Below are 55,652 nucleotides of genomic sequence, written 5' to 3'. Positions count from 1 at the left end.
GCCGACAGAAGGCCGGTTTCGAGGTGCCGATGGCCGAGGATGCCTGGGCCGGCGACACGGATTCCGCGACTTGCCAGATTGCATCCGACGATGACACGCCGGAAACCTCAGTCATCCGTAAGAGCGAGTCTGAACGCGTGCGGCAGGTCATCAGCGATCTTTCCGACCCGATGCGGGAGGTGTTGGTGCTGCGGGAGCTCGAAGGCCTTTCCTACCGGCAGATCGCAGAAGTTATCGACGCGCCGATCGGCACGGTTATGTCCAGGCTTGCGCGAGCGCGGGAGGAGTTCGGCAAGGCCTGGATGACCTTGGAGAAAGGCGGGGTAGCGCCGTGAGCGATGAAAGCCAAAAAGGCTGCCCCGAGTGGAGCGACATGTTGCACGGTTTGGTCGACGGCGAGCTCGATTCGATTCATTCGGCGCAATTCGAGGAGCATCTTGCCGGCTGTGCCTCATGTAGCGCTGCGCTGGAAAGGGTGACCGCACTGCGGGAGGTCATCGGCGAAGCCGGGGTCAAATGGCGGATGCCGGAAGAGGTCCGTTCGCGCGTTCTTGGCAGCCTTTCGCTGGAGAATGCCGCGCATCCGCAGAAGTTGGTTATGTCTGAAGACGGCATCTGGGCGCAGATTATCACATTCATTCGGCAATGGAGTCTTCTGCCGTCGCTTGCCGCGCTGGCAGCAAGCGTCTTCCTTTTCATTAACCTGCCGCGCGGCGTAGATATCGAGGATCAAATCGTTGCCAGCCATGTCCACTCATTGCTTGCCGATCATCTGGCTGATGTGCCGACTTCGGATCGTCACACGGTCAAGCCCTGGTTCAACGGCAAGGTCGACTTCTCGCCGCCGGTCGTCGATCTGGCGGCGCAGGGATTTCCCCTGGTCGGGGGCAGGGTCGATTACATCGGCGGAAGGGTCGTCGCGGCGCTTGTCTACCGGCTCCGCGGCCACGTGATCAATCTGTTCATATGGCCGGGTGCGGCGACGGCACAGGGCAGTGCGGAACGCGAGGGATACCATATCAGCGAATGGTCGAATGGCGGACTGGTCTTCTGGGCGATATCCGATGCCAGTGCCGAAGATCTTGCCGTTTTCCGTAAGAATTTCACCGCGCAAGCCAGCTTGGCGCCCGAAAAGGAGCGTCCCTGAAACGAAAGCGCCGGCAGGAGCAATCCGGCCGGCGCCTAAAGCGATCATTCCTTGGCGGCCTTAGGCCGAAAGCTTAGCCAACACTTCTTCATCGACTTCAAAGTTCGAATAGACGTTCTGAACGTCGTCATCATCTTCGAGGCTGTCGATGAGCTTTAGTAGCGACTGTGCCTTTTCCTCGTCGACGGGCACATTGTTCTGCGCCCGCCAGATCGCCTTAACGGTCTCGGCTTCGCCGAGCGACCCTTCAAGGGCTTTGGCGACTTCACCGAGAGATTCGAAGGCGGTTGTGATGTAGTGGCCTTCTTCGTCGGTTTCGACGTCGTCGGCTCCGGCTTCGATCGCGGCTTCCATTACCTTGTCGGCATCGCCAGCGGCAAGCTTGTAGGTGATCTCGCCGACGTGATCGAAGGAGAAGGAAACCGAGCCGGTTTCACCGAGGGCACCGCCGGCCTTCGTGAAGATCGAGCGGACGTTCGAGGCAGTACGGTTGCGGTTGTCAGTCAGCGCCTCGACGATGATGGCCGTGCCGCCCGGGCCGTAGCCTTCGTAGCGGACTTCATCATAATTCTCGCCGTCGGCGCCCGCCGCCTTCTTGATGGCGCGGTCGATGTTGTCCTTTGGCATCGACTGAGCCTTGGCGTTCTGGATCGCCAGGCGCAGGCGGGCGTTCATCGCAGGGTCGGGCAGACCGGCCTTGGCCGCAACCGTGATTTCGCGTGCGAGCTTGGAGAACATTTTCGACCGCACGGCATCCTGACGGCCCTTGCGATGCATGATGTTTTTAAACTGTGAATGGCCAGCCATGGCACCCCTGTTCACGTCTTATTGTCGGAATGGGCCGCCTTATAAGAGCGAAATGGGCTGCATTCAAGGGAAAACGGCTTCGTTCCGCCTCTTGCCTATCGCATCCGGAATTGGGGAACAAAGCCCGAAAGTTGACGTTTCAAAGTACGGACCCTCGAAACGGAAGGAAGTGCTATGGCTAGTTTCAACGAGGCGCGGGAACACCCGGCACGCCAACTCTGGGATCAGGTCAACGACGTTTACGCCGGTATGCTGGGGATAGACGGTGTGGATATGCATATGCAGCCGATGGCTCCGCATGCCGACCCGAAGACCAACACCATCTGGTTCTATACCAAGTCAGACGCAGGGATCGCGCGCGCCATTAAGCCCGGCACGCGGGCACATTTCTGCGTCATTGGTAAGGATCACGACTACCACGCCTGTCTGGCTGGCAAGATCGACGTGCGGCCCGACCCATCCAAGATCGACGAGTATTGGAACTCCATCGTCGCCGCTTGGTACGAAGACGGGAAAAAGGATCCAAAGCTGACGATGCTTGCAATGCACGTCGACGATGCCGAGATTTGGGTCTCAACGGGCAGCAAGCTGAAGTTCGGCTGGGAGATTGCCAAAGCCAATCTCGACGATGACAAGACACCCGAGGTCGGCATTAGGCAGCATTTGCAGTTCGCTTGAGAACTAAACGCGGCGCGATCATAACCTAACTTTGCACTAAAGGCACTGGCGCTGTCCTTAACGGCAGATGCAGCCCCATCTTGGATCTGTCGATCCGTGAGGCGGGTGCCTTACAACATAAGCGCTAAACGGCAGCCCTCCAGTGCAGATGCCTGCGCAAGTAATCGTCCCGAGCCGCCGCTCCTGGTTCGACGAGACGCTCCAAGTCAATAATAGAACGACGGATCGATGGTATTTTTTTTCGATCGCCGACAGCGCGTGATTCCGGGGGCAATTCCATTGGCAATCCTGTCGAAAGGGCGGGTAATCGGGTGTTTTACTGCATACCTTTCGCGACATAGATCAGCGGCTTTTTCGGCAAGGTGCGCAGTGATACCGAAATTGTGTTGGTCGGCGCGTAGCTGATGTCGAAATCGGGTCCGAACATCGACAGGAAGCTTTGCAGTGGCCTCGGCTGATGCATCGGCAGGATCAGGGAAGCGCGCAGGCGCTTGATGACGCGGCTCATACTGTCGGAGCCCATCGTCAGGCCACCATCTACAGGAACCATTACGATGTCCAGCCTGCCGATCTCGATGTAGTGGGCATCCGTTAATTCGTAATGCAGATGGCCAAGGTGACCGATGCAGAGACCAGCCACCTCGAATATGAAGATCGAGTTCCCATCCTGCTGCGGCGCGCCGAAGCCGCCCCTGATATCCGTGGTGACATTGCGGATGTAGGTGTCGCCAACGACGAGATCGATCTTGGCCTTCTCGCCCGGTACGTCGCTCCATCCATGTAACACGTATTTGATGGCCGGGTCGGTCACCAAACTATAGTGCGATGAGTGCGCGCGGTTCATGGTGACGACCATCGGCACCCGTGGTGGCGAGTACCAGCCGCTATAGTCGGTTGCGATCGTTACGCCGCCCGGCGTTTCAATGAGGAAGGTGGAGTGTCCGATGTAGGTCAGCGTAACTGACTGGTTGGTGGCTCCCGCACCGATGATCGGCGCTGGAACTGTAAAACTGGCAAAGGTTGCTTGCGGTATCGATTGGGCGATAGCCTGGCACTGGCTGACGTGTCTTTGCTCCTCCTGGGCGACAGCTGCCTGCGCGGCCGTCGAGACTATCAGGCAGGCGATTGCGTAGACAAGAAAACGCGGCTCCATGCCACTTCCTCCACCGCTCTCATGCGTAGGTTCGGGAGGATGTGGCAAGGCGCCGCAGCGGTCCAGTTGAAATCCGGAGCCGCTGCTCACTTTTGCGTCATGGAAGGCGCCTGCCTACGTTAGCGCCAGAATGTCGGAAGGGTTTCGGCGAGCCGAGGTCCGAGGCGCAGCGGAGCGATCTTTTCAGCGAGCCCGGTTGCATCGGATATTTCTACGGCCACGCCACAAACGGTGGCGGGACCAGTCGCCGCCTCCATGCGGCCTTTCGGCATCTTGGAGATGAAGCGGTTCAGCGGCTCCTCCTTGTCCATCCCGAGTGAGGAATCGTAGTCGCCGCACATGCCGGCGTCCGACATGTAGGCCGTGCCGCCGTTCAGGATCTGATGATCGGCGGTCGGGACATGGGTATGTGTGCCGACGACCAGGCTGGCGCGGCCGTCGACGAAATGGCCGAAGCATTGTTTCTCGCTGGTCGCTTCGGCGTGGAAGTCGAAGATAATCGCATCCGCCTGCTCCTTAAGCGGGCAAGCATCTAGGATCGCTTCGGCGGATTTGAAGGGGTCATCGAGTTCGGGATGCATGAAGACGCGGCCCATGACATTTGCGACCAGCACGCGTGCGCCGTTACGGGCATAAAAAAGGCCGGAGCCGCGACCCGGCGTGCCCTGCGGGTAGTTCGCGGGTCGCAGGAACTGGTCGTGACGTCCGGCGAACGCGACCGCTTCCTTCTGATCCCAGACGTGGTTGCCCGTCGTCACCACGTCGGCGCCGGCGTTGATCGTCTCGAGGAAGATATCCTCGGTGATGCCGAAGCCGCCGGCGGCGTTCTCGCCGTTGACAACGACGAAATCGAGCTTCAGGTCAGAAATAAGGCCGGGGAGGCGGTTCCAGACGGCGGTGCGTCCGGTCTTACCCACAATGTCACCCAGAAAAAGCAGTCGCATTGCTATCCAATCCAAGAGGCAAAAAAGCGCAGGCCGCTTTCCGTCAGAAGGGCGTCCAGACTGACATCGTGCGGCTCGTCGGGCACATGTGCCACTTCCTGGCAGTCGAATGCAATGCCGATCAGCTTGGGATGCAGGCCTTTTTGCCGCAAACTCTCGATGGCGCGGTCATAATACCCGGCGCCATAACCGATGCGGTGGCCGCGATTGTCGAAGGCGGAGAGCGGCACCAACATGATTTCCGGGTCGAGGACAGCAGCGTCCGCCGGGGGACCAGATGTGCCGAAGCCTGTGCTCACCAACGGCACGCCGCGCACGAGCTCGCGAAAGACGATCGTCTGCTTGTCAAGGATTGCGGGCACGCAAAGCCGTGCTCCACGCGCCTGGAACCGCGCCATGAGCGGCCGGATGTCGGCCTCGGAGCGGATCGGCAGAAACCCGGACACGATTGTGCCAGGTTCGAATGCGACGGCTTCGCCGGCATGCTCGGCCATGGCCAGGCTCATCTCGATGCGCGTGTCTTGCGGGATCGCGTCGCGCAGCGCGAGCCGGCCAGTACGCATTTCGGCTTTTAGTTCCTTCGGGGTCATGCGGTCCATCACGTTGCCTTCATCAGACGATAATGGTCTGGCTGGCCATTTCAACGGGACAATGCGACCTTTAACCGTCCGCCTGAACCGATCAGGTCAAATCGTGATGCTGATTGGTTTGGCTCGGGCCTTACCATCAAGCGCATGTGCGGTTGCGCGTCTGCTGGCCTGTCTTTTGCACAGGTTGCGCATCGGCTTGGGCGTTATCTGCCGGTCCTCTCGCAACATGGCCTTGAACTATTCCATCGACTTGTGATCTTCGGGGCAGATACCCGCTATCTGAAACTTCAGGCTTGCGTGTGCCTGTGCGTTATCCGTACCATCTATATGCCGCTAGCAAGCGTGTTGATAGTCTCATTGAACAACGGCATGCCGCCTGGCGACCAACCGAGAGCGCGGATTTTCGCCGTATCCATCGGCGTAAGCTTTGACTTATCAGCAGGAAGCGGAAGCCTGTTCACGCAATCGCGTTCCCAGCGAATATGTTCCAGGATGTCCCAGGTATCCAGTGTGATATCGGAGACATTGAAGGTCTCGCCGGAGATGCGCGCGGCGTCTGCCTCAAGCATCAGCCGCACGGCCCTGCCGACGTCCCTTCCATGGACCTCGGTTCCGGCACGTGAAGGCAAGGGACGACCGGCGAGGTAATCGTCGATTAGCTTATCCCATTTGTTGGGCCGAAGGTTGCCGTAGACGCCCGTCAATCGCAGGCTGACCGTTGCGAAACCAGGCGCCGCAAGATGCGCGAGGCTGCGTTCGGCATCCCGCTTGACTTCACCGTAGAGGCTATCGGGCTTGTCTTCCATTCCTTCTTTCAACGTGGTTCCCGGTGCATGCTCGCCGTAGGCGGCGCGGCTGGAAATGAAGATGCAGCGCCGGGCGCCGGCGCGTTTCGCTGCCTCGCAAAGCTGGACGGTGCCGTCAAGGTTGAAGCGCCTGAAGGTTTCCGGATCGTTGCCCTCGCCGCCGCGGTATTTGCCGGGCAGGTGGTGGAAGGCGGCGTGCACAAAGAAATAGGCTTCGTCGAAGGCTTCGAGATGATCGCGTGCCGGATCGAGCGAGAGAGCGGCGAACTCCACCGGACGTGAAAACAATCGCGGGTGCGGCGCGTGGCGGCCGCCGATGATCACGGTATAGCCGGCGGCGAGCAGTTCTTCGACGATATAGCGCCCGACGAGGCCTGTTCCGCCTGATACCAAAACCTTCATGGTGTCTCTTCAGGGTTCGCCATTGTCGATAGATCCTGCAGGTTATCGCCGGCGTAAAACACGTGCCACAGCTCGATCAGCGGCCGCAGCTTATCGGCCTTCGGGTGATTCGTTTCCCATGGTTTTTCGTACTGGTAGTGCAGGACGTAAATGCTCTGCCAGTCCCAAAGTCGGGGCATGGTGAACCATACATACTGGAGCATGTTGAAATAGACCGGCAGGCCGTGCCAATCCGGGAAAAAATCCTGCAGGAATGTCTGGTCCGTCCGCTTCCAGAACACCGCCGGCCGATCCAGTCGCTCAAGCATGCGTTGGAATGTCTTTTCGGACGGCTGCGCGACGAAGACGCCGGAATTCAGCCGGTGGAAGTCCGCAAGGGAGCCATAGACGTTAGGGGCGGCGGAAAACTCAGGATAGCGGAATAGTTTGTCGATGTTGCGCAGCACGATCGCATCGGCATCGATGAAGACGCAGCTGGTGTATTCGATCAGTTGCCAGAGGCGCAGCTTGCAGAAATTATCGAGCGGCGAGTGAAATGCCGGCTTGCGTCCCTTCGTGAAGGGGGCCGCGGCGTGCAGATTGGATCGAGCATGACGCTCATTGAACTCGGCCGACAACGGCAGATGCTCGACCGGTTTTAGGCGACAACCGTATTGTAAGAGCGGGGCAAGTCTGGCGTCGTCAACACCCTCCGTATAGAGGACGACAATATCGGCTGAAGTGCCGGTACGGCGCAACGATGCTGTGAGCGCCTTGGCGCCCATGGCGTAATCGTCGTTGGTAACGAGAGTGACAAAGGCGTGTCGTGGCTCACTCATGAAACGGACTTAAGCCTTTTGCCTTCTGGATCATGGTTGATTGTAGCGGCAATGTCTTTCGTCCAAGCGGAAACGGCAGGCACGCGCGACCGGTCAACGCGATAGGCAAATTTCTTGGCGACATCGACGATCTCGCTCAGAAGGCCTGCATGAAGGGTGATTGGATCAAGACCGAGATTGCGGAATTTCTCGTTCCTGATGATGAGTTCGTTTTCCAGGGCTTCCTTGCGTGGGTTCGGCAGCCAGGCGATTTCGGCGCCGGTCATCTTGGCGATCATTTCCGCCAAATCGCGCACCCGATGCGTTTCTGTCACCTGGTTGAAAATTTCGACACGGGCGCCACGGGCAGGCGGGTTGTTTAGAGCAAGCTCGATGCAGCGCACCGAGTCCTGGATGTGGATGAAGGCGCGGGTCTGGCCGCCGGTGCCGTGGACGGTCAATGGATATCCGATCGCCGCCTGGATGAGGAAGCGGTTCAGCACGGTCCCATAGTCGCCGTCATAATCGAAGCGATTGACAAGCTGCGGATGCAGGTGCGTTTGCTCGGTATGCGTCCCCCAAACGATCCCTTGGTGCAGGTCTGTGATGCGCAGACGGTCGTTCTTGGCGTAGAAATGAAAGAGCAACTGATCCAGGCATTTGGTCATGTGATAGATTGAGCCGGGATTAGAGGGATACAGGATTTCCTGGCTGACGGTCTTGCCAGTCGCCGTCTCGATGCCAACCGGCAGATAACCCTCGGGGATCGCCACCCCGACCGTCGAATAGCCGTAGACTCCCATCGTGCCAAGATGGATCAGATGCGCGTCGAGCTCGAGTTCGACGAGTGCATTCAGGAGGTTATGGGTGGCATTAACGTTGTTGTTGACGGTGTAGTTCTTGTGGCGGTCACTCTTCATCGAGTAGGGGGCGGCACGCTGCTCAGCGAAATGAATGACGGCATCTGGACGGTTCTCGGCCAACCATTTCTTCAGGAGTTCATAGTCCTTGGCGAGGTCGATCAGGTTGAAATGGATGCGCCGCCCGGTTTCGGCGTGCCAGATGCGCGTGCGCTCCTGGATCGAATCCATCGGTGTCAGGGATTGCACGCCGAGTTCGGTGTCGATCCACCGCCGCGAGAGGTTGTCGAGAATATGGATCTCGTGCCCCGCGTCGGAAAGATGCAATGATGTGGGCCAACCGATGAATCCGTCTCCGCCCATCACTGCAATCTTCATCGCATCGTCTCCTGCTTGATTGTTTCTGTCAAAAATTACTTAGGAACCGTGACAATTGTTCAATGCTTGCAAGGCGGAAAGTCTTCAGCCAAAGAGGGCGCGTGACTTTGGAGAAAATTATGGCGGACAACGGTTTTTCGATTTCGGGTGAACTCACGGAAACGGGTCACCGGCTCCTGCAGCGGGTCTATTACGAGGACACCGATTTCTCGGGCCTCGTTTACCACGCCCGTTATCTGCACTTTCTCGAGCGCGGCCGCACCGACTACCTCCGTTGTCTCGGCGTCGAGCAGCGTGAACTCATAAATGCCGACGATGAGGGGCTTGTCTTCGTTGTGCACCGTATGGAGATCGACTTCAAGCAACCGGCACGAATGGATGACGTCCTCACGGTGCTGACGCACACCGAAAAAGCAGGCGGCGCCAAAATGGTCCTCAATCAGGAGATCCGACGCGGCGAAGCGCTGCTGATCGCCGCCAAGGTGATCATCGCCGTCATCAACGCCAATGCCAGGCCGCGACGATTGCCGGAGACACTCGCCGAGAAATTTCTCGAAGGCAGCAAGCCGCTCCGCGGTCTGTGAGCCTTTGCCGCGCGCTTTATGATCAACACCCTGCGCGTGCGGCGATTCGCCTGGGTTGATCGCAACGCCAGCAAGACGCGGGATTGCGGTCTTGCATAGAGATGAGTTGTCTGAAGGAATTCGTGCGCTGGAAGTGCTGCTGTGGTCATCGACCTAGATCTGACCAAGTAATCCAAGGGATAATCTTTTGCCCGTAGTTTCGCGGTCATGATCCGGCGCTAACGAACTATTAACCATAATAGTGTCTTACTCGGATTGTCAGAGTTTGTGCGGTGCACGCCTTCCTTTGACCAAATTTGACGGCAAGGAAGGCGGATAAGAGCTTGGAAGCTTGACCAGGGCTTTAGGCGGCGGCGGCCAAACACTTCTTGCGAGATCACTTTGTGCCGCCCGGTCAAGTGCCGGGCGTTTGGATTCGGGGATTTTGGATCAATGGAACAAGTAGGATTGGCAGCAGCAACGGCCGACGTCAGCCTCTGGTCGCTGTTTATGCAGGCGGGCCTCGTCGTCAAGCTGGTCATGCTGGGGCTCATCGCAGCCTCGGTCTGGACCTGGGCGATCGTTATCGACAAGTATCTGGCTTACGGCCGCGCGCGGCGACAGTTCGACAAGTTCGAGCAAGTGTTCTGGTCGGGCCAGTCGCTGGAAGAGCTTTATCGCACGCTGTCGGAACGCAACAACACAGGCCTTGCCTCGATCTTCGTCTCGGCCATGCGCGAATGGAAGAAGTCGTTCGAACGTGGTGCGCGCTCCCCGATCGGACTGCAGATGCGCATCGACCGTGCCATGGACGTCACGCTCGCTCGTGAATCCGAGTATCTTTCGGCCCGTCTCGGCTCGCTTGCCACTATCGGTTCGGCTGGCCCGTTCATCGGCCTCTTCGGTACGGTCGTCGGTATCATGACCTCGTTCCAGGCGATCGCCGGCTCGAAGTCAACGAACCTCGCGGTCGTTGCTCCCGGTATCGCGGAAGCGCTGCTTGCCACCGCAATCGGCCTTGTTGCCGCTATTCCGGCAGTTATCGCCTACAACAAGTTCACTGCTGATGCCGGCAAGCTTTCTGCTCGCATGGAAGGCTTCGCGGATGAATTCTCCGCCATCCTTTCGCGCCAGATCGACGAGAAACTGCAGCCGCGTCAGGCCGCGCAGTAATCGACGGGAACGGAGTAAACGATATGGGTATGGGTGCTCCAAGCGGTGGCGGTAGCGGCGGTGGCCGCGGGGGGCGTCGTCGCGGTGGCCACAGGGGTGGCGCCATCTCCGAAATAAACGTGACGCCGCTCGTCGACGTCATGCTCGTGCTTTTGATCATCTTCATGGTGGCTGCACCGATGATGACAGTCGGCGTCCCGGTCGACCTACCGGAAACACAGGCCAAGGCACTGAATTCCGAAACGCAGCCGATCACCATTTCCGTCAAGAATGACGGCCAGGTCTTCCTGCAGGAAACACCGATCCCTGTCGGCGAGATTGCCGCGAAGCTCGAGGCGATCGCAACGACGGGCTACAATGAACGCATCTTCGTTCGCGGCGACGCGACCGCGCCTTACGGCGTGATCGCCGACGTCATGGCCCGCATCCAGGGTGCCGGCTACAAGAACATCGGTCTCGTGACGCAGCAGAAGAAGGACCAATAGCGAACGCTATGAAGGCCAGTATCGTCACATCTGCGGCTCTGCACTGTGCACTGCTTGCCTGGGCGCTGATTTCGATCGGCTCCCCGGAGCAGTTCAAGGTCGAGGATTTCGAGGCGATGCCCGTTGACCTCGTTCCTGTTGAAGAAATGACGCAGATGCAGCAGGGCGACAAGACGGCCAAGCCGAGTGAAAGGCCGGCTCCGAAGCCGACCACCAGGCCAACCGAAGTCGCGAACGCCGAGAACATGGGCGATAACAAGGTCGACCTTAAGACGCCGCCTGTCCCGAACGCCAAGCCCAGCAACAATGAGAGCGCTGCTGCCCCGAAGGCAGCCGAAAAGCCTCTTCCGCAGAATGATCCCGTGCCAAACGAGGTGAAGGAGATCATAAAGGAGGAGACGGATGTCGAGCCGAAGCAGGTCGCTTCCATCACGCCGCCAAAGCCCGAGATCACGCCGCCGACACCAACTTCGCCGAAGCCCGAGGAAACCTCCCAGGAACAGCCCGAGCCACCGAAGCCGGACGCCGAAGCGCTGCCGGACAAGGTCCCGACTCCGGTCGTGAAGCCCCAGCCGAAACCGCCGGAACAGAAGCCGGCCGAAAAGCCCCCGGAAAAAAAGACCGAGGACCAGGCGAACGCAGACGAAAAACCGACGGACAAGAAGAAGGCCGACAAGAAGCAGGAGAAGGCGAAGTCCGCCTCTTCGAAGCAGAGCGATTTCAACGCCGACGATATTGCGGCTTTGTTGAACAAGCAGGATCCGTCGTCCGGTGGCGCCAAGCGCTCGACGGAAGTTGCCTCGCTCGGATCGAAAAAGGCGTCCAACGGCTCCAAGCTCTCGATGAGCGAGATGGATGCGCTTAAGAGCGCCATTGCGGGCAATTGGTCTGTCATTCCTGGAATGGAAGGCGCCGCTGACGTGCGTATCAAGGTCACCATGAAGCTGGACCGGGATGGCAACATCGTCGGCGAGCCGGAAGTGGAAGCCACCGGCGGCACCAATGATTCGACCCGCCAGGCTCTCAAAGGCGGAGCCTATCGCGCCATCATGAAGTCGGCCCCATTCTCGAACCTGCCGAAAGATAAATACGACGCCTGGAACGAGGTCGTCGTCAACTTCGATCCTAGCGATCTAGCCCTTTAAAATGCTGAAAGGCTTGCCCTCATGACCAAGTGTTCCCTCATTCGCGCCTTGATGGTCGCCGTTGGCATGATAACCACTGCGGTTGTCGCCACGCCGGCCAACGCGCTTGTCGAAATCAACATCAACAAGGGCAATGTCGAACCCCTGCCGATCGCGATTACCGACTTCCTGCAGGGCGACATGGGCGCGCAGGTTTCACAGGTGGTCGCCGCCGACCTTCAGCGCTCCGGCCTTTTCAAGCCAATCGACAAGAACGCCTTCATCGAGAAGATATCCAACCCGGATGCCGCTCCGCGCTTCGAGGACTGGAAGGTCATCAATGCGCAGGCACTCGTCACCGGCCGCGTGACGCAGGAAAGCGACGGGCGCCTTCGCGCCGAGTTCCGCCTGTGGGACACGTTTGCTGGCACGCAGATGACGGGCCAACAGTTCTACACCCAGCCTGAGAACTGGCGCCGTGTGGCCCACATCATTGCCGATGCGATCTATAAGCAGATCACCGGCGAGGAAGGCTACTTCGATACCCGTGTCGTGTTCGTCTCGGAGTCCGGTACCAAGCAGGAGCGCAAGCGCCAGCTCGCCATCATGGACCAGGACGGCTACAACGTCCGCATGCTGACGAACGGCAGCGACCTCGTTCTGACGCCGCGCTTTTCGCCGAACCGTCAGGAGGTCACCTATATGTCCTTCGCCAACCAGCAGCCGCGGGTTTACTTGCTGCAGCTTGAGACGGGGCAGCGCGAGGTGGTCGGCAACTTCCCCGGCATGACTTTCTCGCCACGCTTCTCGCCCGACGGTCAGAAGGTCGTCATGAGTCTTCAACAGGAAGGCAACGCGAACATCTACACGATGGACTTGCGGTCGCGCACCACGACGCGCCTGACGTCCACTGCTGCGATCGATACCTCGCCGTCCTACTCGCCAGACGGCAACCGGATCGTCTTCGAAAGCGACCGCGGTGGCCACCAGCAGATCTATGTCATGAACGCTGATGGCTCCGGCCAGACGCGCATCTCCTTCGGTGACGGCAACTACTCCACGCCGGTCTGGTCTCCGCGCGGCGATCTCATTGCCTTCACCAAGCAATCCGGCGGCAAATTCTCAATCGGCGTGATGAAGCCGGATGGTTCGGGCGAGCGCATCCTGACCACGGGCTTCCACAACGAAGGTCCGACCTGGGCGCCGAACGGCCGCGTGATTATGTTCTTCCGCCAAGCCGCAGGTGCCGGTGGGCCGCAGCTCTACTCGATTGATCTGACGGGTTACAACGAGCAGCTCATCAAGACCCCGACCTACGCGTCGGACCCCGCCTGGTCGCCGCTCCTTGAGTAGAAAAGCCTGTGGACGTGCCTTTTTGTCGCCGCAAAAATCCCTGATTGGGGCGACTGAGGGACAAATCAACCACCTGTTAACCATAATTCTTGAATGCCGATTAACCCAACGAGGTTACAGTCCGGCAACCTTAATCAAGTCGCAAGGAGACCGGCCATGAGCCGAATTCACACCCCGGCAATGAGCCGCATGCAGAATTTCGCCCGTAACCCCGTCATGATCGCGCTTGTCGCCGGTCTCGCTCTGGCCGGTTGCGCCAACAAGAAGAACATGGCCAATAGCGCCGGTGATCTCGGCCTCGGCGCCGGCGCTGCGACGCCTGGTTCGGCACAGGACTTCACCGTCAACGTCGGCGACCGCATCTTCTTCGACACCGACTCCACCTCGATCCGTGCGGACGCTGCCCAGACCCTCGATCGTCAGGCGCAATGGCTCGCGCGTTATCCGAAGTACGCCATCACCATCGAAGGCCACGCCGATGAACGTGGTACGCGCGAATACAACCTCGCTCTCGGTGCCCGTCGTGCTGCCGCCACCAAGGATTACCTTGCTTCGCGGGGCGTTCCTGCGCAGCGCATGAAGACGATCTCCTACGGCAAGGAACGCCCGGTCGCCGTCTGCGACGATATTTCCTGCTGGTCGCAGAACCGCCGTGCCGTCACCGTTCTCGGTGGCGCCGGCATGTAATTGCCGGGATATATTACAATTTCGAAAGGCGGCTCCATCGCGGGTCGCCTTTTCTTTTTGAACAAACTTTGGCCAGTTTCCGTTGCTTTTTGAAAGTAATTGGAAAAATCTCCTGTTCGTGCCAAAGGGCGCGAAGAATCACTGGGACAGGACGAACCATATGAAAAAACTTGTCGTTGCGGGCATGCTGTGCCTCGCGGCCGTGGCCGTGGCGGGCCAATCGGCGAATGCGACGTCGCTTTTTGGCTGGCAGATCGGCGGCAAGGCCGCGGAGCGGCCGCCGCAGGCACCGGTTGTAAATGTGCAGGCCGGCGGCGCTGAAGTTCGCATCCAGCAGCTTGAAGAGCAACTGCGGCAGCTGAATGGTCGTATTGAGGAAATGAGCTTCCAGCTCCTGCAGATGCAGGAAACGATCCGCAAGGCGCAGGAAGACAACGAATTCCGCTTCCAACAGTTGGAGAAGGGCGGCGGAGGCAGCAGTGCCGGTGGCAGCTCCAAAACCATGAAGAAGAGCGAGGCCGACGCGCCTCCTCTGGTTCAAGGTCAGGGCAACGGCGATGATGTTGCTCGTGTCATCCAAGCACCGCAGGGGGCCGAAACGGCTCCCTCGACCGATGTCCCGGCGAACAGTGGCCTTGGGCAGCCGCCCAAGCAGCTCGGTTCGATGCAGTTCGACCAGAGCGGCAACCCGATCGGTGGCTCCGTCAACGAGAGCGCCACGGTAGGATCTGGCCCACTTCCGGGCGTCGATTCAGGCCGTTCCTCGCAGACCGCCTCGCTCGGCAGCGAAGCTGACCAGTACAAGGCCGCCTACGGCCACGTGCTCTCCGGCGACTATTCCACGGCCGAACAGGAATTCACCCAGTATATTGCTCAGTACCCGAGCAGCGCTCGCGCACCCGATGCCAATTTCTGGCTTGGCGAAGCGCTCTACTCTCAGGGCAAGTACAACGAGGCGGCCAAGACATTCCTCGATGCACACAAAAAATACGGCAACTCTGAAAAGGCCCCGGAAATGCTGCTGAAGCTCGGCATGTCGCTCGCAGCGCTCGACAATACGGAAACTGCGTGCGCCACCCTGCGGGAAGTCTCGAAGCGTTATCCGAAGGCTTCGCGTGCCGTCGTAACCAAGGTTGCCAGCGAGCAAAAACGTCTCGCCTGCTAGGTCTTCCGGTTTTGTGCCCGGTCGGCCCACTTCTACCAGAGACGGCTGTGCGACGTTTCCTTGACTCGCTGATCAAGCCAACACGCATCCTTGTTGCGATCTCTGGCGGAAGCGATTCAACCGGCTTGCTTCTGGCGCTCGTCGAAGCTCTGAAGGCCACTCCCAATTCTTCAATGTCGCTTTGTGCCGTGACCGTCGACCATGCGTTGCGGACAGAATCTGGCGATGAGGCGCACCAGGTGGCAGCCTTCTGCAGGTCGCTTGAAATTCCCCACTTGATCAAGGTTTGGCAGGGCGAGAAGCCAAAAGCCGGCATGATGGCGGCAGCACGTGACGCCCGCTATGCGTTACTTTCCGATGCCGCCGAAAACATGAATGCTGACATTGTCGTGACTGCGCACACGGCTGATGATCAGCTTGAGACGCTCGCCATGCGACGGGAACGCTCGGAGCAGCCAAGCATTGGCATTGCCGACCTCCTCCTTTTCGACCGACGCCTGTGGATTGCCCGGCCGTTGCTGGGCTGCCGACGGGAGGCGATCCGCGATTACCTTCGCGCACGGCACGTGGCCTGGATCGACGACCCAAGCAACGAAGACCTGAAGTACGAGCGTGTCCGCATACGGTCGCGCCTTAAAGAGGGTGACATCGTTGCGAATACTGATGGGGCAGGGGAGTTGCGCTCGGGTATCGCCACTTTGGCCGCGCGATGGTTGGATCGGTATTTTGTTTTTCATTCTCCCTGGATCGGCCATCTTGTTCAAGCTGGGCTTCTGGCCGAGACTGAAATCCTCAGCTATGCCGTGGCACGTCTTGCGGCAGTGTTTGGCGGGCAGCCGTTCGCACTTAGCCGAAAGCAGACGGAGGACGTACTGGCTTTCATAAGAAGGGCCGAGCCGGGCCGGATGACTGCGGGCAGGGTGGTGTTCGACCTGCGGCGCGACGGGCTTTTTCTTGGTCGCGAAGACCGTGGCATCTTGCCGTTGACGCTGGCAACCGGTGCAAGCGGTGTCTGGGACGGCCGGTTGCTCATTGAAAACGCAGCTCCCATGGACATCGGCATCGTTGCTGGTAGAGCCGAAGCGCAGACCACTCACCTGCCTAAGGGTGTTGTCAGACGAGCCCTTGCGACGGCTCCCCGGATCGTGGACATGAGAGGGCACGAGGCTTCCGTTAAGGTTGCGGGGAAAGTCCGCGTTACGCCCTATTTTTCGCCCTTCGACCGTTTTTTGACACGATTTGATTTCATCTTCGCTCAAAGCCTTGCGGCTGCATTTGGAGCACGCCCCTATCCAAAACCGCCTTTAGGTCTTATTGACGGAAAATCTATCTAACAGTCCAGTTTGCCTTGGCATTCACCTGAGGCAATCCTATGTTAGAGGCCATATAAAGACGGCTGCCATGAGGCCGCTGTTCCAGTGCTGGGGAGTTCGATGAACCCTAACTTACGTAATTTCGCCTTATGGGCAATCATAGCGCTTTTGCTGATTGCCCTGTTCAGCATGTTCCAGACATCGCCGGCGCAGACCAGCTCCCGCGAGATCCCCTATTCGCAGTTCCTCCGCGAAGTAGATGCGGGTCGCGTCAAGGAAGTCGTCGTCACGGGCAACCGCGTCGCCGGCACCTATGTTGAAAATGGCACTACCTTCCAGACCTATACGCCTGTCGTTGACGATAACCTGCTCGATCGGCTGCAGCAAAAGAACGTTCTGGTTTCGGCCCGCCCGGAAACTGACGGTTCGTCCGGCTTCCTGAGCTATATCGGTACCCTCTTGCCGATGCTGCTGATCCTTGGCGTTTGGTTATTCTTCATGCGGCAGATGCAGGGGGGGTCTCGCGGCGCGATGGGTTTTGGCAAGTCCAAGGCCAAGCTTCTCACCGAAGCGCATGGTCGAGTGACATTCGATGACGTGGCAGGCGTCGACGAAGCCAAGCAGGATCTCGAGGAAATTGTTGAATTCCTGCGCGATCCGCAGAAGTTCCAGCGTCTCGGCGGCAAGATTCCGCGCGGTGTGCTGCTGGTTGGCCCTCCGGGCACTGGCAAGACGCTGCTCGCCCGCTCGGTTGCCGGCGAAGCCAATGTGCCGTTCTTTACGATCTCGGGTTCGGACTTCGTTGAAATGTTTGTCGGCGTCGGCGCAAGCCGTGTCCGCGACATGTTCGAACAGGCCAAGAAGAACGCGCCTTGCATCATCTTTATCGACGAAATCGATGCCGTCGGCCGCCATCGTGGCGCCGGTCTCGGTGGCGGTAACGATGAACGCGAGCAGACGCTGAACCAGTTGCTGGTCGAAATGGACGGGTTTGAGGCGAACGAAGGCATCATCCTGATTGCCGCCACCAACCGTCCCGACGTTCTCGATCCGGCGCTTTTGCGACCGGGCCGCTTCGACCGCCAGGTTGTCGTTCCGAATCCGGATATCGTAGGTCGCGAGCGTATCCTCAAGGTTCATGCTCGCAACGTGCCGCTGGCACCGAACGTCGACCTCAAGGTTCTGGCTCGCGGTACGCCCGGTTTTTCGGGTGCAGACCTGATGAACCTCGTCAACGAAGCCGCCCTGATGGCCGCACGCCGCAACAAGCGTGTGGTTACCATGCAGGAGTTCGAAGACGCCAAGGACAAGATCATGATGGGTGCCGAGCGCCGCTCGTCCGCCATGACCGAGGCCGAAAAGAAGCTCACCGCCTACCACGAGGCCGGTCACGCGATCACGGCGCTGAACGTTGCCGTTGCCGATCCGTTGCACAAAGCAACGATCATTCCGCGCGGCCGTGCTCTCGGCATGGTCATGCAGCTCCCCGAGGGCGATCGCTACTCGATGAGCTACAAGTGGATGGTCTCGCGCCTCTGCATCATGATGGGTGGTCGCGTTGCCGAAGAACTGACCTTTGGCAAAGAGAATATCACCTCGGGTGCATCGTCCGACATCGAGCAGGCGACCAAGTTAGCACGTGCTATGGTGACCCAGTGGGGCTTCTCCGACCAGCTCGGTCAGGTGTCCTACGGCGAGAACCAGCAGGAGGTCTTCCTTGGCCACTCCGTTTCGCAGACGAAGAACGTTTCCGAAGCAACAGCGCAGAAGATCGACAATGAAGTACGCCGCCTGATCGACGAAGCTTATCAGCAGGCCCGCGATATCCTGACTGAGAAGCACGACGAGTTCGTCGCGCTTGCCGAGGGGCTGCTAGAATACGAGACGCTGACGGGCGAAGAGATCAAGGCGCTGATTCGTGGCGAGAAACCCTCGCGCGATCTCGGCGACGATGCGCCGCCCAGCCGCGGTTCGGCAGTGCCGAAGACGGGTACGCGTCCGGTTGCGAAGGGTGATGAGCCGGAAGCCGGTCTGGAACCCCAACCGCATTGATTTGTTTTGAAAACAAGTGAGAAGGCCGGGGTCCGTTTGGACGTCGGCCTTTTGCGTCGGTAACGCGATGTAATGGGTTTTCTTGCTAATTTACGTGATGGTGACGGCGATTTATGTCATGCCGGTGACATAGGGAGGCTCATTTGAGGCTCTTGTAGCGACGTTCCGCATTTGGCGGCGTGATTTTTGCAAGTAATAATGCGCTGCCCGCAGGCGCGCCAAGGCACAGGGGTGCATATGAAAAGACGCTATTTCGGTACGGATGGCATTCGAGGTCAATCCAACGTGTTCCCGATGACGCCGGATCTCGCGATGCGCGTTGGCATTGCAGTTGGAACGATCTTTCGTCGAGGTAACCACCGTCACCGCGTTGTCATAGGCAAGGACACGCGCCTTTCAGGCTACATGTTGGAAAACGCGATGGTTGCGGGCTTCACCGCTGCCGGCGTCGACGCGTTTGTTCTCGGTCCTATTCCCACGCCCGCGGTTGCAATGCTGACGCGGTCGTTACGAGCCGATATCGGTGTCATGATCTCCGCTTCTCACAATCCTTACGAGGATAATGGCATCAAGCTCTTCGGGCCTGACGGCTACAAACTTTCTGACGACCTTGAATCGCAAATCGAGGAGTTGCTTGAGAGGGACCTCTCCACGCAGCTTGCGAAATCTGACGATATCGGCCGCGCCAAGCGTGTCGACGGCGTCCATGACCGTTATATCGAACATGCCAAGCGCACGCTGCCGCGCGACGTCACGCTCCAAGGTTTGAGGATCGCGATCGACTGTGCGAATGGAGCCGCCTACAAGGTTGCCCCGGCAGCACTCTGGGAACTTGGTGCTGACGTCGTGACCATCGGCAACGAGCCGAACGGCACCAACATCAACCTCAATTGTGGTTCAACCAGCCCGGTCGCGCTGCAGAAGAAGGTCGATGAAGTGCGGGCCGACATCGGCATTGCGCTTGACGGCGACGCGGACCGCGTCATCATCGTCGACGAGAACGGAGCAGTCGTCGACGGCGACCAGCTGATGGCTGTCATTGCGGAAAGCTTTGCCGAGAGCCAGCAGCTTCGCGGCGGCGGCATCGTTGCGACGGTCATGTCGAATCTTGGGCTGGAGCGCTTCCTGGAGGAAAAGGGGCTTGGACTCGTGCGCACGATGGTCGGTGACCGCTACGTCGTCGAGCACATGCGCCAGAACAACTACAATGTCGGTGGAGAGCAGTCTGGCCACATCGTGCTATCCGACTACGGCACGACCGGCGATGGACTCGTAGCTGCCCTGCAGATCCTTGCTGCGGTCAAGCGCACCGGCAAGACCGTGAGCGAAGTTTGCCGCCGCTTTGATCCAGTGCCGCAGCTCCTTCGCAACGTGCGCATCTCGGGCGGCAAGCCGCTTGACGATGTCGGCGTGCGCAAAGCAATCGCCGATGCTGAGGCGGAACTCGGCCATAGTGGCCGCCTTGTCATCCGTCCGTCCGGTACCGAGCCACTGATCCGGGTCATGGCTGAAGGCGACGACCGCGGCCAGATCGAACGCATCGTCAACGATCTGATCGGCGTAATCGGTGGTGTACGCGACGCTGCGTGAGGCGAGTGCGCATAATGTGCCGGGCGATTCGGCGTTCCGGCATGCTGGTAAGATCATGATAAAGATGTCGTGAACTTAATCCGAAATTAACCCTAGTTTGTAAGACTCCAGGATGAATAAAAGCCGGGCGTGGTCGAAAGATATGCGCCAGGCGTCGCTTATTTCTGGAGAATACTATGAAGAGATTTTTAGTTGCCGTGGCTGCGGCGCTGACGGGCGGCGCCCCCGTTTTCGCTGCCGATCTCTATGTCGACCCCCCAGCGCCCGTCCCGACCTTCGGCGGATGGTACCTGCGTGGGGAAATCGGCATGACCAACCAGCGGCTTGGCGGGCTACAGCACGAATTGTTTGACGACGTGGAGCTCCACGAATTTCTCGATGAGGGCGGTTTTGACAGCTCGCCACTCGGCGGATTGGGCGTCGGCTATCAGTTCAATCAGTGGTTGCGTGCAGACGCGATCGTCCAATATCGCGGCAAGGCCGATTTCTCCGCGCTTGACCGTTATGGACACACCGATGCGACAGGGGCGGCTGTCTGGGATGCCACGAATGATTACGATGGCGCCAAGTCGGAATGGCTGCTGATGGCCAACGCCTATGTCGATCTAGGTACCTGGTACGGCATTACGCCGTATATCGGGGCTGGTGTCGGTACCTCCCGCAACACGATCTCCGGTTTCAGGGACGTTAACGTTCCCACCCAGGGCGTCGCTTATGCTGACAGCGACTCCACCTGGAACTTTGCCTGGGCGCTACACGCCGGCCTCGGTTATCAGGTCACCGACCGTCTCACGGTGGACTTCGGTTACACCTACCTTGACCTGGGCGATGCACAGACCGGCCGGATCCATTCATATGACAACACCGTGGATACTGGGCCGATGCATTTCAACAATATAACCTCCCACGATTTCAAACTCGCGTTGCGCTATTCGCTGCAATAGCCGACTGTGTTTATCGTTTCAGGAGCTGTCGACTTCAAGGCTGCCGTTATGGCAGCCTTTTTCGTATGGTTTGAATCTCGATTGAGGTTAACAAACATAGTTAACTGCACGTTAGCATCTCGCTGGAATAATACCCGCATGGTCAGTCATGCGGGTGTTTGCCCGATCGGGAATTGCAATGAAACCGTCCACCATAATCATCTACACCGCAGCAAGCCTGTTCCTGCTCGGCGGTCCGGTGATGGCGGAGGACCTGCCAATCACAGAGGCACCGGAGGTCAGCATTGCCGGCGATGCATCGACGCTCGGCTGGTACTTTCGCGGTGATCTTGGTTATGCGGCGTGGATAGGTGAGGAAGCGCCGGCATACCACTTCGATGACACCGATGGCGGAGAATTCGATTCGGCACGCTTTTCAAGACCGATCTCTGGCAGCGCCGGGATCGGCTATCAATTCACCGACATCTGGCGCGCCGACCTCACGGGGGATTTCTTCAAAAGCGCCTTTGCCGGCACCGCCCGCACCGAACTGCCTTGTGGCGCATCCGCTCCTTCCGGGACCGGTTGTGCCTCTGGCGTGCACGCCGATCTCCGGGCCTATGGGCTCATGGCAAACGGCTATGCCGACCTTGCGACGATTGCTGGATTAACCCCCTATGTTGGTGCCGGTCTCGGGATCACCAATGTCAAATGGGTGGACGTGCGTTCGCAAGCCAAGTGCGTGGATGGTGGCTCGACCTGTTCGGGGGCAACGTTTGCCCCGCAAGATTTCGATGGCGAGAATAATTGGCGGTTCACTTATGCGCTGATGGCCGGCCTTAGCTATGAAATCAACGATCACATCAAGATCGACTTTGGCTATCGCTTTTCCGATATTGCCGGGGGAAGCATGTTCGCAGGGTCCTCCGGGATAAGCGGCCGCGACGACGGATTGACACGGCATGAAATCCGTATCGGCTTGCGCATCGCTGGTTGGTAGCGACGCAATGACGCGCACAGGCCAAAAATTTCTCTCACAGCGACGCCGGCTGCTTGACTTCGATCTCACCGCCCTATAACCACGGCGGCGGGACACTCCTCCCCAACGAGGAGCTATCTATCTGGAAGGATAGCACATGGCGAAGACCGCAAAGCCGGACGTACGTCCGCAAAATACTCATTTTTCTTCTGGCCCTTGCTCGAAGCGCCCCGGTTGGTCGCTCGAAGCCCTTTCCGATGCGGCTCTTGGCCGTTCGCACCGCGCGAAGATCGGAAAGACAAAGCTGAAGCAGGCCATCGATCTTACTCGAGATGTTCTGGAAGTGCCGGCGGATTACCGTATCGGCATCGTTCCGGCCTCCGATACGGGCGCCGTTGAAATGGCGCTCTGGTCGCTGCTCGGTGAGCGTGGCGTCGACATGGTCGCCTGGGAAAGTTTTGGCGCAGGTTGGGTCACCGACGTCGTCAAACAGCTAAAGCTCAAGGACGTGCGCAAGATCGAAGCCGGATACGGCGAGCTGCCCGATCTTTCGACGATCGATTTTGACCGCGATGTCGTCTTCACCTGGAATGGCACGACCTCTGGCGTCCGCGTTCCGAACGCCGATTTCATCCCTGCCGATCGCAAAGGTTTAACGATCTGCGACGCGACGTCTGCCGCCTTCGCGCAGAACCTCGATTTCGCCAAGCTCGATGTCGTCACCTTCTCCTGGCAGAAAGTTCTCGGCGGCGAGGGCGCGCATGGAGTCATCATTCTCTCGTCGCGTGCTGTCGAGCGTTTGCTCAGCTACGCTCCGGCATGGCCGCTACCGAAAATCTTCCGCCTGACCTCGGGCGGCAAGCTGATCGAAGGCATCTTCAGCGGCGAAACCATCAACACACCGTCCATGCTCTGCGTCGAGGACTACATCGATGCGCTGCTGTGGTCGAAAGAGGTCGGCGGCCTCAAGGGCCTGATGGCGCGCGCCGATGCGAACGCCAAGGTCATAGCAGATTTCGTGGATGCCAACGACTGGATCGCTAATCTGGCAGTCAAACCGGAAACGGCCTCCAATACGTCCGTGTGCTTGAAGATCGTCGACAAGGACGTTCTGGCGCTCGACGCGGACGGCCAGGCGAATTTCGCCAAAGGCATCGTCAGCCTGCTGGACAAGGAAGGTGTCGCCTACGACATCGGCCATTACCGCGATGCGCCGTCAGGGCTTCGCATCTGGGCTGGCGCCACGATCGAAACGGCGGACATGCGGAAGCTGATGCCGTGGCTGACCTGGGCGTTTGAGACCCAGAAGGCGACGCTTTCTCAGGCTGCTGCCTGAGTTGATCGCATCCGGCTCCGTCGAATTGGCGGAGCCTCGCATTCCTGATTTCACACATCGCTGAACTTTTTGAAGGAAGCCCCCAATGGCACCTCGCGTTCTCGTATCCGACGAACTGTCGGAAACCGCCGTCCAGATCTTCCGTGATCGCGGCGTCGAAGTTGATTTCCAGCCGCAGCTCGGCAAGGACAAGGACAAGCTTGCGGAAATCATAGGCAATTACGATGGTCTCGCCATCCGCTCGGCCACCAAGGCGACGGAGAAGCTGATTGCCTTGGCGACCAACCTCAAGGTCATCGGCCGCGCTGGCATCGGCGTCGACAACGTTGATATCCCGGCCGCATCGCGCCGCGGTATCATCGTCATGAACACGCCGTTCGGCAACTCGATCACAACAGCCGAACACGCCATCGCCTTGATGTTCGCCGTTGCTCGCCAGCTGCCGCAGGCCGACGCATCGACGCAGGCCGGCAAGTGGGAAAAATCGAAGTTCATGGGTGTCGAAATCACCGGCAAGACGCTCGGTGTCATCGGTGCCGGTAATATCGGCGGCATCGTCTGCAAGAAGGCGATCGGCCTTGGCATGCATGTTCTGGCCTACGATCCCTTCCTGTCGGCCGAGCGCGCCCAGGAGATGGGCGTCACCAAGGTCGAGCTCGACGAGCTTCTGGCCAAGGCCGACTTCATAACCCTGCACGTGCCGATGACCGACAAGACCCGCGGTATTCTTGGCAAGGAGAACCTCGCCAGGACAAAGCCTGGCGTTCGCATCATCAACTGCGCGCGTGGCGGTCTCGTCGATGAGGCGGCTCTTGCCGAAGCCATCAAGTCCGGCCATGTGGCCGGCGCCGGCTTCGACGTGTTCGAGGTTGAGCCTGCCAAGGAAAGCCCATTGTTCGGCCTGCCGAATGTCGTCTGCACGCCGCATCTTGGCGCATCGACCACCGAAGCGCAGGAAAATGTCGCGCTGCAGATCGCTGAGCAGATGTCGGATTACCTGGTGAAGGGTGCTGTTTCCAACGCCATCAACATGCCGTCGATCACTGCTGAAGAAGCACCGATCCTGAAGCCGTTCATCCGGCTTGCCGACGTTCTTGGTGCCTTCGTAGGCCAGGTCACGGAAGAGCCGATCAAGGACATCGAGATCCTTTATGACGGCGCGACGGCGACGATGAACACTCGGGCGCTGACCAGCGCGCTGCTCGCCGGCCTAATCCGTACGCAGGTCGCCGACGTCAACATGGTCTCGGCTCCGGTTATGATCAAGGAAAAGGGCATCGTCCTTTCCGAGGTCAAGCGCGACAAGACTGGTGTTTTCGACGGCTACATCAAGCTCACCGTCAAGACGGACACGATGACACGTTCGATCGCCGGCACGGTCTTCTCGGACGGCAAGCCGCGTTTCATCCAGATCAAGGGTATCAACCTCGATGCCGATGTCGGCTCGCACATGGTCTACATCACCAACACCGACGTGCCTGGAATGATCGGCTTCATCGGCACGACCCTCGGTGCTGCAGGCGTCAACATTGCGAACTTCCAACTCGGCCGTGACAAGCAGGGCGGAGATGCGATCGCGCTGCTTTATGTCGATGGTGCGATTGGCGATGAAGTGCTTGCAAAGCTGACGGCAAACCCCGCGATCCGGCAAGCCAAGCCGCTGGTCTTCGCAATCGACTGAGTTTTGCTCCCAAGGCAGCGAGAAAACCCGGCGCGGGAACCTGCGCTGGGTTTTCTCGTTTTGACTCTCGATGACGCCGCGACCAGCGCTCGCCTATAGCGGGGGCCATTTCACGATTAATTCAGGAGCTTCCATGAGTAAGTCAGCCCTCGCAATCGCCATTGCGTTCGTATCACTCATCGGCCTCTCATCCTGCGCAAACACCGCCAATGGCCTTGCAAAGGATGGCAGGCAAGCGAGCAGCGCACTCGACGCCAGTACACACCGCATCCTCAAGGCCGGTGCAAATTAGACGGTCGCTGTTTCAGGGCGGATGCGAAGCCCGCCTGAGTGAGCGGGCTTGCGATTACTGCGGATTCGCCGGAGCCGGAGCGGCAGGCGCCGTAGGAGTTGCCGGGGCGGAAGCAGGCGGATTGGCTGCAGGCGGCGTAGCCGGTGCAGTCGAGGCAGGCGGAGGCGAGGCTGGCTCGGAAGCGGTCGGAGCTGACGCTTTCGGAGCTGTTGCCGTCGGGCTATTCTGCGATCTTGGCCAGTAAGTGGCTGCTAGAGCTACGACGACGACAATGGCTGCCAAAACAATCCATAGAGTCTTGCTCTTCGATGCTGACGTATTCACCGGGTTCGGTTTGTTGAAGTCATTCGTCATGTTACACCTCCTCTTAACATTAACCCTTAAGCGGGCAAAACGTTCCGATCACGTGCAAATTCTCAAAGATTAGCTCGCCCAAAGCGTTTGGGGCACGACGCTCAGTGCAATTTTACCGCAACCTACTTCTAGTTTAGGCTCTTTCATGGACCACGGTGGTATCGGAAGATAATGGCGGAGAAGGCTGTCTCTACGAGGGTATTCGGCGCTGGAGGCCTAGTTGGGAATGGGTATGAGGGCAGTCTCCCTTGGCGTGTTTGACGCGAGCGGCGGAAATGAGTGGCTGCACGGGGCACTCCGTTATGTCCGGGCTGCGTTGATAGCTCTCGCAGCATTCGGCGCATCTGCCATTAGCGGCAGCAATGTCTATGGTCAGGGACCGCAGCAGGCGGATGGTCAAGATTTTCCCCAACGGGAACTTGTGATCGGCACCAAGGAGGCGCCACCATTTGCGATGAAAGATGCCGACGGCAATTGGAGCGGCATTTCCATCGACCTCTGGCGCGAGGTCGCGCAGAGGCTCGGGCTGAAGTACCGACTGGGCGAGGAGCCCAACGTCCAGAAGCTCATCGAAGCCACGTCGCGGGGCGATTACGATGTTTCCGTCGCAGCGATCACCATCACGGCCGAGCGCGAGCGTATCGTGGATTTCAGCCAGCCCTTCTATGACACCGGCCTGGGGATCGCCGTCTCGGTCAACAGCGTGTCTGTGTGGCGCGAAATCGTCCGGACGATGATCTCGGCGGGCTTCCTGCAGGCGGCGGGAGCGCTGATCGGCATCTCGCTGCTGGTCGGTGCGTTGGTATGGCTGTTCGAGCGGCGTCACAACGAGGACTTCGGGGGGCCGCTCGGACGCGGATTGGGGGCAAGCATTTGGTGGTCCGCGGAGGCCATGACGCAGGCGAGCACCGGTCACCGCGGACCGATCACGATCGCCGGCAGGGCGCTCGCAATTGTCTGGATGGTGGTCTCGATCATTACGATCGCCGTCTTTACCGCCAGCGTCACCTCTGCACTGACCACGAGGCAGATGCGAGGGCTGGTCAATGGCGTGGAGGATCTGTCTGGTGTGCGTGTCGGGACGCTTGCCAATTCGGCGACGATCAGCTTCCTGGACGGCGAACGCATTAAACATCGCACGTTTTCTCAGGTGGCCGACGGGCTTAAGGCGCTGGAGGCCGGATCGATCGATGCCTTTGTTTATGACAAGCCGCTTCTCGCCTGGACCGTGGAGCAACATTTCTCCAGCACCGTGCAAATCTTGGATGTCGATTTTGAGCCACAGAGCTACGGGTTTGCCATTCCGCTTGGTCGGGCCTACCGCAAGGAGATTGACGTGGCCGTCCTTCAGGCGATTCACGATCAGCGTTGGAGGCGAATCCTTTTTCAGTACCTTGGAGAGAAGCGGTAGTGCGACCTTGCTGTCGGCCCGCTGTCCAAAAACGGCAACCGGGTGCGCGGTGATCCTTATTTGGCCGGCTTCAACAGCCTCAGTGCATTGATGGTGACCAGCACCGTGGCGCCGGTATCGGCCAGTATCGCAGGCCAGAGGCCGGTGATGCCTGCGATGGTTGTCACTAGGAACACGGCCTTCAAGCCAAATGCGATGGAGATGTTTTCGACGATGTTGCGCATAGTGCGCTTGGAGAGCGCGATCATGGACGCAACGTCTCTGACGCGGCCATGCAGGATGACGGCGTCGGCGGTTTCCAGTGCAACATCGGTGCCGCCGCCCATCGCGATACCGACATCCGCGGTCGCCAGTGCAGGAGCGTCGTTGATGCCGTCGCCAACCTTCGCAACGATCAAGCCATCACGCTTCAACTCGTTCACGATGCGCTGCTTGTCCTCAGGCAAGAGCTCCGCGCGTACATCGATGCCGAGCTTCTTGCCGATGGCCTTTGCGGTGCGGTGATTGTCACCCGTGAGCATCACGATCTTGACACCTGTCTCAGTCAATTTTGCGAGGCCCGACTCGGCGTCTTCGCGCGGTTCGTCGCGCATGGCGATAGCTCCGGCCAGAGTGTCGCCGATGATAAGCACTGAAACCGTTTTTCCATCATCGTTGAGCGCCGTGATGCGGGCGGTCTGGTCGAATGAAAGAGGAATTTGCTCGCCGGTGGCCTTGGGAGATCCGAAGAACACCCGCTGCCCCGCGACCAACCCGGTCATGCCTTTTCCTCCGAGCGCCCTGGCTTCGCTCGCCGCGGGGAGGGGGATCCCCGCGACTGCAGCCCGCGCGAGAATCGCGAGCGCCAACGGGTGGCTCGACCCTGTCTCAAGTGCAGCAGCATACTTCAGGACTTCGGCTTCGTTCTTTCCGAAAGCGATTACATCGGTCACCTGCGGCTTGCCTTCCGTCAGAGTGCCTGTCTTGTCGAATGCAACGGCGGTGACTTTGCCAAGCGTCTCAAGGACCGCGCCACCTTTCAGTAGCAGCCCACGGCGCGCTCCCGAGGAAAGCGAGGCGGTGATCGCGGCCGGGGTTGAAATTACCAGGGCACAGGGGCAACCGATCAGCAATATGGCGAGACCCTTGTAGATCCATTGCTCCCAAGCGCCGCCTGCAAGAAGCGGTGGCAGGATCGCGACGAGGGCGGCAACGACCACCACGCCCGGCGTATAGTAGCGCGAGAAACGATCGATGAAGCGCTCGGTTGGTGCCTTGGATTCCTGCGCCTCCTCCACCAGCCGGACGACGCGGGCGATGGTGTTATCGGCGGCTGCAGCCGTCACTTCGACACGAAGGGCGGCGTCACCATTGACGGTACCCGCAAATACCATGTCGCCTTCACCTTTGCGTACCGGCGTGCTTTCGCCGGTGACTGGGGCTTCGTCGATTGCGCTCTCGCCAGACAGAATGGTGCCATCCGCCGCAATGCGATCGCCCGGACGGACCAGAATTGTCGAACCGACGGCGAGGCTCTCGGCCGACACTTCCTGGGTCGTACCATTTTCTTCAAGGAAAGCCCGTTTTGGGACCAGGGTCGTCAGAGATTGGATGCTTGCGCGCGCCTTGCCGGCGGCGACCCCTTCCAGCAGTTCGCCAACCAGGAACAGGAAGACCACGGTCGCGGCTTCCTCGCCGGCATGGATGGTCACCGCACCGACAGCTGCGATCGTCATCAGCATTTCGATCGAGAAAGGTATGCCTGCAAAGGCGGCCACGACGGCGCGTCGGGCGATTGGAACAACCCCGACGAGCACTGCCACGACGAATGCATAGGTTGCAATCGCCGGCAGGAGGTGGCCGATGATATAGGCAACAACGAGGGCTACTCCGGAAAGGATTGTCAGCTGACCCTTCTTGCTTTGCCACCAAGGTCCGCCCATCGGGGCGTCGTGTCCATGGAGGCTGTCTAGCGAGTCGCTTGGTTGTTCTTGCTCAGCATGTTCGTGACCCGAGTGATCATGGTTGCCGTGGTCGTGGTCAGCGTGGTTGTGATTGTGGTGGGCATGGGTTGTCGGTGCGGCTTCCCTCGGCGATCGTCCGACGAGTTGGCTGACGGAATAGCCAAGGCTCGTCACTTTCCTTTCGATGGCGACAAGGTCACTGCTGCCATCGTGGCGCAGGGTCATTGTTCCCGCCGTCACGGAGACTGAAACGTCTTCGACGCCCGGCATATATCGAACAGCCGTGTCGATCTTGGCCGCACAGCTGGCGCAATCCATGCCGCCAACCCTGTAACGCTTCTCGACCGTTTCTCCCATGATCCGCTTCCTTGTCAGACTGAAGCATCTTTCCTACATCCTCTAGTGACTAGAGGTGCAAGAGAAAAAGCTATGAAAAAGATCACGATCGGCGAGGCATCCCGGGAAAGCGGCGTCAAGGTGCCGACTATTCGCTACTATGAGAGCATTGGCCTTCTGCCGGAGCCAAACCGCAGCGAGGGCAATCAACGCTCTTACGAACCGGCGGACCTGCGCAGGCTCACTTTCATCCGTCATGCTCGCGAGCTTGGCTTCGAGGTTGAGGCGATTCGCACGCTTCTGACGCTACAGGACGATCCTAACCAGTCGTGCGCATCCGCCGACGCAATTGCCAAGGCTCGCCTCATCGAAGTCGAGCAGAGAATTCGAAGCCTGATGGCCCTGAAGGCGGAACTCGAGCTGATGGTGGAGGGCTGTGGTCACGGTCGCGTCGATCAGTGCCGCGTTATCGAGGTTTTAGCGGATCACGGTCAGTGCGGTCATGCCCATCATTGATGGTGGGCAAGACTCAAATCACGACTCTAGTGCACAATCCGACGGTGTTGCTCAAGGTGCTACCAGTCATGCCGCGAAATTCTGATGGCGGGCAGAAGGATTGGATGTTGTGGACCTCCACCTTACCGCTGCGGAGGGGCCGATCATCTGGATCCATCTTGCGCGATATCGGCATCGAGCCCGGGGACCCTCTTTGGGTCGCGGCAGAGGCTTCGGCGGCGTGCGCCGTCCGTGAGTATCTGGTCGTGGAAAGAAACGACCCGCTACACTGGATCAAGGCGTCCGGCTATTGGGTCAAGGGCAGGGCGGATACGACCGAAAAGTTCGAGCAAGGTCGATCATCGGAAGGCAGCTGCACAGGCATGGTTTACGAAGCGTTTCGAAGTCGCTTCTTTAGCGGCAGCAGCGAAAGGCCGGCGAGCAATGCAAAGGCCGCGCCGGCGAGAAACACCATCTGGTGGCCACCCCAATCCCAAAGGGCACCAGCGAGCAAGCTCGCGGCGAGAAGGGCGATACCCGCGATCAGGTTGAAAATGCCGAAGGCAGTTCCCCGCAGTTCGGCCGGAGCGGCGTCCGCAACAAGGGTTGCCAGCAACCCTTGTGTAAATCCCATATGGAGACCCCACAGCGTTACGCCGATCCCCAGGCCAACCAACCCGGCAAGAAGGGCAAGGCTGAGGTCGGCTAGAACGAGAAGCACCAATCCGACAATCAATAGGGTTATTCGGTCCACGCGATCCGCCATGACGCCGACTGGATACGCCGAAAACCCGTAGGCAATGTTCATGACGATCAGGACGATGGGAACGAACATGACGGCAAGTCCCATCTGTTGAGCGTCGAGGATGAGGAAGGCTTCACTGAACCGCGCGAGGGTAAAGACTGCGGAGACGGCAACGACCTGCCAGTAGATAGCAGGCAACCGCACGAGTTCCGAGCCTCGGAGCGGCACTCGCACGCGCCCTTGCTCGGCATGGGGCGGTTCCTTGACGACAAAGAGGATGATCGCGACGGAGCAGAACGCCGGAATGACGGCGATCCAGAAGACTGTCGCATAGTGGTCGGCGCTCCACCACATCAACCCAAGAGCTAGCGTCGGTCCCAGGAAGGCACCTACCGTGTCGAGCGACTGACGCAGACCGAAGCTTGCGCCGCGGATCTCCTTCGGGCTGATATCCGCGATCAAGGCGTCACGCGGTGCACCCCTGATGCCTTTTCCGACACGATCCACGAAACGGGCGGTCACGAGCCAACCCAGCGACGGTGCCAACGGAAAGACAGGCTTTGTCAGCGCAGCCATGCCGTAGCCCAGAGCCACAAGCAGCTTTCGCTTACCAAGCCAATCGCTCAATGCTCCGGAAAACACCTTAGTGATAGCGGCGGTCGCTTCCGCAATGCCTTCGATTAGGCCGACCGCAAACGCCGAGGTGCCGAGGATACCAACCATGTAGACCGGGAGCAGCGCGTGGATCATCTCCGAAGAGATGTCCATGAACAGCGAAACGAAGCCTAGCGCCCAGACGCCTTTCGGGATCGCCCGCAGGGCAGCGGGCCTTGAGCCGGCAACGTCGACCATAGCGAACTACCTTTCAGAATTGCCCGCGGCAGGTCTTCTGCGTTTCAAATCTGACGGCGACCTGAACAGCCGTTCCGAGGCCAAAGCCTGCGGCACGTTCGCGGGCGCCCTCTCGCAATTTGCCCTTTGATCGGGCGCGGGTGTCGAGACTCGCGACACCATCTCAATTGTTTGCCGGCAGCGCCAGCATGCAGCGAGTATTGACATACCCGATTCGCACGTGGATCATATTGCTCATGGGGTCGCGATCACCCCACGAGGCGTCAGCCGAAGAGTCGCGTCCAACGAAACCGCTAAAACGGAGGGACGCGCCATGCCGTCATTCACCGAAATCTCGACCGATAAACTGAGCCGTCTGATTGGCACGCCGGGTGCGCCGGTTTTGATTGACGTGCGCAATGACGAGGCCTTTTCAGCCGATCCTCGTCTTATCCCTGGATCAGTCCGCAAGCCATTCAACGACGTGGACCAATGGGGCACTGAAATCCGCAGTCCGGCCGTGATCATCTGCCATCGTGGCGCCAAGCTCAGCCATGGCGTTGCCGCCCATCTTCGTGTCACCGGCGTTCAGGCCGAGACACTCGAAGGCGGCTTCGAGGCATGGATCAAGGCAGGCGGTCTTGCTGTCCCCGAAGCCAAGCTGCCGTCTCGTGACGCGAAGGGAAGAACCGTTTGGGTCACTCGCGCCCGCCCGAAGATCGATCGTATCGCGTGCCCCTGGTTGATCCGCCGCTTTGTGGATCCGGGGGCCATCTTCCTGTTTGTACCCACCCCGGAGGTGCTGATGGTCGCTGACCGTTTCGGAGCAACTGCCTTCGATATCGAGGACGTCTTCTGGAGTCACCGCGGCGATCGATGCTCCTTTGACGTCATGGTCGAGGAGTTTGCTCTCCAATCTGAGCCGCTCCTCCGGCTGGCTACAATCGTCAGGGCCGCCGATACTGCGAGACTCGATCTCGCGCCCGAAGCGGCGGGGTTGCTGGCAGCCTCACTCGGACTTTCGCGGATGTTTGCCGACGACCTCGATCAATTGCAGGCGGGCCTGACCTTGTACGATGCCTTCTACCGATGGTGCCGGGATGCGACCGACGAGGCGCATAATTGGCCCTCTGCGAAAAAGGGAAACTGAGATGGTCAACCTTGTCACGGATACGCCCACCGGCGAGACTGCGGGTCGGATGAGCCACGGCATCTCTTTTGGCGAGGCGTTTCGTGTCTGGCTGCGCGTGGCGGCGTTGAGCTTCGGTGGCCCCGCCGGGCAGATCGCCGTCATGCACCGGATCGTCGTCGATGAAAAGAAGTGGATCGGCGAAGATCGGTTTCTGCATGCCCTCAACTATTGCATGCTGTTGCCCGGTCCGGAGGCGCAGCAGCTCGCCATCTACATCGGTTGGCTCATGCATAGGACGGCGGGAGGGCTTGTGGCTGGTATTCTTTTCGTCCTGCCCGGCTTCCTGTCCATCCTTGCTCTCAGCTACGTCTACGTGGTGTTTGGGAGCCTCGACGCCGTAGAGGGCATGTTTTTCGGCCTCAAGGCCGCCGTGCTTGCTGTGGTTGTACAAGCTGTCATTCGGATCGGCCGACGAGCGCTCAAAAACCCGGCCATGGTTGCTATCGCGGCCGCCGCATTCGTGGGGATTTTTGTTCTTCATGTGCCGTTCCCGCTGATCATTTTGATTGCGGCGATCACAGGTTTCGTGGGTTCGAAGTCCGGCTCGCGGCTTTTCCAGGCAGGCAACGGCCATAAAGCCGCTGCCGGTCACGCCCTTGCAGATGCGGATTCCGCGCTTGGCGAGGACACGCCGACCCATGCACGGCCGAACCTGGTGTGGTCGCTGAAGATTTCGGCTGTGCTGCTGGCGCTCTGGCTCGGACCGCTTCTGCTGCTCTATGTTTTTCGCGGCGGAGATGACGTGTTCACGCAAATCGGCGTCTTCTTCAGCAAAATGGCCGTCGTCACCTTTGGCGGTGCATACGCCGTGCTGGCCTATGTCGCACAGGAGGCGGTGCAGCACTACGGCTGGCTGCGCCCGACGGAGATGCTTGACGGTCTCGGCATGGCTGAGACCACGCCGGGGCCCCTGATCATGGTTCTCCAATTCGTGGGGTTCATGGGTGCGTACCGCGACCCCGGTGGCCTCGATCCGATCACATCAGCCACGCTAGCAGCGATGCTTACGACCTGGGTCACGTTCGTGCCATGCTTTCTCTGGATTTTCCTCGGTGCTCCTTTCATCGAAAAGCTGCGGGGCAATGCGTCGCTTGCGAGTGCGATGTCGGCCATCACCGCTGCCGTGGTAGGCGTCATCCTGAACCTCGCCATCTGGTTCGGTCTGCACTTCCTGTTTACGGAGGCCAGCATCCACCGGTTTGGTCCTATTTGGATCGAGCTGCCCGTCTGGTCGTCGCTAGCCCTGCCGTCGCTCATCCTCAGCGTCGCGGCCGCCAGTGCGATCTTCCGGTTCAGAATGTCGGTTATTCCGACGCTGCTCGCATGTGCCGTGGCCGGAATGGCCTGGAAGCTGCTTGGGACACTGTGAAGCGATTGCGCTCGGAGATGCCGCAAATTGTCCGCCTCTTGCGCCGGAACTCAATCCTTTCTATATCCTCGCCAACGAAAGTCCGTCGGCCGCTCCCGCGCGGACCCTGAAACCCGCCGGCTTTGATGGGCGGATTGCAACAAGCTTAGAATTGGCAGCCACCCCGTGAACACACTGGATTTTGACAAGAAGCCGGAAGATACCCGCGTTGTCGTCGCCATGTCCGGCGGCGTTGACAGCTCCGTGGTGGCAGGCATTCTCAAATGTCAGGGCTATGACGTGCTCGGCATCACCTTGCAGCTCTATGATCATGGTGCTGCTGTTCACCGCGCCGGTTCCTGCTGTGCCGGACAGGATATTGACGACGCCCGTCGTGTTTGCGAGACGCTCGGCATCCCGCACTATGTCTTGGACTACGAGAAGCGGTTCCGCGACACGGTGATCAACCCCTTCATGGAAAGCTATGTGGCCGGAGAGACGCCAATCCCCTGCGTCTCGTGCAATCAGACTGTCAAGTTCGCGGATCTCCTGGCAACCGCCAAGGAGCTCGGCGCCGATGCACTGGCAACCGGTCATTACATTCGCTCGCGGCCCAATCCAGCTCCCGGCATTCCCGGTCGCCGCGCGCTTTTTCGCCCAGCCGATGCCGATCGTGACCAGAGCTACTTCCTTTTCGCGACGACACAGGAGCAGATCGATTATCTGCGCTTTCCCCTTGGCGGCCTGCCCAAGGCCGAAACCCGCAAGCTCGCCGAAGAGATGGGTCTGGTGGTCGCCAAGAAGGCTGACAGCCAGGACATCTGTTTCGTGCCGCAGGGCAAATACTCAGATATCATCCACAAGCTGAAGCCGAATGCGGCGCTTGCCGGCGAGATCGTTCATCTTGATGGACGCGTGCTGGGTCAGCATGAAGGCATCCTGCACTACACCATCGGCCAGCGCCGCGGCATTGGCATTGCCACCGGCGAGCCGCTCTACGTGGTCTACCTCGATGCTCGTTCCCGCCGGGTTATCGTCGGGCCCAAGGAAGCGCTGGAAACGCACCGTGTCTATCTGCGCGATGTCAACTGGCTGGGCGACGAACCGCTTGCAGAGGCGGCCTCTGGCGAGGGCTTCGGATGTTTTGCCAAGGTCCGATCGACGCGTGCACCGACACCCGCTGTCCTGCATGCCGATGCGACCGGCATCTACGTCGATCTTGCAGTCGGAGAAGCTGGCGTTGCACCCGGCCAGGCCTGTGCGCTTTATTCGGCGCCCGGAGACGATGCGCGTGTTTACGGTGGCGGATTCATCGAGCGCTCTGAGCGCGAACCGGTGGCGGAAGCCTCGCTGAAGGCACTGCTGGCCAGCCCGGTCGCCGCCTGAAAAAGCCTGTGGTATTTTCTCGATCATGCGCTTGACACAAAGCCGAAGCGCACCTTATAAGCCGCTCATCCCACGGGCCGCGCGCCGCGAACGGCACCGTTGACCAGTGGCGGAGTAGCTCAGTAGGTCAGAGCAGAGGAATCATAATCCTTGTGTCGGGGGTTCAAATCCCTCCTCCGCTACCAACGATTTAGCCGACAGTGTAGAATCGATAAGGCTCGACAAGTATCCTTTGATTTGGATCGTGTAGGGATCTCCTTTCTGTCTTGGGTGAACGATCACGGCCGCCACCAACTGGCGGAAGGCGCTTGCCGCGCCAACATCAACGGTGCCGGTCTTTGTTGCGACGATATCGGCAAGCTGCTCGACGTTCTCTCGGAAGCGCTTAACAGCTTGCGGGTGAAGCTCGATAACGTTTGACGGCGCTTCGCTTGCCGCTAGATCTCTCTCCAGTCGGTCGCGCTCTTGCCGCAACGGCTGCAGCAGCGCAGCAGCCTCATCGTCATCAATCAGGCCTTTTGCGATTCGCTCGACGATTCGCGTAATGCCTGCCTTTGCGTCGGCAAGGCCTTTCTCAGTAGCGCTCCGGTTTCTGCGCGCCTCGGCTTCGATCTTGCGGCGCTCTTCGCGGTAGGCTTTGACGTACTCGTCAATGATGGCCGTGTCAGCAAACTGGATGCGCAAGCTGTCGAGCACCTGGCGCTCGAGCTTCTCAATGTAATAGCGAGCGCCGTTTGTGCAGCTTCGCGATTCCCGATAGGTGCTGCACTGGATCCGCGGGCCGCTGCGGTCAACGCCGATCAGCGCCATGCCGCCGCCACAGCAGCCACAGCGCAAAAGGCCAGAAAGCAAGCGCTTGGACTTCGGCACGTCGCGTGGTCGCGGGCCGCCTGTAGCCTCTTTGCGTGCCTGGACGGCATCAAATAGCGACTGGTCGACAACGCGAAGGTGCTGTGCGTCGATTTCCTCATACTCACTTTCTGGATTGACGCGCGATATGCGGCGGCCGGTGGATGGATCTTTCACCATGTGCACGCGGTTCCAGATGAGCTTGCCGGCGTAAATAGGGTTTCGCAGGATGCCGTTGCCACGTTGGCCGTTGCCGTTGATGGTCGAGCCGTTCCAGCGCAGCCCACGCGGCGCCGGGATGCCCTCCGCATTCAACGTCGCAGCGATCGTGCGCGGAGCGAAGCCGGTGGAATAAAGCTCGAATATTCTCCGCACCGTCGCCGCTTCATCCTCGACGATTTCTAGCTCACCTTTCTTGCCAAGTACGGGCCGATAGCCATACGCCTTTCCGCCCGGATTGCGACCAGAGCGCACAACGCCCACCATGCCACGCTTGACCTTTTTGGCACCTTCTTCGCGCTGCATTTGCCCGACGACGCCGTACATGCCGATTTGAACGGTATCCAGGGCGCCACCGTTCACGCAGTTCATTTCGACCTGGCGGAATCGGAGCGTCTTGTGGATGTGGGCGAGGTCGGCGATATCGCGGGAGATGCGGTCAGGTGCCTCGGCTATGAGCACGTCGAATGAGCCTAGCTCGGCAGCCTGCATGAGGCTCGACAAGCCAGGTCGGCCGAACATAGACGCTCCGGACTTTGCGCGATCGAAGTATTCATGAACGACTTGAAGGCCCAGCCGTTCAGCATGAGTCTTGCACAATCTTATTTGGTCTTCGACGGATTGGTCGTTTTGCAGGTCGGTGGAGTACCGCGCATATATGACGGCACGCCTCATGATGGGCGGTTATCGTTGGCCGCCGACGCGACCATGGCGTCAATGCGCGCTTGCCGTACGGCCAGGGCTCGGACGAAAGCCAGAAAGGCCTCGCGCGCGTGGCCGTCGTTATTCGGGTTGCTGATAGTTGCCAGTTGCGCTGTCATTCATCCTCCTGCTGCTCGTGATAGACATAAATTAACTGAAAACACGTCGCCGCCATCAAGGGGCGCTCGCGAATAAAGCCGCCGCCCTTGCGAGCGACGGCCTAACGCGGCGGGTGTTCCATGGGTTAAGCATGGCGATTGGCCGCGATGGAGCGGGAGCGCGCCGCACATGTAGGGGCGGTGGTGTCGCGCTCGCCTGTGGTGAAGATGGAGCCCACGGCAGGATTCGAACCTGCGTCATCCGCTACGTTGCGCCAGGTAGAAGCTGGCCACGATACGTGGGCGAAACTCATTAGGCGCTCTGTCCGTGCACGGCCTCGTAGAACCGATCTCGAAGCGCTTGGGCGCGGCTGTGAATCTCGTACAAAGCGAAGATTACGCCGTTTGATTCGTCATCGGACAAGTTGCCGATGCTGTGCTCGAAGTTGACGACGCCCTCGATGTGCGAAACCGCGATTCGGGTCATGTGGAGCAGGCTGCACACGTCATTCTCAAGATCCTGAACTTTGAGCTTTCTGTCTGCCTGCGGAAGCGTGTGCAGTGTCATTCGTTTTCCTCGTTGCCTCAAATCTGTTTTCCATAATACGCAATTGAGGGGCATCGTCAACCCTCTTTTGCGTTTTACGCGAAAGAAATTTGTGCTACTTGGATGTCACCACCACACCACACCGAGGAGACTGTATGGCAAGCCCAAAGGAGTTGGTTGCTGCGATAGCAAGAGAGACGGGAGTTCCAGAGGGAACGGTCATCCAGCACGACCGCAACCTAGCGCTGGCCGAGCTTCGCACAATGGGCGGCAGAGGGCGCGCAGTCGCCCGCGTCACATTCGAGGACGCGGCAAACCTGCTTATCGCGGTCGCCGGCAGCCGCAACGTGAAGGATAGCGCCAAGACGGTGAGAGACTACGGTTCGCTGGCAGCGTCTGACCCTCTAGTCTTTGATGACGACGGCAAAGAGGTGAGGCGCGGCGAGACCTTCGGCGATGCGGTTGCCGCATTGCTCGAGGCAGTCCCTGGCGATCGTGATTCCTATCGAGACCCGGAGCATGGATCTGTCGACGTCTACTTATACGGGCCAAATCCGTCGGCTCGCATTGAATGGCGCGTTGGCGATAGGTTCGACCGCATCGACTATAGTGCGCGAAATTCGTCCCGCACATTCGCCGATCTGCAGTTCATCTCGAAATTCACCCAAGTTACGATAGGCTTTGTCGGCGAGTTGGTTGCTGGCGATTGAGAAGAGCCGATTTTTCATTGTGAGTTGAGTGCCATCTTGATGGACAACCGTTCAGCAATCGCTGAAGCTTTTGATCACGAACGAATCAGGAGCTCGCATGGACAACAAGATGCAGGAGCGCCTCAAGGCCGCGCTTGAAGAAAACGAGAGAAAAGACCGAGAATTCGCCGAAAAGAAGCGCGCAGAGGAGGAAGAAGCTGTTCGTGAAGCCGCGAGGAAGGCTGGGGCGGCGAGCGCCTGGCCCGACTTTGTAGACATGCTCGGCCGCGCGGCGACGGCGCTTCACAGCACGACTGCGGAGCACGAATTCCTCTTTGAGGTGAAAGAAAGTCCTGCTGGCACCAACTTCCTTAAGTCCGCAGAAGCGGCGCTCTTCAAGAATCGCGAGGATTTGGGGGCGAAGGCGTTTTTCCATCTAGAGCCACGAGGGTATGTGCGGCCGGTCTTTGTCGGTACTTCAACCCCACAGCTCGAGCCTTTCGAGTTCTTTTCAACCGATCAGGAAAAGCTTGAGCGGCTTTTGATTGCGCTGTTGGAGTTTTACGTCAAGGGTCGAAGCTACAAGAGCGGGAAGTAACGATGTCCGATACTCGATACATTTACGACTACAAAACGCATAAGGCCGCTCTGTATCAAGTCGACAAGTACCTATACGCCATGGGCGGAACAAAACCGATCCACTGGCTCGATAAGGCATATGGATATTCCTACGAGAATCAAATCCCGACACTGTGGATCGACGGAAAGTACATCTATGGCCTCAAGCCGGACGGTACGGCTGCAGGAAATGAACCGATCTACTATTACGCTGACTAGAAAGTGCACTTCGATGGCACCGATTAAAGGTCTGATGGACCCCGGCCACAACAAGGAATACCAAGCGCTTGTAAGAGAAGCAGCCTGGAAAGGCATCCTTGAGGCGTTGAAAGAGATGAATCCGGATCAACTCTTTCTTAGAAACGAGGATATCGTCGAGGCTCTGATGGACATCCAAGCCTTGGTTATCAGTTCTTCTAACCAAGCTGATAGTCCTACCAAGCTCAGAAAAACCTGCGAAGAATTCGCTAAACGGCTTCGCTTCAAAACGCTTGCCGCACAAGCGAATGACAAGGAGGACGGCCCGCTCGGCGAGGTCATCCACCTTGACTCTATGCAGTGAGGGTTGTGCGCAAACGCTGCTCGGTTTCCCTAGATCCACGCGTCCGCTTCTGATCCGGTGCGTGTTTCAACTACCAAGCAGACATAGTTGGGCAAATCCTTTGGATTGAAGACGCGCCCAACGACTGTCCATACTGTCCTGTTTTCAGGCTTGTGACGATCAAGCCCTTGCAACACACCCGGCTCCAGTACTTGGTCCCCAATCGCGGGGAGAAAACCAGCGAAATCTGTAAGCTCGAAGTCTTGCTGGCCGTCGGTGATTGCGCCCGACGCGTCACGAAAACACACTCGAATAGTAATATCTTTCATTGTACCCTCTCACTTTTGCAACCCATACAAGATTCAACTAAACGCCGCTAGAGCTTCCTGCCAGCCGTCGTCATCGTAAAGGCTGCCTGTCTCGGCCGAGCCGCCGAGAGACGCGCGCAAAACCGCCATGGCGCTTGCGACGGTTCCATCGATCGACAGCCATTTCTTGCCCTTCTTCAGCCTGACTTTATGACCGTGCGAATTCGTCTCGACTTCGGTGTTGGCGAAGCAGAATCGCAACACTGGATGGCCGCCGTGCTTGAGCCGCTTTGCCACGACGGCTCGCTCAAGCTCGGCTATGGCCGGCATCATCGACAGCGCGCCTTGCCGGAACTCGATGGCCGGCAGACCATCGTCCTGAAGGTTATTCAAGATGACGCGAGCCAGTGCAGGGTCGAAGGCAATCTCCTGGACGTCGTACTCGTCGCAAAGATCGCGGATCTTCGCTTCCACGGCTCGAAAATCGACCACGTTGCCAGGCGTGGCGGTGATGAGCCCTTCGGCGGCCCAACGCACGTATGGAGCTCCTGACGCCTCCTGGCGCTGCCGCAGGTTTTCTTCAGGGCAGAAGAAGAAGGGCGCCACGATGTAGTCGTCACCGCGGCGGAAGGCTGCCAAGATAACCGAGAGGTCAGTAGACGACGAAAGATCGCAGCCAAGCCAGCAAGGCTCGCCGGCAAGTTCGGCTAGGTCGATCGTCTCGGAGCCTTCGTCGTACACATCCATGTCGACGAACGGCGCTGCAGAGTGATCCAGCCAGCAATTCAGGTGGAATTGTTTGAATGCCTCCCGCTCTGCTGGCCGCTCTACCGCCTCACGTGCCATTGCGCGCAAGCCGGCAAGGTCGGGATATCCAAGCGCCAAGCCTGGATTGACGGCGTGCCAAACGGCCTCATCTCGCCAATCGGCATCAGGTGCCGGCTCGAAGATGATCGGCAGGAAAGACGGATCCTCGATTTCACCGCGGGCAACCTTCCGCGCATAATCATAAGTGTCGAAACTCAAGTTTTGCTGCCCACGGCCGGCCGTTGTAGCTATGACCAGCAGCGAGCCCGGTGTCTTGGACAAGCCAGTGCGCAGAGCTTCCCAGAGGTCGCGCCCCTTCCAGATATGAACCTCATCCGCGAGAACGAATTGAGGCGTGCCGCCGTGCTGCGCGCCGCCGTCGGATGACACGGTTTTCAGCACGGCATTGTCGCGCTTCAAGACGATCTGCTTGGGCGCGTTGAATGCGTCGTTGATTTTGGTCGCAGCAACGAGCCGCTTGTCGGCACGGATGATGTCTGCGGCTTCGCGAAACGCAATGCCCGCTTGCGTTCTGTCCGACGCCGCAAAAACGGATTCGCCAGCGGGTGTGTGCTCCGGGCCGATGGTCTGCAGGAGGGACAAGGCAGCGCTCAGCGAAGTCTTCCTCGCCCCTCTCGGCAGCATAAGGAAGACGGTTCGCACGATTCGCCGGCCGTGCTCGTCGCGCGGGCCGTAAATGCGGCGGACGATCCTCTCTTGCCACGGATCGAGCACAAACTGGCGACCAGGCAACGTGCTCTTGGGGTGGCGAAGACGGCGCAGGAATTCGACGGCGCGCTCGCCGTATCCGAAAGGATCGTCGATCGGGGTGCCGTCATAGATCCAGTTCGGAAAAGCCTTCGACACAAGGGCGGCATTGTCGTTTGCAGGCTTAGACCGCGAGCGGCGAGTCGTCGTCATCGTCATTGGTCTCCGCTTCTGCCGTTACCCTGCTGCGCGATGCAGGTGTCAAACCAAGCTCTGCGGCCCATCGGCGGGATTCAGCCGTCGCCTCGCGCAACGTTGCGTAAGCAGGGTGGCGCTTCATCTCGCCATGCCTGTCGTTGATGTAAGCGCCATCGCTGGCAATAGCGGTGCGAGCCGCGGCAATGTCGCCGGCCGCATCGCAGAACCGTTCTGCAGCGTGCAGATCTGCGGGTGACAGAACGCGCCGCTCGACGAGGATCGGCATGATCCGCTTCCATTCCGCCTTTGCCGCATCGCTGAAATATGCAGGCGACTTCGGTACTTTTCGAATGGCATTATCTGCCGGCTTGGGGTCGGCCTTGCGACCACGAGTATGGTGCGACACTAAGCGGCCTCCGCTCCAAGGTGGCGACGCAAGCCTGCGTCGTCGTCCTGGCCGTCATCTTCGCTTGCCAGCTTCGCCGCATATCGACGAGCAGCGTTGATACCGTTCTGCTGTGCCTGCGTTGGCTCCGGTGGCATCTCTCCGCCCATCCGCTCGTATCCGTCGAGGATGATTTCGCAGACCTGACGCGCGAACGCTCCTGTGCTCTTCCACTGAATGGCGCCCAGGTCGCCGGGGTGCGCGCCGGCAACTTTCGGCGGCAACGCGTGCACTTGGCCGTTCTTTCGAGCCAGTGCGCAGCCGCGCAATGTGATTTCGAGATCGGGAATGGTGACGTCGCCGAAACCCATGATCGTGAACGAACGGTCCCAGTCCGGATTCCTCTGAATGTTGATTCCGAGCAGTTCAATCTTCATCGTTTTCTTTCCTATGATTTGGTCTGTGGAAGGGCGCGCGTTAAGTCGCGACGCCCTTTTCGGCGAGGATTTCGAGCCAGGCGCGGCGGCCGTCAGGGTCGGCAATCGAGCGGATGTTCCACTCTGCGCCGTCACTTGTGACGATGCGCCAAGAGGGCGTCAGTGCGCGGGTTGCAGCGTTCTGCCGAACCGTGATGATGGCGGGTTGCTTGCCGGCTAGACGGCCCGCAAAGACCTCTTCGCCGCCGCGAAGGAAGTGGAACTTGGCGCGCACCGTGGCTTGCGTTTCGAACGGGCCGGCAATTTCATTGCCATAACCATCGTCAACGAGGCTCCGGACCTGCAGGTCGATTTTGTGCCGGAGTTCCCCTGCGGTCGCGGCCATCAGAAGGACCACTCGCGGTGGTTAGCGATGATCTCCGCCGCGTCGAGCGGGATCTCGGCGATGCTACCGGCGAAGGTGTTCTCTCTGTGCTCCCAAAACGTAGAAGCAACCATTAGCGTCGCCTGTACGAGCTCGTCGGGGGCCACGTAATCGACGGGAAGAGTTCCAAGGAAGCTCGTGACGTAGCTATTCGCAGCGTCCACCTTGACTTGCGCGGCGGCATCTTCATCCGTGCCGTCGATACGGGCATGCGCTTTGAACTGCGCGAGCGTAATCAAATCCATTAATGGTTCCTTTCAGGTGTAATCTCAACTTCTGATGATTGCATCTGCTGTTCCGACGTAGGAAACACCGTCTTCATCCTCGGTTAGGATGACGAAATTCCCTTGGCTCCAAGCATCGGGGACATGTACTCCGACGACACGGCAAGGAAACCACTCGACCTTCCCGCCGCTGTACTTCACGCGGTACTCCGCTTCGAATTCTTGAACTGGAATCGTATTCATCTCTCATCGCTTTTCTCTCCTCTTGTTGGTTGATTACTTTCGCCCGAAAGAGCCGTCGACAGCCGCAGTCTTACGGCCGTGACAGGTGGCGCACATGCTGGCGAAGTTTGTGGGGTCCAGGCGCCGATGTGGCGCCTTACGGATGCTCTCGACGTGGTCGACCAGTGTCGCGCGCTCGCCGCATTCGACACAATCAGAGAACCGAGCCAGGTGCTTAGCGCGTGCCGCTCGCCATTCGGCGTCGTAGCCGCGGGACGCAGCCGTTGGCCTAGCCGCATCACTGGCGGCCTTCCTGGCTCTTGCGCAGACGCATTGCTGGCCAGCAGGCACGACGCGACCACAAGTGCAAATACGGGGTGTTTTCCGGGGCATGGTGAACGGGGCGCCCCTAAGGCGCCCCTTCCAGATTACGGCGTGTCGGACTTGAGCAGCGCGATCGCTTCCGCGTTCACGAGCTTGCCACCGACGCGGCGACGCGCGCGGATCTTCACGATGCCGTTGTCGGCGCCGGTGTAGTCGTCGCGCATGATCTGCACGCCAACACGGTCAACGATCTGGTAGCCAGACGAGAAGTCACCGAAGGCAACCGGATAGGTATCGGCAGCAACGGCCGGCGCGAAGTCTGCCATATCCGGCATTTCAGCGATCGGACGGCCCATCAGGGTCGCAGGCGTGCCGTTGGCGAGGCTGTCGCTCCACAGAGTGCCCTTCGACGAGGTGTCGAGTGCAGCGCGGATAACGCCCATCGTCTTCCGGTTCATCGCCCACGATGCGTTCTGCGCATAGGCGGTCGGCAGGCTGTAGTGGAGCTCGATAAGCTTTTCCACGAGGTTGGTGCCAGCCTGTGCCGCGGTGACGGTCTGATAGCCAGCCAGAAGGGTCGAGTCGAGGAAGCCAAGCGGCTTGCCGTTGCCGTCGCCGGTAACGAAAGCGGTGGCCTCGGCCTTGCCGAACTGCTTGGCAATCATGCCGGCGATGTATGCCTGGAGATCGACGAAGGAGTCTTCGATGAGCTGCAGCGAAACCGGAACGATAACCGCATGCTCGTAAGCGTTGATTTCGACCTGATCGAAGGTCGGCTCAGACGAGGGGCGAGCGCCGGTCTCGGTAACCCATCCGCCAGCGAGGTGCGTGGCTTCCTTCGGAATGTAGACCTTCGACGTGCCGATTGACATGACGGCAGCGACCGAACGCATGGGCGAGAACTGCGTCAGCTTCTCGACGATGGTCGTGCTGTATTCCGGCGCCGTAGCGTAACCGCCGGCCGAAGGCGTGCCGATATTGAGCGTCTTGCGCTCGTCAGCATCGAGTGCGGCAGCGCCGCTGCGCAGGAAGGTGTTGAGCGCCTTCGCTTCGATGTTCTCGTTGTTGTCGTTTGCAGCGCCGCCAGCGGGGCGGTTTGCCTTGGCTTCGAGCTTGGCGAGGCGATCGGCGATGTTGTCGTTTGCGGCCAGCTTGGTCTTCACGTCGTTGGCGAGGCCGTCGAGTGCAGACTTGACTTCCTCAATCGGGTCAACGTCGGAAGCGGACTTCGTTTCAAGCTTGAATGCGAGATTGGTCATATAGGATCCTACTTTCTGATGGTGGCGCGAGCGCCGTTGATGGCTTCAACCAGTTCGCGAAGTGACATGTCGCTGGCCGAAGTTTTGACCGCCGTAACGGTCGACTGGGGGTTGCTTGGAAAGGTGACCACACTGATTTCCCAGAGGTCGATTTCCTCGAGGACCCGCGCACCTTTGGTCCGGTCCATTCGGTCCTTGACCGTTCGGAATCCGATCGAGAGGCCATCGAGAGCGCCGGCTTTCATCAGCGCATGCGTCTCGCGTCCCTTGGCGGTGTCGAGGATTAGGCGGCCCGTAGCCTTGAGTCCGCGCTCGTCTTCGACAAGGGAATCCCAGATGCCGATAGGCTCGGACTGGTCGTGACCGCGAAGCATCTTCACCTTCGCTGCCGGTCGTGCGGCAAGGCTCTTGTTGAAGGCGCCTTTGGTGACGATGTCCCTGTGGCTATCGAGGACGCCCCATGCGGATGCGTACCCATGAAAAAGGCCGTCATCACTGACAGCCTTCGTATCGATCTCGAAGATCGAACCGTGGACGGTGGCGACGCTCACGCGGCGGCCTCCTTTGGTTTTGGTTTAGGTTTGTTGTCGTTCGCAGCCGCTCCAGGCGTGATTGCCGGGTTGGCATAGGTCTCGCCGTCGGTGTATGGCGGAAGCCCTTCCCAATGACGTGCCGTGTTCGGATTGATGACGCGCGACGCAATCAACGAAGAGTAAGCGGTGGCCCGATCGCCGATCGAAGCACGCGTGAGGTCGTCACGTTCAAACCGGATGCGCCATTCTCGCCGCTCTTCCGGCATGAACAGTGCGCGCCGCAAAGCACCTTCAAGCGCCTGCAGCCATGGTTCCAGCGTGTAAACAAGAAACTCGCGGTTCTTGCTTTCAAGGTTAGACCATGTCGCGCGTGTCAGATCGCCAAGCAACGTCACGCTGATGTTGAATGCTCTTGCGATTTCTTCCACTTGGAATCGACGATTCTCGATGAACTGCGCATCCGTGCTCGTCAAAGACACAGGAATATACTTGCCATTGTTATCGAGAACTGCCACGCCGCCAGTCTTCGTGCCGCCGTGCGCTGCCTTCCATGCAGTGCCGATCCTAGTTGCGGTTTCAGCAGTCAGCTTGCCCTCGATCGACAGCACGCCGCCTGGCTTGGCACCGTTGGCGAATGTGCGAGAGGCGTGCATTTCCATCGACATCGCGGCGCCGATGGCTTCTCGCGCCAAGGTGAGCGGGCAGCGAGAGAAGGGGCCGCGAAGGTGGATGACGTCAGCGGGGTTGAGCAGGTTGCCGTTGAGCCGGTAAGTTGGTTCTCCGGTTTCGGCCGTCTGCACGGTGATGCAACCGCTATCGTAATGAACGATCTCCATCGGCTTTCCGCCGACGCGGTTCACCCACGCCAGGCCGCCAGCATCCTTCGTCAGCGCTTCCGACACGAGATCGCGGACGAGCTCAAAGCCCGATGTCCAGTCGTTCACGTCGCCGCGGAGCAGCGCGGCTGCAGGATGGTCATTGTCCTGCACCCAGTTCTCGCCGTCTTTGCGCTCGACGATGACTTGGAGCGTGGCGGCTGCCTCGCTGATGGTGCGAACTGCGGCAGACACGGCCGGCACCGTCAGCGCCGTTGCAGCGCTTACCGCCGGCGAACCAACAACCGAGCCGGTGAAGAGCTCAGTCAGCCAATCTTCGGGCACGCTGGTGCCGCTGGCTTTGGTTTCGATGGGCGCCGCTGCTGGGGCGGCTTTAGTTTTGAACGGCCACACTTGGCGCCTCCTGAAGTTGTTTGCACCGTGCTTGGATCTCCGCGGCAATCTTGCCGATAGGCAACGTGATGAAGCTTGCGGTGGGTGTGATGTCTTTAAGACCGGTGACGACGCGGCCAGAGCGTGCCGAAACGCTCATGACGGGCACGATAAGCAGCGCATCGTGCGGCGGTGTTTGGCTCAGATGCTCGTAGCTCTGAGCAAGTGCCGTGGCCCAGTCTCGGCCGGCGCGCTCAAGATCGTAGGCGACGCGAAGCACCGCGATGTCTTTTGGGCTGAACCAGCGTCGATGTTTACGCCGTTCCGAGAAGAGCACATCCAGATGACGAGCGCGATGAATGATGACGTCAAGCGTTGCGCGGTGAAGGCCGCTCATGTTGGCGGCCTCGGCGACCGTGAGGTCACGAGTTTCCCAGGCCATGCGGCCCTCCTTTCCAGTGAAAGAATTTCGATTGGACATAAAAAAACCGCCCGACCCGCAGCCGCTTAGGAGCGGCGCAGGTGGGGGATCAACCGGCGAACCCGAAGCGCCGGGATGGATTTTGCCGCTGCCAGTACATCCGTGGTCAGAGACAAAAAGAGAGGCGAGCGCCACCTGTATAACAAGCGGCGCGCGCCAATCTGGGCTCGGGGAAGAACCCTCATATACAAGAGGGTTCAATTCCACGCGAAGTGGTACTAAGCGGCAATTTTTTCTGAAATGCGCGTCAGCACGCCTTCGACGACTTTACGGCCCATCCGATGTGCGGACGATTCTGCATAGCCGTGCTGCAGTCCGATGGTGCGGAAACTCGCATCCGACATGATGGATTCGACAACCACCAAGTCTTCGGCGTGGAAACCAGCCGCGGCAAGCTCCTCCTGCCGCTCGAGCTCTGAAAGTGCGTCATGCATCGGCGCCGATGATTTGCCCTCGCCGACGCCTTTGGCTTCAGCAACGCCGGCAAGCCGTCCATATTCAGCGGCCACGCCGTCGGGCAGTTTCTTGACTGGCGGCATCACTGGCGTGTTGGCAATCGCGGCCTGAAGCTCGTTGTCGTTGGCTGCTGCGCGCGCCGTTCGTTGTGCTGGCGCGATTGAGCCTGGCGCGTCTGGCCGCTGGCTCGATATGTAGCGCTCACGGCCGGCAAGTCGGACGTAGGTGCGGTTTTCCGCGGGCTGCGCGGCGACATGCTTGGCAGTCTCGGACTCTTGGTCGACGACTGCCTCGGCGATTTTGGTGTTGTAGTCGGGCCGGCGCTTGCGCCCCTTGTTGTCGCCGTATGCGATGAGTTCGCCGTTGAGGAAGATAAGGCCGGTGAGTTTGCGTTTGCCGTCGGTCGAGCCGATGCGATGCCAGCCATCGCGAACTTCCCGCACTCCTGAGTCCATGCCGTCTTCGTAGGCCTTCAAGAGCATCGGAATCGACGGTGTGATGCTACCCTGGTTATGCGCCCTCTCATGGCCTTTGCCGGCGTTCACCGCCTCGCCATCATCATTCGCAGGCTCGTTATCGTTGGCTGCTATTACCGGCGGCCGCATCAACTCCGTGACCTGCCGCAGAGCGCCGACCAAGGGCGACGCTTCTTTGACGAGCGCGCGCTCGATGCGATTGCCCTCCTGGCCATAGTCGACGGCAAAACCGGCAGCGTTGCGTTCGGCGAGCCATTCGCTCGTCGGGCCGTCGTTTGGCAGGCGGACGACATTGCGGCGAGGGGTGTTGTCGTTCGCTGGAGGCGCACCAACGGGACGCCCCCACTTGCCGCCGGTAATAGTCTTAGGAAATCGGCAAAGCCGGCCATCGAGCCAGTGCTGTTTAGGCTGCTGCGGCTCGCGCTCTGCTGCGGTCGCCGTTGCAGCCGGCAGAGCCGTTGTCCAGTCGCCAGCCACTGCTGGCCATGTGACGGGCTTGCCGCGCGTCTCGTAGTTGTCATTGGCTGCCATCAAGGCACGCGGGCCGCCAGCGCCCCATGCCTTCAGAGTTTTGGAAGACGTGTAAAGCTTGTGACCGCTCGCGATGGCGGTGAATCGATTGAAGGTCAATTTGGTTCCCCGAGTGAAGTTGGCCCTGGCCGCTTGGCGCGGCTCTGATTTCAATTTGGGAATTGTACAACTATACATAGTCTTTTTTATGAGGCTAGGCACTATATGTAGTATGTTGGCGCCAGCGAGCGCAGGATAGTTGCAATTGCGCAACACTACATTCCACTGCTATGGAATGCTCCAATTCAGTACCATCTTGAGCGATCCGGGACCGCCGGTTCCGGGCCGTTTTGGCAAAGTCGAGACCCAGCCCCCGGTGGTAGTGGCGCACTAAGCACCACAACCATTCCACTAACCGTGGAGCGTCGACGAGCGTCAAGGGCTGCTATGCTGCTTTGGCCGGATGGACGTTGTCATTGGCTGGCCGCAGATCGGGGCGCCAATGGTAGAGCTCATGCCAGGTGATGCGTCGCATGGTGATGCCGCTGGCTGTCGTGTAGCTACGACGTGCTGTGCTTTCGGTGTCCGTCTCGGCTTCTACTTCTGCTTCCATGGTGGCTCCTTACATGTGCGATTTCCTGATTTCCTGAATTTCCCGCCTATAGGGATATCCCGGTGGAAAGGGGCGAATCCGGAGATGTCAGGAAATGTAGGAAATCAGGAGGAAGTTATAATATATATATGTATTTCAATTACTTACGCCTGTACGGCTCTTCCTGATTTCTTCCTGATTTCCCGGTAGGGTGCACAGAAACACGTGCACCCTGTCAGGAAATAGGAAGCGACTTAGGAAATCAGGCTACCGACCTGTGCGCGGCACGAGGGCAACCACGGCACCGTCGACGGTGATTGCGCCTGTAGCCTTCAGACGGTCCAGCGCGCTGTTGACGGCACGGTCGTCGTGCTTGGCTATGCGCTTCTTCTCGAGCAGCTTTGACTTGTACATCTTCCCACTGCGGTGAGTGCGAAGATAATCGAGGATCGCCTTGCACAGTTCTTCGAATGTAGACGACGACATGTAATGGTCCACGCCTTCTTCAACCGCTCGAATGCTGGCGTGAACAATCCCCCAAGCCCAACTGACGTCCTCGGCTGTGACCGCGGCATTAGCAGGCGAGCGACTAAGCGCGCGCAGAGTCGCGAGTTTCACCGTGTTTTCCGCGGCGCGTCCGATAATGCCGTCGCGCGAAGCATCGCGCTCGCATTCATCTATCTGCCAGTCTTCGATGGCGAGCCATGCTTGCTCGGCGCTTTCGTCGGCCCACGGAACCGTTGCAAACGACGGCTTGAAATCGGCTTGCCGCCACTTTCCTTGCGCATCCATCCCAGGCCAGGAAAAGGCTTTCCCCGCCGCCGCGACGGCATCTACAAGCTTGGATGGAGCATTCAGGCCGCCATCCTTCGGATTTGCCCTTATCCTATCGCTTGGCGCAATAAACAGCATTCGCGCGACGAAGCCGTCAGAGAGGTTTTTCTCAGACAATCCGCCGAAGAACGTTACAGGCGTCGACATTCCCATGATGGTCAGCGCCGGCGCATAAATCGGCTTAGCCACCGACTCCTGATTGGCGTCTTCCTTACAAGTCCAAACGCCAGTCGACTTACTGTAGACTTCGAGCATTGCCTTGCGGATCGTCTTGGCCCAGTTGCCGCTGCCGCTTGAGTTCACCGATTCCAGTACCTCGCCCATTTCATCCCACAACATGAGCGTGACAGGGCAGCGCCTCATCACCTTCTCGATTGCCCTGGCGCTGGTGACTTCGCCCGGTCCCTGCATGAACGACAGGCCGGTATCCGACAGCAAGGTGCTCAGTCGTTGCTGTGGCGCTTCCTTGCCGAAGCCAGGGCCGGCAATGCCATTGATGTACAAATTGACGCCAGCATCGGTCGGCCCAACCACGCGGCGCCCGTAGAACGCCGACATGAAGGCAATTCCGGCCATCACGGCGAATTCAGGCACCTTGCGACGCGAGGTAGCCAGTATCCAGTCCGCTATTTCGCCGATAAGTCCTCCCGCAGCCTCGGACGTGAACGGCACCGGATGCATGGGCGGAAGATCCGCGGGCTGGTCGTCTTCGAGCGGTTCGTCATCATTCGCCGCAGCAGGCAACGGTGCCGTTTTTGTCTTCGCCGTGGCTGCCAGCCTCATCGCTTTTTCATGTGCCTCCGTTGAACCCCAGTCTTCGCGTTCGCCACCCCCGACGCGTGCCTTTAGCCAGTCAACGGCCTCCGCTGGCGAGAGCCCGAGGCAGACGGCAACGAGGTCGATCGGGGAGTAAGCCTGCTGCGGCGCATGGTCGAAAATCCCTACGGGCTGGATGCTGAGCGAACGTTCCCGCTTCTTGCGCGTACCAGTCGAAGGGCGGAAGCTGGCGACAGCCTTGAAGCCAGCGTCGTAACGCTTCAGGCCTTCCAGACCTAACGCGGGCACCCATGCATCGAGATTGCCGAACGCGCGCGCCTTCACGTCAGCCCATGGCCCATCGCCAATGGTGGTGACGACAGGTGCAGGTCGGTTGTCGTTAGCTGGCGTGCGGCTTCCGCGCTTGTTGAGCTCACCACGTGCCGCAAGGATCTCTTCGACCCTTGATCGATAGGCGTGAAGCTGTTCGGGCGTGACAATAGGAAGGTCGGAGACAGGGACATCAAGCGGGTTGCCGTTGATCCACTCATAATCGCGGCCGGTGTCGGGATGCGCGCCGTAGCCGATAAATTGCGACCGTTCGCCGAAAAATTCTACCTGGTGCTTGATGCCGTTGACCAGATAGGCATCGGACTGCACCTTTGGCTGCGGTTCCGCGGTGCGGACGAGGTGAAGCCGTTTCGGCTTGTTGCCGAACCGCGTGGGAGCGTCCATTGCTTCGGGGATGATCTCGCTTAGGGCGACGACGAGTGCGGCGCAGACATCATGGTCGGGGGCATCGATGTCGATGCCTATGACGTTGGCGCAGACGATTCCGGTGTTCGTCTGGCTGCGGTAGTGGCGGGTGTAGTCTTCGACCTCATCGACGGTCAGGACGGTTTGCTGCCAGTTGTCAGCGAGCGGACGTTTGCCGTCGGCTGCGGTAATGCGGTATCCGTTCTCAATCAGTTTGCGGCGAAGGTCCGCGATGGTGGGGCTGTCTGTTTTAGGCTGCGCGGTTGCTACTGTCATATCGGGCGACTTCCCTCTCGGCTATTGCGGCGAGTTTGTTGGCGACTTCAGGTGCGAAGGTGACGGCGCTGCCGCCGGCGATGGATGGGGCAAAGACGCGAAGTCCTGACCGTGCTTGAACCAGTTTTAGGCCGTACGCCTTGATTCCCGGTGCGAGCTCGGCGTCGAAGCGCGCGAGAACGTTGCCGCTCCCTGGCGGGGCAGCTTTGAGTGATAAGATTTTCATTGGGGTGTCTCTTGCTCGTAAGAACGGATTGCGCTCAAAAGCGCTTCCTGCCACGTGCCAAGATCAATGATATCAGTGGTTTCCGTTCGGCTAAAATGACCAGAACGGACCTCCGCTACCAGTCAAATGTTTGTGTCCGACCCGGAGACATAGGTAACAGATCGTCCCTAGGACATGGTGGACTGTGGGCGCTTGCACGGATTGCGGAGCTGGAGCGGCTTGTCGGCCAGCAAGCGGCCGATATTGATTTTTTTCAAAAAGCCTTGCAGCACGTCGAGACAGCACGCCAGCGGAGCGGCAAGCCTGGCGGGACGGCATCTACACGCTCATCGAAGCGATGATGGCGTCCGGACTGCAAGGCAAGATCAGTGTGGAACGAATGTGCCGGCTGGCTGGGGCGAGCCGCGCGGGCTACTATCGTCATTGGCAGGCGACGGGGCCGCGCAGGGAAGAAATGGGGCTGCGCGACCTCTCCAACGCCTGGCGCTCGCCAACCGGCATTACGCTACCGGAGAAACGCCGTGCTTTTGAGCCGAGAAGGCTGGCGTGCCAACCACAAACGCGTGCTGCGCCTGATGCGGGAGGATAATCTGCTGTGTTTGCGCAAATCCCCGTTCGTGCCGATGACAACCGACTCCAGGCATGACTTGTGTATCGTGCCCAACCCTGCCCGAGGTCTTCAGCTGACCGATATCGATCAGCTCGGGTCGCCGACATCACCTATGTCCATCTCGCCGAAGAGTTCGCATTCCTGGCGATCGTCCTCGATGCCTTCAGCCGCAAGGTCATCGGCTGGGCTATTGCAACCCATCTGAAGCGGACCTTGCCATTGCGGCGCTCAACATGGCGGTCGCGGCCCGGCCGCGACCCGATAGCGTCATTCACCATAGCGACCGCGGCGTCCAATATGCCTTCGCCGACTATGCGGCACGACTTGCAGTTCATGGCATCCAGCCGAGCATGAGCCGCGTCGGCAATCCCTACGACAACGCGAAGGCCGAAAGATTCATGAAGACCCTGAAGGAAGAGGAGGTGGATGGCCAGGCGTATCGCGGCCTGGACGATGCAAGGACCAGGATCGGCGAATTCATCGAGGTGGTCTACAACCGGCAGCGCCTGCACTCGGCCCTCGACTATCTCGCGCCGGACGCTTACGAAGCCAGTCTCTCGCAACAGCGGCAAGAGACACCAGACGCAATTCACAGCCAGGAGAACTGTTACTGATTGCTGTCTCACCAAGGGGTGCAGTCCAACACCATGTCTCCGGTACAAAACGTCACCTATCTCTCAGGCCGGGCATGACGCATTTTCTTCTGTGGAATTTTCCATAAACTTCGGCATCGGGCCTTTCTCCGTCGCGCACGCTATGCACGATGATCGACCTGCAGGTGTCATCGCTACCGCTAGATTGCTCGAAAAATTCACGGATGGGATTTGAGAATGGCGAAGAAGCCGAAACTGGAGCATTCCGACCTCGCTGGTGAGTTTACCGATGACGGTGTGACGGTGCTCGTCGATATCTTCCGCCCGGCAGGCACGAACGGCGACTGGAAAATGGAAGTGGTGACCCAGCACGAGGATCTTATCGAATGGGAGGAGCCCTTCGCCACGGATCGCGAGGCATTTGATGAGTTTCTGGCGACCATCGCGCGCGAGGGGATCAGAACATTTCTGGAAGAAGAGGACCCGTCGGTCCATTAGCATCGCCCGGGCGCATCAAAGGGCGCTTGGCTCGCCAGCCATTTGAGAATCGCGGAATTCCGCTTCCCTACGTTCCGGAGAATTGGCTTGCTCTCGGACCGGCCAGTGTCACTTGCCAGGCACTTTTGTTGTTGAAATTTTGGCTCGCAAGGAAAGTATATCCTGTCTCCTCCCAGGGTTTTACTTTCCCTGCGAGGTTGTCGAGTACATAGTCGCCTGACCTCAGTCGCGCCAGCAGGACGATATGGTTGTTACCGCCGCGGTCGATTACGACCGAGAGCGCCAGCTTGTTCGATGCAAAGCCGGCGCCGAGCAGCGTTTTCAGTTTCAGCAGAGCATAGTCTTCGCAGTCGCCTTTGTTATTTACGGGCAGCGACCAGTATTCGGATTTTCCTGATGTCTGTGCGTCCGTCGCCGGCGCGACGATGGCATTGACCTCGCGATTCACCTTTTGGAGCAAAGGCATAGCCTCTTCATCGGGCATCTGGCGACCGCCGCTGCCATGACAAAGCCAAGCATAGCGCGCGCATGCAGAGGGAAAGCCAATCGGCGCTCCGATCGAGCGTGATGCGCGAAGGGTGGATCCTGCATAGCTCAGACCCGTAAGCGCTGTGAAGACAAGAGTGAACGCTGCGAAGGCTGCAAAGGCTCGCATCGAAAACATCCCTTCGGCTGAGTGCTGGACGGTCAATTATACACTTTAGGCTGCCGCATTTAATTAGAAATTTATATTTTAAAGGTTAACTATATACTAACGTTCTACACTTGAATTGCGAAGATTATCCTTCTTTTTACTTTATTAGAACTGTATAAATCTCTCCGTTAACGCTCTGTTAACTGTGGGAGTGAGTAACTATGCGTAAAGACTTACTGACGATTTCTGCCGGCATTGTTTTTCTTCTTGCCGGAACCAGCCTTGCAAATGCGCGGAGCCAGCGGCTCAATTGTCAGACGGTGCGGCCGGGCACGATTGAGGAGCGATTGTGCGGCCCGGTAGCGTCTATCAATCTCAATTCTTTTGCCGATCCCGATCATCACGGTAACGAACTGCTGGGAGGCAGACCGACCGCCAGAAATTCCTCGGGAGGAGGCAATGGCGACGGTTCCAACACCGGTAGCGGCCACGTCGGAAGCAGTGGTAGCAACGAAAGCGGCGCGAGCGAGAGCGGCGGTAACGGAGGCGGCGGTACCGGCACTACGGGCGAAGGTTCTGGGAGCACCGGCGATGGCGACGGTAGCAATGGCAACGGTGAAGGCGGCGGCAGTAGCGGGGATCACAGGGGGGGACACGACGACGGCGCGAGGGGCGGTCACGGCCCCAAGGATCATGGCCAACCCGGCGACGGTCCTAAAGGTCACCAAGGTCCGAAGGGTGAAGGTCCGAAGAACCACTACGGCCTGAAGGGTGACGGGTCCCACGGCGACGGCCCGCGCGGCAGTGGTGCGATGGAACACCAACGGTCTAAGGGGGATGGTCCGCGCGGCGATGGTCCCAGCGATCACCACAACTCAAACGGCGATGGCCCTCGCGGTAACGGTCTGAAGGATCACCATGGCCAAAGGGGTGGCGGTCCGCGCGGTGGTGATAGCCAGGGCGACGAGAACCGGGACGGTGGTAATCAGAACCAGGGTGCCGGCAACCAGGCTGGTGGCAATCAGGGCGGCGGCAACCAGGGTGCCGGCAACCAGGCTGGTGGCAATCAGGGCGGCGGCAACCAGGGTGGTGGTAACCAGGGCGGCAACCAGGGTAGTGGCAACGAGGGTGGTGGTAAGCAGGGTGGCGGCAACCAAGGTGGGGGCAACCAGGGCGGCGGCAACCAGGGTGGTGGCAACCAGGGTGGCGGCAACCAGGGAGGCGGCAACGAGGGCGGCGGTAACCAGGGTAGCGGCAACCAGGGTGGTGGCAACCAGGGTGGTGGCAACCAGGGCGGCGGTAACCAGGGTGTCGGCAACCAGGGAGGCGGCAACG

Annotated in this window: 58 protein-coding genes, 2 tRNA genes and 3 pseudogenes (1 of these 63 cut by a window edge); 34 read left to right on the top strand and 29 right to left on the bottom strand. The window is 59.4% G+C overall.

Annotated elements, in window-relative coordinates; translation table 11 throughout:
- A protein-coding gene (locus BN77_RS00510; RefSeq protein WP_007527332.1) for a sigma-70 family RNA polymerase sigma factor crosses the window boundary here: on the top strand, positions 1-335 show its final stretch. Its footprint begins 463 nt before the window's first position; the window shows 335 of its 798 coding nt (coding positions 464-798); its start codon lies beyond the left edge, outside the window; the stop codon is at positions 333-335.
- Entirely contained in the window at positions 332-1,147 is an 816-nt protein-coding gene (locus BN77_RS00505; RefSeq protein WP_040676568.1) for an anti-sigma factor family protein, read from the top strand. The genes BN77_RS00510 and BN77_RS00505 overlap by 4 nt, the downstream gene beginning before the upstream one ends.
- Positions 1,148-1,207: 60 nt before the next feature.
- Here the strand turns inward: BN77_RS00505 and BN77_RS00500 are convergent, their stop codons facing one another.
- Positions 1,208-1,954, bottom strand: coding sequence for a YebC/PmpR family DNA-binding transcriptional regulator (locus BN77_RS00500; RefSeq protein WP_040676565.1), 747 nt, complete (start codon positions 1,952-1,954; stop codon positions 1,208-1,210).
- 174 nt (positions 1,955-2,128) lie between these two features.
- On the opposite strand from BN77_RS00500, the gene BN77_RS00495 reads away from it, so the two are divergent.
- Positions 2,129-2,632: a pyridoxamine 5'-phosphate oxidase family protein gene (locus BN77_RS00495; RefSeq protein WP_007527326.1), complete on the top strand. Its 504-nt coding sequence runs from the start codon at positions 2,129-2,131 to the stop codon at positions 2,630-2,632.
- 316 nt (positions 2,633-2,948) lie between these two features.
- Here BN77_RS00495 and BN77_RS00490 read toward each other — a convergent pair whose 3' ends face one another.
- The 6 genes from BN77_RS00490 to BN77_RS00465 form a co-directional block, all read right to left on the bottom strand.
- Positions 2,949-3,785 carry an MBL fold metallo-hydrolase gene (locus BN77_RS00490; RefSeq protein ID WP_007527324.1) on the bottom strand — a complete coding sequence of 279 codons (837 nt, stop codon included), beginning with the start codon at positions 3,783-3,785 and terminating at the stop codon, positions 2,949-2,951.
- A 119-nt stretch (positions 3,786-3,904) separates the two neighbouring features.
- A complete protein-coding gene (locus tag BN77_RS00485; RefSeq protein ID WP_007527321.1) occupies positions 3,905-4,729 on the bottom strand; it encodes a TIGR00282 family metallophosphoesterase in 825 nt (274 codons plus the stop codon).
- A gap of 2 nt (positions 4,730-4,731) precedes the next feature.
- Complete coding sequence (locus BN77_RS00480; protein WP_040677484.1) at positions 4,732-5,319, bottom strand: 5-formyltetrahydrofolate cyclo-ligase; 588 nt, start codon at positions 5,317-5,319, stop codon at positions 4,732-4,734.
- Positions 5,320-5,642: 323 nt separating this feature from the next.
- On the bottom strand, positions 5,643-6,527 hold the full coding sequence (locus tag BN77_RS00475; RefSeq protein WP_007527317.1) for an NAD-dependent epimerase/dehydratase family protein: 885 nt from the start codon (positions 6,525-6,527) through the stop codon (positions 5,643-5,645).
- Positions 6,524-7,345: a glycosyltransferase gene (locus BN77_RS00470; RefSeq protein ID WP_007527316.1), complete on the bottom strand. Its 822-nt coding sequence runs from the start codon at positions 7,343-7,345 to the stop codon at positions 6,524-6,526. Before BN77_RS00470 ends, BN77_RS00475 begins: the two co-directional genes overlap by 4 nt.
- The gene (locus tag BN77_RS00465) at positions 7,342-8,562 is read right to left on the bottom strand and encodes an NAD-dependent epimerase/dehydratase family protein (protein ID WP_007527314.1); all 1,221 of its coding nucleotides are present in this window, start codon (positions 8,560-8,562) and stop codon (positions 7,342-7,344) included. The genes BN77_RS00470 and BN77_RS00465 overlap by 4 nt, the downstream gene beginning before the upstream one ends.
- Before the next feature lie 119 nt (positions 8,563-8,681).
- Here BN77_RS00465 and ybgC point away from each other — a divergent pair, with 119 nt between their 5' ends.
- From ybgC to BN77_RS00385, 16 genes are all read left to right on the top strand, one after another.
- Positions 8,682-9,146, top strand: coding sequence for a tol-pal system-associated acyl-CoA thioesterase (gene ybgC / locus BN77_RS00460; RefSeq protein ID WP_007527312.1), 465 nt, complete (start codon positions 8,682-8,684; stop codon positions 9,144-9,146).
- 432 nt (positions 9,147-9,578) lie between these two features.
- Positions 9,579-10,298 carry a protein TolQ gene (tolQ, locus tag BN77_RS00455; protein WP_028749424.1) on the top strand — a complete coding sequence of 240 codons (720 nt, stop codon included), beginning with the start codon at positions 9,579-9,581 and terminating at the stop codon, positions 10,296-10,298.
- A 29-nt stretch (positions 10,299-10,327) separates the two neighbouring features.
- Positions 10,328-10,783, top strand: coding sequence for a protein TolR (gene tolR / locus BN77_RS00450; RefSeq protein ID WP_208856448.1), 456 nt, complete (start codon positions 10,328-10,330; stop codon positions 10,781-10,783).
- A gap of 8 nt (positions 10,784-10,791) precedes the next feature.
- A complete protein-coding gene (locus tag BN77_RS00445) occupies positions 10,792-11,928 on the top strand; it encodes a hypothetical protein (protein ID WP_007527307.1) in 1,137 nt (378 codons plus the stop codon).
- A 21-nt stretch (positions 11,929-11,949) separates the two neighbouring features.
- Positions 11,950-13,260 (top strand): Tol-Pal system beta propeller repeat protein TolB, encoded by a 1,311-nt coding sequence (gene tolB, locus BN77_RS00440; protein WP_007527305.1) that lies wholly within the window; start codon positions 11,950-11,952, stop codon positions 13,258-13,260.
- Positions 13,261-13,416: 156 nt separating this feature from the next.
- Positions 13,417-13,947 (top strand): peptidoglycan-associated lipoprotein Pal, encoded by a 531-nt coding sequence (gene pal / locus BN77_RS00435; protein ID WP_007527302.1) that lies wholly within the window; start codon positions 13,417-13,419, stop codon positions 13,945-13,947.
- A gap of 160 nt (positions 13,948-14,107) precedes the next feature.
- Entirely contained in the window at positions 14,108-15,112 is a 1,005-nt protein-coding gene (ybgF, locus tag BN77_RS00430) for a tol-pal system protein YbgF (protein ID WP_007527300.1), read from the top strand.
- Between the two features lie 47 nt (positions 15,113-15,159).
- Positions 15,160-16,446 carry a tRNA lysidine(34) synthetase TilS gene (gene tilS, locus BN77_RS00425; protein ID WP_007527297.1) on the top strand — a complete coding sequence of 429 codons (1,287 nt, stop codon included), beginning with the start codon at positions 15,160-15,162 and terminating at the stop codon, positions 16,444-16,446.
- A 99-nt stretch (positions 16,447-16,545) separates the two neighbouring features.
- On the top strand, positions 16,546-18,477 hold the full coding sequence (gene ftsH / locus BN77_RS00420; protein ID WP_028749419.1) for an ATP-dependent zinc metalloprotease FtsH: 1,932 nt from the start codon (positions 16,546-16,548) through the stop codon (positions 18,475-18,477).
- Between the two features lie 237 nt (positions 18,478-18,714).
- On the top strand, positions 18,715-20,067 hold the full coding sequence (glmM, locus tag BN77_RS00415) for a phosphoglucosamine mutase (protein WP_007527293.1): 1,353 nt from the start codon (positions 18,715-18,717) through the stop codon (positions 20,065-20,067).
- Between the two features lie 176 nt (positions 20,068-20,243).
- Positions 20,244-21,011 carry an outer membrane protein gene (locus BN77_RS00410; RefSeq protein ID WP_007527291.1) on the top strand — a complete coding sequence of 256 codons (768 nt, stop codon included), beginning with the start codon at positions 20,244-20,246 and terminating at the stop codon, positions 21,009-21,011.
- A 178-nt stretch (positions 21,012-21,189) separates the two neighbouring features.
- Positions 21,190-21,990, top strand: a complete 801-nt coding sequence (locus BN77_RS00405; RefSeq protein WP_007527290.1) for an outer membrane protein — start codon at positions 21,190-21,192, stop codon at positions 21,988-21,990.
- Positions 21,991-22,126: 136 nt separating this feature from the next.
- Entirely contained in the window at positions 22,127-23,305 is a 1,179-nt protein-coding gene (locus tag BN77_RS00400; protein WP_007527288.1) for a phosphoserine transaminase, read from the top strand.
- 85 nt (positions 23,306-23,390) lie between these two features.
- On the top strand, positions 23,391-24,986 hold the full coding sequence (serA, locus tag BN77_RS00395) for a phosphoglycerate dehydrogenase (RefSeq protein ID WP_007527286.1): 1,596 nt from the start codon (positions 23,391-23,393) through the stop codon (positions 24,984-24,986).
- A gap of 133 nt (positions 24,987-25,119) precedes the next feature.
- Positions 25,120-25,278 (top strand): hypothetical protein, encoded by a 159-nt coding sequence (locus BN77_RS00390; RefSeq protein ID WP_040676554.1) that lies wholly within the window; start codon positions 25,120-25,122, stop codon positions 25,276-25,278.
- A 586-nt stretch (positions 25,279-25,864) separates the two neighbouring features.
- The gene (locus tag BN77_RS00385; protein ID WP_007527281.1) at positions 25,865-27,043 is read left to right on the top strand and encodes a transporter substrate-binding domain-containing protein; all 1,179 of its coding nucleotides are present in this window, start codon (positions 25,865-25,867) and stop codon (positions 27,041-27,043) included.
- A 56-nt stretch (positions 27,044-27,099) separates the two neighbouring features.
- Here BN77_RS00385 and BN77_RS00380 read toward each other — a convergent pair whose 3' ends face one another.
- The gene (locus tag BN77_RS00380; protein WP_007527279.1) at positions 27,100-29,343 is read right to left on the bottom strand and encodes a heavy metal translocating P-type ATPase; all 2,244 of its coding nucleotides are present in this window, start codon (positions 29,341-29,343) and stop codon (positions 27,100-27,102) included.
- 72 nt (positions 29,344-29,415) lie between these two features.
- Here BN77_RS00380 and BN77_RS00375 point away from each other — a divergent pair, with 72 nt between their 5' ends.
- Positions 29,416-29,838: a MerR family transcriptional regulator gene (locus BN77_RS00375; RefSeq protein WP_007527277.1), complete on the top strand. Its 423-nt coding sequence runs from the start codon at positions 29,416-29,418 to the stop codon at positions 29,836-29,838.
- Positions 29,839-29,993: 155 nt separating this feature from the next.
- A pseudogene (locus tag BN77_RS34580) lies at positions 29,994-30,167 on the top strand (SIP domain-containing protein); the annotation flags it as partial.
- Positions 30,168-30,205: 38 nt separating this feature from the next.
- Here BN77_RS34580 and BN77_RS00370 read toward each other — a convergent pair.
- A complete protein-coding gene (locus BN77_RS00370) occupies positions 30,206-31,414 on the bottom strand; it encodes an MFS transporter (protein WP_007527275.1) in 1,209 nt (402 codons plus the stop codon).
- 313 nt (positions 31,415-31,727) lie between these two features.
- Here BN77_RS00370 and BN77_RS00365 point away from each other — a divergent pair, with 313 nt between their 5' ends.
- The 5 genes from BN77_RS00365 (at position 31,728) to BN77_RS34575 (ending at position 35,739) form a co-directional block, all read left to right on the top strand.
- A complete protein-coding gene (locus tag BN77_RS00365) occupies positions 31,728-32,543 on the top strand; it encodes a chromate resistance protein ChrB domain-containing protein (RefSeq protein ID WP_007527273.1) in 816 nt (271 codons plus the stop codon).
- 1 nt (position 32,544) lies between these two features.
- The gene (gene chrA, locus BN77_RS00360) at positions 32,545-33,954 is read left to right on the top strand and encodes a chromate efflux transporter (protein WP_007527271.1); all 1,410 of its coding nucleotides are present in this window, start codon (positions 32,545-32,547) and stop codon (positions 33,952-33,954) included.
- Between the two features lie 165 nt (positions 33,955-34,119).
- Positions 34,120-35,319: a tRNA 2-thiouridine(34) synthase MnmA gene (mnmA, locus tag BN77_RS00355; protein ID WP_007527268.1), complete on the top strand. Its 1,200-nt coding sequence runs from the start codon at positions 34,120-34,122 to the stop codon at positions 35,317-35,319.
- A 108-nt stretch (positions 35,320-35,427) separates the two neighbouring features.
- Positions 35,428-35,504: transfer RNA gene (locus BN77_RS00350), tRNA-Met, on the top strand.
- A 52-nt stretch (positions 35,505-35,556) separates the two neighbouring features.
- Positions 35,557-35,739, top strand: a complete 183-nt coding sequence (locus BN77_RS34575) for a hypothetical protein (RefSeq protein ID WP_244426154.1) — start codon at positions 35,557-35,559, stop codon at positions 35,737-35,739.
- Between the two features lie 318 nt (positions 35,740-36,057).
- Here the strand turns inward: BN77_RS34575 and BN77_RS34570 are convergent.
- The 4 genes and pseudogenes from BN77_RS34570 to BN77_RS00335 all read right to left on the bottom strand — a co-directional run.
- Positions 36,058-37,062, bottom strand: a pseudogene (locus BN77_RS34570) (recombinase family protein); the annotation flags it as partial.
- Positions 37,059-37,208, bottom strand: a complete 150-nt coding sequence (locus BN77_RS33375) for a hypothetical protein (RefSeq protein WP_157224421.1) — start codon at positions 37,206-37,208, stop codon at positions 37,059-37,061. The gene BN77_RS33375 and the pseudogene BN77_RS34570, both read right to left, overlap by 4 nt.
- 208 nt (positions 37,209-37,416) lie before the next feature.
- Positions 37,417-37,492 (bottom strand) — tRNA-OTHER (locus BN77_RS33370).
- 8 nt (positions 37,493-37,500) lie between these two features.
- Positions 37,501-37,755: a hypothetical protein gene (locus tag BN77_RS00335; protein ID WP_007527266.1), complete on the bottom strand. Its 255-nt coding sequence runs from the start codon at positions 37,753-37,755 to the stop codon at positions 37,501-37,503.
- Between the two features lie 134 nt (positions 37,756-37,889).
- Here BN77_RS00335 and BN77_RS00330 point away from each other — a divergent pair, with 134 nt between their 5' ends.
- The 4 genes from BN77_RS00330 to BN77_RS00315 all read left to right on the top strand — a co-directional run bounded on the left by BN77_RS00330 (position 37,890) and on the right by BN77_RS00315 (position 39,603).
- A complete protein-coding gene (locus tag BN77_RS00330) occupies positions 37,890-38,444 on the top strand; it encodes a hypothetical protein (protein WP_007527265.1) in 555 nt (184 codons plus the stop codon).
- Positions 38,445-38,541: 97 nt separating this feature from the next.
- On the top strand, positions 38,542-39,021 hold the full coding sequence (locus BN77_RS00325) for a hypothetical protein (protein ID WP_007527264.1): 480 nt from the start codon (positions 38,542-38,544) through the stop codon (positions 39,019-39,021).
- 2 nt (positions 39,022-39,023) lie between these two features.
- Positions 39,024-39,260 (top strand): hypothetical protein, encoded by a 237-nt coding sequence (locus BN77_RS00320; RefSeq protein WP_007527263.1) that lies wholly within the window; start codon positions 39,024-39,026, stop codon positions 39,258-39,260.
- A gap of 13 nt (positions 39,261-39,273) precedes the next feature.
- Entirely contained in the window at positions 39,274-39,603 is a 330-nt protein-coding gene (locus BN77_RS00315; protein ID WP_007527262.1) for a hypothetical protein, read from the top strand.
- A gap of 29 nt (positions 39,604-39,632) precedes the next feature.
- On the opposite strand, the gene BN77_RS00310 is transcribed toward BN77_RS00315, so the two are convergent.
- From BN77_RS00310 to BN77_RS00240, 15 genes are all read right to left on the bottom strand, one after another.
- Complete coding sequence (locus BN77_RS00310; protein ID WP_007527261.1) at positions 39,633-39,911, bottom strand: hypothetical protein; 279 nt, start codon at positions 39,909-39,911, stop codon at positions 39,633-39,635.
- 33 nt (positions 39,912-39,944) lie between these two features.
- Positions 39,945-41,624 (bottom strand): terminase large subunit, encoded by a 1,680-nt coding sequence (locus BN77_RS00305; protein ID WP_007527260.1) that lies wholly within the window; start codon positions 41,622-41,624, stop codon positions 39,945-39,947.
- Positions 41,590-42,009 carry a phage terminase small subunit P27 family gene (locus tag BN77_RS00300; RefSeq protein WP_007527259.1) on the bottom strand — a complete coding sequence of 140 codons (420 nt, stop codon included), beginning with the start codon at positions 42,007-42,009 and terminating at the stop codon, positions 41,590-41,592. Before BN77_RS00300 ends, BN77_RS00305 begins: the two co-directional genes overlap by 35 nt.
- Positions 42,009-42,425 (bottom strand): hypothetical protein, encoded by a 417-nt coding sequence (locus tag BN77_RS00295; protein ID WP_007527258.1) that lies wholly within the window; start codon positions 42,423-42,425, stop codon positions 42,009-42,011. The genes BN77_RS00300 and BN77_RS00295 overlap by 1 nt, the downstream gene beginning before the upstream one ends.
- Positions 42,426-42,465: 40 nt before the next feature.
- A complete protein-coding gene (locus tag BN77_RS00290) occupies positions 42,466-42,810 on the bottom strand; it encodes a phage head closure protein (RefSeq protein WP_007527256.1) in 345 nt (114 codons plus the stop codon).
- Positions 42,810-43,094, bottom strand: coding sequence for a head-tail connector protein (locus tag BN77_RS00285; protein ID WP_007527253.1), 285 nt, complete (start codon positions 43,092-43,094; stop codon positions 42,810-42,812). The genes BN77_RS00290 and BN77_RS00285 overlap by 1 nt, the downstream gene beginning before the upstream one ends.
- 255 nt (positions 43,095-43,349) lie before the next feature.
- Positions 43,350-43,688, bottom strand: a complete 339-nt coding sequence (locus BN77_RS31765) for an HNH endonuclease (protein WP_040676545.1) — start codon at positions 43,686-43,688, stop codon at positions 43,350-43,352.
- A gap of 35 nt (positions 43,689-43,723) precedes the next feature.
- Positions 43,724-44,878 carry a phage major capsid protein gene (locus BN77_RS00270; RefSeq protein WP_007527249.1) on the bottom strand — a complete coding sequence of 385 codons (1,155 nt, stop codon included), beginning with the start codon at positions 44,876-44,878 and terminating at the stop codon, positions 43,724-43,726.
- A gap of 8 nt (positions 44,879-44,886) precedes the next feature.
- Complete coding sequence (locus BN77_RS00265; protein WP_007527247.1) at positions 44,887-45,429, bottom strand: HK97 family phage prohead protease; 543 nt, start codon at positions 45,427-45,429, stop codon at positions 44,887-44,889.
- Positions 45,426-46,640: a phage portal protein gene (locus tag BN77_RS00260; protein ID WP_007527245.1), complete on the bottom strand. Its 1,215-nt coding sequence runs from the start codon at positions 46,638-46,640 to the stop codon at positions 45,426-45,428. Before BN77_RS00260 ends, BN77_RS00265 begins: the two co-directional genes overlap by 4 nt.
- Positions 46,621-47,061, bottom strand: a complete 441-nt coding sequence (locus BN77_RS00255; protein WP_007527243.1) for a hypothetical protein — start codon at positions 47,059-47,061, stop codon at positions 46,621-46,623. Before BN77_RS00255 ends, BN77_RS00260 begins: the two co-directional genes overlap by 20 nt.
- A 257-nt stretch (positions 47,062-47,318) precedes the next feature.
- On the bottom strand, positions 47,319-48,662 hold the full coding sequence (locus tag BN77_RS00250; protein ID WP_007527241.1) for a hypothetical protein: 1,344 nt from the start codon (positions 48,660-48,662) through the stop codon (positions 47,319-47,321).
- A gap of 325 nt (positions 48,663-48,987) precedes the next feature.
- A complete protein-coding gene (locus tag BN77_RS33365; RefSeq protein WP_007527239.1) occupies positions 48,988-49,155 on the bottom strand; it encodes a hypothetical protein in 168 nt (55 codons plus the stop codon).
- Positions 49,156-49,401: 246 nt separating this feature from the next.
- The gene (locus BN77_RS31310) at positions 49,402-51,756 is read right to left on the bottom strand and encodes a bifunctional DNA primase/polymerase (RefSeq protein ID WP_007527237.1); all 2,355 of its coding nucleotides are present in this window, start codon (positions 51,754-51,756) and stop codon (positions 49,402-49,404) included.
- Positions 51,731-51,982, bottom strand: a complete 252-nt coding sequence (locus BN77_RS00240) for a hypothetical protein (protein ID WP_007527235.1) — start codon at positions 51,980-51,982, stop codon at positions 51,731-51,733. Before BN77_RS00240 ends, BN77_RS31310 begins: the two co-directional genes overlap by 26 nt.
- Before the next feature lie 368 nt (positions 51,983-52,350).
- On the opposite strand from BN77_RS00240, the pseudogene BN77_RS35790 reads away from it, so the two are divergent.
- From BN77_RS35790 to BN77_RS00230, 3 genes and pseudogenes are all read left to right on the top strand, one after another.
- A pseudogene (locus BN77_RS35790) lies at positions 52,351-52,578 on the top strand (IS3 family transposase); the annotation flags it as partial.
- Between the two features lie 247 nt (positions 52,579-52,825).
- Complete coding sequence (locus BN77_RS31760) at positions 52,826-53,206, top strand: integrase core domain-containing protein (RefSeq protein ID WP_007527233.1); 381 nt, start codon at positions 52,826-52,828, stop codon at positions 53,204-53,206.
- Between the two features lie 216 nt (positions 53,207-53,422).
- Entirely contained in the window at positions 53,423-53,683 is a 261-nt protein-coding gene (locus tag BN77_RS00230; RefSeq protein ID WP_007527231.1) for a hypothetical protein, read from the top strand.
- A 67-nt stretch (positions 53,684-53,750) separates the two neighbouring features.
- Here the strand turns inward: BN77_RS00230 and BN77_RS00225 are convergent, their stop codons facing one another.
- Positions 53,751-54,338 (bottom strand): transglutaminase-like cysteine peptidase, encoded by a 588-nt coding sequence (locus BN77_RS00225; RefSeq protein WP_007527229.1) that lies wholly within the window; start codon positions 54,336-54,338, stop codon positions 53,751-53,753.
- A 200-nt stretch (positions 54,339-54,538) separates the two neighbouring features.
- Between BN77_RS00225 and BN77_RS33985 the strand changes: the two genes are divergently transcribed.
- Positions 54,539-55,652, top strand: a 1,114-nt coding sequence (locus BN77_RS33985) for a hypothetical protein (protein WP_208856416.1), incomplete at its 3' end; no start/stop codon positions are given.

The sequence above is a fragment of the Rhizobium mesoamericanum STM3625 genome, from assembly GCF_000312665.1.
Classification (GTDB): Bacteria; Pseudomonadota; Alphaproteobacteria; order Rhizobiales; family Rhizobiaceae; genus Rhizobium; species Rhizobium mesoamericanum.
Note: the sequence above shows the minus strand (reverse complement) of the source record. Positions and strands in the feature narration are given on the sequence as shown.

Coding starts and splice junctions, on each gene's coding strand:
- BN77_RS00475 (WP_007527317.1), bottom strand. CDS start 6,527: ATGAAGGTTTTGGTATCAGGCGGAACAGGCCTCGTCGGGCGCTATATC.
- ybgF (WP_007527300.1), top strand. CDS start 14,108: ATGAAAAAACTTGTCGTTGCGGGCATGCTGTGCCTCGCGGCCGTGGCC.
- BN77_RS00285 (WP_007527253.1), bottom strand. CDS start 43,094: ATGGATTTGATTACGCTCGCGCAGTTCAAAGCGCATGCCCGTATCGAC.
- BN77_RS00385 (WP_007527281.1), top strand. CDS start 25,865: ATGAGGGCAGTCTCCCTTGGCGTGTTTGACGCGAGCGGCGGAAATGAG.
- BN77_RS00320 (WP_007527263.1), top strand. CDS start 39,024: ATGTCCGATACTCGATACATTTACGACTACAAAACGCATAAGGCCGCT.
- BN77_RS00240 (WP_007527235.1), bottom strand. CDS start 51,982: ATGAAAATCTTATCACTCAAAGCTGCCCCGCCAGGGAGCGGCAACGTT.
- glmM (WP_007527293.1), top strand. CDS start 18,715: ATGAAAAGACGCTATTTCGGTACGGATGGCATTCGAGGTCAATCCAAC.
- BN77_RS00365 (WP_007527273.1), top strand. CDS start 31,728: ATGCCGTCATTCACCGAAATCTCGACCGATAAACTGAGCCGTCTGATT.
- serA (WP_007527286.1), top strand. CDS start 23,391: ATGGCACCTCGCGTTCTCGTATCCGACGAACTGTCGGAAACCGCCGTC.
- BN77_RS00490 (WP_007527324.1), bottom strand. CDS start 3,785: ATGGAGCCGCGTTTTCTTGTCTACGCAATCGCCTGCCTGATAGTCTCG.
- BN77_RS00225 (WP_007527229.1), bottom strand. CDS start 54,338: ATGCGAGCCTTTGCAGCCTTCGCAGCGTTCACTCTTGTCTTCACAGCG.
- tolR (WP_208856448.1), top strand. CDS start 10,328: ATGGGTGCTCCAAGCGGTGGCGGTAGCGGCGGTGGCCGCGGGGGGCGT.
- BN77_RS00495 (WP_007527326.1), top strand. CDS start 2,129: ATGGCTAGTTTCAACGAGGCGCGGGAACACCCGGCACGCCAACTCTGG.
- BN77_RS00485 (WP_007527321.1), bottom strand. CDS start 4,729: ATGCGACTGCTTTTTCTGGGTGACATTGTGGGTAAGACCGGACGCACC.
- BN77_RS00410 (WP_007527291.1), top strand. CDS start 20,244: ATGAAGAGATTTTTAGTTGCCGTGGCTGCGGCGCTGACGGGCGGCGCC.
- BN77_RS00270 (WP_007527249.1), bottom strand. CDS start 44,878: ATGACCAATCTCGCATTCAAGCTTGAAACGAAGTCCGCTTCCGACGTT.
- ftsH (WP_028749419.1), top strand. CDS start 16,546: ATGAACCCTAACTTACGTAATTTCGCCTTATGGGCAATCATAGCGCTT.
- tolB (WP_007527305.1), top strand. CDS start 11,950: ATGACCAAGTGTTCCCTCATTCGCGCCTTGATGGTCGCCGTTGGCATG.
- BN77_RS00330 (WP_007527265.1), top strand. CDS start 37,890: ATGGCAAGCCCAAAGGAGTTGGTTGCTGCGATAGCAAGAGAGACGGGA.
- BN77_RS31765 (WP_040676545.1), bottom strand. CDS start 43,688: ATGCCCCGGAAAACACCCCGTATTTGCACTTGTGGTCGCGTCGTGCCT.
- BN77_RS00470 (WP_007527316.1), bottom strand. CDS start 7,345: ATGAGTGAGCCACGACACGCCTTTGTCACTCTCGTTACCAACGACGAT.
- ybgC (WP_007527312.1), top strand. CDS start 8,682: ATGGCGGACAACGGTTTTTCGATTTCGGGTGAACTCACGGAAACGGGT.
- BN77_RS00480 (WP_040677484.1), bottom strand. CDS start 5,319: ATGACCCCGAAGGAACTAAAAGCCGAAATGCGTACTGGCCGGCTCGCG.
- BN77_RS00230 (WP_007527231.1), top strand. CDS start 53,423: ATGGCGAAGAAGCCGAAACTGGAGCATTCCGACCTCGCTGGTGAGTTT.
- BN77_RS00500 (WP_040676565.1), bottom strand. CDS start 1,954: ATGGCTGGCCATTCACAGTTTAAAAACATCATGCATCGCAAGGGCCGT.
- BN77_RS31760 (WP_007527233.1), top strand. CDS start 52,826: ATGGCGGTCGCGGCCCGGCCGCGACCCGATAGCGTCATTCACCATAGC.
- BN77_RS00315 (WP_007527262.1), top strand. CDS start 39,274: ATGGCACCGATTAAAGGTCTGATGGACCCCGGCCACAACAAGGAATAC.
- pal (WP_007527302.1), top strand. CDS start 13,417: ATGAGCCGAATTCACACCCCGGCAATGAGCCGCATGCAGAATTTCGCC.
- BN77_RS00465 (WP_007527314.1), bottom strand. CDS start 8,562: ATGAAGATTGCAGTGATGGGCGGAGACGGATTCATCGGTTGGCCCACA.
- BN77_RS00380 (WP_007527279.1), bottom strand. CDS start 29,343: ATGGGAGAAACGGTCGAGAAGCGTTACAGGGTTGGCGGCATGGATTGC.
- BN77_RS33365 (WP_007527239.1), bottom strand. CDS start 49,155: ATGGAAGCAGAAGTAGAAGCCGAGACGGACACCGAAAGCACAGCACGT.
- BN77_RS00400 (WP_007527288.1), top strand. CDS start 22,127: ATGGCGAAGACCGCAAAGCCGGACGTACGTCCGCAAAATACTCATTTT.
- BN77_RS33375 (WP_157224421.1), bottom strand. CDS start 37,208: ATGACAGCGCAACTGGCAACTATCAGCAACCCGAATAACGACGGCCAC.
- BN77_RS00310 (WP_007527261.1), bottom strand. CDS start 39,911: ATGAAAGATATTACTATTCGAGTGTGTTTTCGTGACGCGTCGGGCGCA.
- BN77_RS00295 (WP_007527258.1), bottom strand. CDS start 42,425: ATGAAGATTGAACTGCTCGGAATCAACATTCAGAGGAATCCGGACTGG.
- BN77_RS00405 (WP_007527290.1), top strand. CDS start 21,190: ATGAAACCGTCCACCATAATCATCTACACCGCAGCAAGCCTGTTCCTG.
- BN77_RS00375 (WP_007527277.1), top strand. CDS start 29,416: ATGAAAAAGATCACGATCGGCGAGGCATCCCGGGAAAGCGGCGTCAAG.
- tolQ (WP_028749424.1), top strand. CDS start 9,579: ATGGAACAAGTAGGATTGGCAGCAGCAACGGCCGACGTCAGCCTCTGG.
- BN77_RS00370 (WP_007527275.1), bottom strand. CDS start 31,414: ATGGTCGACGTTGCCGGCTCAAGGCCCGCTGCCCTGCGGGCGATCCCG.
- BN77_RS00255 (WP_007527243.1), bottom strand. CDS start 47,061: ATGGCCTGGGAAACTCGTGACCTCACGGTCGCCGAGGCCGCCAACATG.
- BN77_RS00390 (WP_040676554.1), top strand. CDS start 25,120: ATGAGTAAGTCAGCCCTCGCAATCGCCATTGCGTTCGTATCACTCATC.
- BN77_RS31310 (WP_007527237.1), bottom strand. CDS start 51,756: ATGACAGTAGCAACCGCGCAGCCTAAAACAGACAGCCCCACCATCGCG.
- BN77_RS00335 (WP_007527266.1), bottom strand. CDS start 37,755: ATGACACTGCACACGCTTCCGCAGGCAGACAGAAAGCTCAAAGTTCAG.
- BN77_RS00325 (WP_007527264.1), top strand. CDS start 38,542: ATGGACAACAAGATGCAGGAGCGCCTCAAGGCCGCGCTTGAAGAAAAC.
- BN77_RS00445 (WP_007527307.1), top strand. CDS start 10,792: ATGAAGGCCAGTATCGTCACATCTGCGGCTCTGCACTGTGCACTGCTT.
- BN77_RS00290 (WP_007527256.1), bottom strand. CDS start 42,810: ATGGCCGCGACCGCAGGGGAACTCCGGCACAAAATCGACCTGCAGGTC.
- chrA (WP_007527271.1), top strand. CDS start 32,545: ATGGTCAACCTTGTCACGGATACGCCCACCGGCGAGACTGCGGGTCGG.
- BN77_RS00305 (WP_007527260.1), bottom strand. CDS start 41,624: ATGACGATGACGACGACTCGCCGCTCGCGGTCTAAGCCTGCAAACGAC.